The organism is Shewanella sp. 5_MG-2023 (genome assembly GCF_030547465.1).
Taxonomy (GTDB): Bacteria; Pseudomonadota; Gammaproteobacteria; order Enterobacterales; family Shewanellaceae; genus Shewanella.
In genome coordinates this window covers 1-57,671 of record NZ_JAUORC010000027.1, presented here as the reverse complement: position 1 = coordinate 57,671, position 57,671 = coordinate 1, and the positions used below count along the sequence as shown (strand labels likewise).

The window sequence follows — 57,671 nt, the reverse complement described above, 5'->3', positions numbered from 1 at the left end:
TGTTATTCGCTAGTAAAACCATTACCGGTACTACTTGCTGGATGGATTTTATTTGCCTCAGAACTGAACTTGGTGCATGCAATTGGGGTTGGCGTGTTATCTGTGGGTGGCAGCTACTTGGTGTACCGAGTCTTTGCATTACTTGCCTGTGATAATGGCATTTTAGTCTGTCACTTTAGAAGACCTGAAACCTTAATTAGGCGCCTTCAAGAAAAAACCCTGCGCTTTATTGTCTTAAGCTGGCCATTAATTGGCATTATCGGTTTTACTGAAGCCCTTGATAGCTCGCTTATTCGTAACAGTATTGGTCGTTTGGCATTTTTCTTATTCACCATCTCGCTATTGATGCTATATAAAGATTTATATGCCTTTATTAATGATTTTCGTGCCAACGCCAATGATGGCAAGAACATGAAATTACTCCATAAAGTCATTTGGGCATTTTTAATCACAGTGCCTTGCGCCAGCATTGTTTTCGCCCTAATAGGTTACTATTTTAGTGCCTTTCAAGTATTACTGCAGCTGCAATTAGCCTTATTGCTAGGCTTAGGCTTTTTATTGTTGTACCAACTACTAAAGCGTTGGATGCTAATCGAGCGCCGTTTAATTGCCTTTGATCGCGCTAAAACCAAACGAGCAGAAAGACTGGCGCAACGTGAGCGTGGCGAACTAAATAATACCCCCGATGTCTCTGAAAACTATGAAGAGCCCAAAGTCGACCTGGAAACTATCTCGAGTCAGTCGCTGGGGTTAGTACGTTCGCTACTGATTTTAGCCTTTTTTGCTAGTTTACTTGGGCTTATTTCTCAAACCCATACTGCACTGTTTTCTTTCCTTGATGGCATTACCTTATGGAGCACCCATTCGGTAGTTAACGGTATAGAGCAGCAAATTCCGATCACCTTAAAGTCAATTCTGTTTGCCTTTATCACCGTTGGCTTTTCCGCCATGATTGCTAAAAATCTGCCGGGTTTACTAGAGCTGACCATTTTACAACGATTAGAGCTATCGCCAGGTACAGGGTTTGCTATCACCACCGTAAGTAGTTACGTGGTGGTATTTCTTGGCATGTTAATCGGGTTTTCCACCGTCGGGGTTGAATGGTCGAAATTACAATGGCTTGTTGCAGCGCTATCGGTGGGCCTTGGTTTTGGCTTACAAGAAATTTTTGCTAACTTTATTTCTGGTTTGATTATCTTATTTGAAAAACCGATTCGAATAGGCGATACGGTGACCATTCGCGACTTAACCGGCACCGTCAGCAAAATTGAAATTCGAGCCACAACCATTGTCGATTGGGACAGAAAAGAGATTATTGTCCCCAATAAAGCCTTTATTACAGAACAACTGGTCAACTGGTCGTTATCTGATCCTATTACCCGAGTTATCGTTTATGTGTCAGTGCAGCGTGATGCAGATCCATCAAAAGTTGAAGCCTTACTCCATCAAGCAGTAAGAGAATGTGACTTATCATTGACCTTCCCTGAGCCTGAAGTTTGGTTTGCAGGTTTTGGCCAGCACACCCAAGATTATGAAGTCAGATCCTATGCTAAAGACATGAACGATCGTTGGCCCTTAAGGCATAACCTTCACAAACGTATTTGTAAAAAACTAAAAGAAAACCAAGTTGAATTGGCGTACCCACAAATGGAAATCCATATCAATAATGGTCAGAGTCGTGAATTTAATAAAATTATCAAAGGTTAAATAAATGCTGATTTTTGCTCACCGCGGTGCGAGTGGTTATGAAGTAGAAAACACCCTTGCGGCAATGGAAAAAGCACTGGCGTTAAAGGTTAGTGCCATTGAACTTGATGTTTATAATGTGGAAGGGCAACTGATTGTATTTCATGATCGCCGCCTAGAAACCAAAACCTCAGGACAAGGGTTAGTGCATCTAAGTAGCTTAGACACTATCAATAATGTGACTATTAAGCAGCATAAACTACCGACGCTATGGCAAGTCATGGGCCTGATTAAAGGTCGCTGTATTGTCAATATTGAGCTTAAAGGCTATCACACCGCCGCGCCACTGATAGCGTGCTATAACGACATAATTGAACAGCTTGGCTTTAGCCCTGAACAGCTACTGATTTCATCGTTTAACCAGCCTTATTTACTCGAAGTTAAACAACATATCCCCCATGCCAGAGTCGCCCCCATTTTAGCGGGCGTACCGCTAAACTATGCCGAATCAGTGTCCGCTCTTAATGCGTATTCTATCCATGTCGACATTCATTTTGTTACCCATAAAATGGTTAATGATGCCCATCAACGTGGGGCTAAAATTTATGTGTATACCGTCGATAATGCGGAAGATATTCAAGCCTTAAAAGCCATTGGTGTGGATGGTATATTCAGTAACTATCCCGATAAAGCCGCCGCTGTAATCCAACAACTAAACCAGCAACAAGACACTGATCCTCAGCAGGCTAATTACCATTTATGCTTTGGTTAAACAATCGGCCATAAACAAGCAAGTTTACCAAGTTAAGTCGTTAAACTTGCCTGTTTTTTTGTGCCCAAGCACCAACAGCAAAGAATGCTGCCAGCAGTAATAACAGCATCCATTGTGCAGGCAGCGATTTTAGCTGTCCTGCTAGCCACGGGCTAATGCTAACAATGGCTAAACCGTAACCAAAGGCGTTCACCAGCACAAATACCCCAGTCCGCACCAAGAAACCCTGACCAGATAACGCCTTACGTAACACACGATTAATATCGGTGGCAAACACCACAATACAACAGGCCACTAACGCAGTGGAAATTTCACTCATCCACGGATGAAGCATTGCGCCGAGTTTGGCGATAAATGCTATGATTTGACTCATTAACTACCTCTATATGATCAGCATTCGGAATGTTATGGCGCATAAATTATTATTGTTAACCCAAGATAACGACAAATTTCGTCAATTATTATCTGCTTATGACCTCAAGGACCTGACCATTCTGGGTGATGAACCCAGTAGTATCACTGAAGCGAATATCTGGTTTGCAGAGCCGCACCTTGCTGCGCCATTGCTTAACTTAGCGAGCAACTTAACTTGGATGCAATCCACTTTTGCTGGTGTTGATCGCCTTACAGGTTCTAGACAACGACGGGATTACGTCCTAACCAATATCAAAGGGATTTTTGGCCCTTTGATGAGTGAATATTTATTTGGTTATTTACTTGCCCACCAGCGAGAGCATGCAAAATATAAACAACAGCAGCAACATAAGCAATGGATCCCTGGTAGCTACAGAACCTTACAAGGCCAAGGCTTACTGTTACTCGGTACCGGCTCGATTGCCCAGCATATTGCTAAAACGGCGAAGCATTTCGGCATGACGGTTACCGGCCTGAGTCGTAGCGGCGAGCCAAAGGCGCATTTTGACCATGTTGATACTATTGAGCACTTAGCTAACTATTTGCCTAGTGCACACACCATCGCCAGTACGCTACCTAGCACCTTAGAAACTGAGAATCTATTAAGCAAAACCATGCTGGCATTACTACCTGATGAATGTGTGCTGTTCAACCTTGGCCGCGGAAATGTGCTCGATTTAGATGCCTTAGCTGCGCAATTACTTAATAAGTCACAACAAAACGCAATCCTTGATGTCTTTAATCAAGAGCCATTGCCCGCAGACCACCCTATTTGGCATTGCCCTAATGCCATTATCACCCCCCATATTGCCGCCCCAAGCTTTCCTGAACAAGTGGTAGAAGTGTTCGTTGAAAACTTCCATTTATGGACAACACAGCAACCTCTAAAGCATCAGGTCGATTTTTTTAAGGGCTATTAATCTTTATTATTAACCGCCAGCAAAATGCCTAACAATTAAGTCATACTGTAATTTAAATCTCATGGATGAGCTGATATTGAATAAAAGTAACCCCTCTGGAGTCTATATCCTCCCGACTTGAAAACCCTAAGACCTCTTCCTTTTAACCCAATTGATAACGCCGATATTGGCATTAAACTCCCATTGCAGCAGTAATTGTGAGCAAGTTAGCAATTTTTAATAACTAATATCCTTGGCACCAATTAAGAAATTGATAAAAAGTTATTAGCAATGAGAACGGTTTTCATTTAGAATTGCATTACAGTCAACGAGCGATCATCTCTTAGCCTTATGAATTGTCTAAGTTAAGATATGAATCAGATTAATTGAAGAGGCTTTATGTACGTTTGTCTTTGTCACGGAATTACTGATACCCAAATCAGAGAAGCAGTAAGCAAGCATGGCGACAGCTCTTTAGCTGACGTAAAAAAACGCTTAGGTGTAGCTGATCAATGTGGTAAATGTGCGCGTATGGCAAATAACATTATTCAAGCTCAAGTTGATGTTGAACCTAAATTTTACGAAGTGGCGTAAGCTGCTGCTAAAAAGCAAGACTAACTCAAGCCTTAAGTTCATCCTCAGGTTAAAATCAAATTCTCATAAAAAATGCTGCCCATTGGCAGCATTTTTTATGTCTTTCTTTTATGGCTATTCTGCTGCGCGATTAATCGCTTGATGGCTCAATGTCAGCATCCGTTTGCGCACCGAGCTCGATATCAACACTATCGACCCGTTGTAAACCACGAGGTAGTTTCGCGCCTCTACGGCCTCTCTCACCACGATAATGCTCAAGATCAGATGGTTTTAAAGTTAGCTTACGTTTACCAGCCCACAGGGTAACTGACGCCTCTTGTGGAATAACATCAAGATGGATCAATAGCTCTTCTCTGCTCTTAGCGCGATCCGTTGGAATACCAATGATCTTGTTACCCTTACCTTTCGATAACTGCGGCAAGGCATCAACATCAAAGATAAGCATTCGGCCTTCATTGGTTATCGCCATAATTGACTGAGGCACGCCTTTTTTAACCAATTTAGGCACTAAGGACTGCGCATTCGCAGGCAGGCTTAATAATGCTTTACCAGCCTTATTACGACTCACCATATCTGCATAAGAGCCGATAAAACCGTAACCGGCATCACTGGCTAATAAATAGCATTGTGAATCAACGCCCATCAACACATGGCGCATTACCGCCCCTGGCGCTAAATTAAAGCGTGTCGTGATTGGCTCACCCTGACTTCTAGCAGAAGGTAGCGTATGTGTATCGGTTGCAAACGCCCGCCCTGTCGAGTCGATAAACACTGATGGCTGATTACTCTTACCGCTGGCACTACATAAGAAGCTATCACCGGCTTTATAATTTAACCCTTCGCCATCAATATCATGACCTTTCGCGCAGCGTACCCAACCTTTGTCAGATAACACTACGGTCACTGACTCTGCTGGGGTCAACTCTTGCTCAGTTAAGGCTTTTGATTCAATACGCTCAATGATAGGCGAGCGGCGATCATCGCCATAGGTTTCACCATCTTGTATGAGCTCTTTTTTAACTAAGGTTTTTAAGCGGCGCTCAGAACCCAAAATAAGTTGCAGCTTATCGCGCTCTGCAGCTAACTCTTCTTGCTCACCTTTAATTTTAAATTCTTCAAGCTTGGCCAAATGACGTAACTTAAGCTCTAAAATCGCTTCGGCTTGCTTATCTGATAAATCAAACCGTGACATTAACTCTTTTTTCGGCTCATCATTGAAGCGAATGATCTCGATGACTTCATCAATATTTAAGAAGGCAATCATCAAAGCATCAAGAATATGCAGCCTTGCAAGTACCTTATCAAGACGATATTGCAAACGACGGGTCACGGTTGAGATGCGGTAACTGAGCCACTCAGTTAGCATCTCTTTCAGGCCTTTAACCCTTGGGCGACCATCAAGGCCGAGCACATTTAAGTTAACTCGAAAGCTCTTTTCTAAATCCGTAGTGGCAAACAAATGCGCCATTAATTGATCGCAATCAACACGATTTGAGCGAGGCACAATGATTAATCGTACTGGGTTTTCGTGATCAGATTCATCACGTAAATCTGCCACCATCGGCAACTTTTTAGCCTGCATTTGGTTAGCAATTTGCTCTAAAATCTTGCCGCTACCAGCTTGATGTGGCAAACAAGTAATGACAATTTCGCCGCTATCAATCTCGTAAACCGCGCGCATTTTAATCGAGCCACGACCTGTTTCATAAATCTTGGCAATGTCTTTACTTGGGGTAATAATTTCAGCTTGGGTCGGATAATCTGGCCCTGGTACCAGCTCCATTAGGCGCTCAAGTTCCGCTTTAGGATTATCCAATAACTCCACACACGCAGACACTAATTCACGCACATTGTGTGGTGGGATATCGGTTGCCATACCCACGGCAATACCGGTAATACCGTTTAATAAAATATGCGGTAAGCGTGCAGGCAATGATTTCGGCTCTTTTAAAGTTCCGTCAAAGTTAACGCCCCATTCAACCGTGCCTTGGCCTAATTCAGATAAAAGCACTTCTGAAAATTTTGATAAGGTCGCTTCGGTATAACGCATGGCTGCGAATGACTTAGGGTCGTCTGGCGCCCCCCAGTTACCTTGACCTTTGACTAAGGGGTAACGATAGGAAAATGGCTGCGCCATTAATACCATAGCTTCATAACACGCACTGTCACCATGGGGATGGTATTTACCTAATACGTCACCCACGGTTCTAGCAGACTTTTTAGGCTTAGATTGAGCTGATAATCCAAGCTCGCTCATAGCGTAAATAATACGACGTTGAACAGGCTTTAAACCATCGCCAATATGTGGCAAAGCACGATCCATGATTACGTACATTGAATAGTTTAAATAAGCCTCTTCTGTAAAACGGCGTAGGGGCATTTGCTCTACACCATCAAGGCTTAATTCAATCGCATCACTCATTAGTTAATATTCCTGTGATTATTCTGGCGCTTTATAAAACAAGCGATATACATTGCCTTTTAGGTCATCAGAGATGAACACTGCACCATCGGGTGCATTTATCAGGTCATAAGGTCTAGCAACGGGAAACTCACCGTCTAAAAAGCTGACGACTCTTTCGCGCTTGATAATTTGGTCATCTTCAAGGGCTAACATCACCACCTGATAACCAATTTTACTTGAGCGATTCCACGAGCCATTTTCAGCAACAAATAATTGATGATGGTAACGCTCAGGAAAATTATCACCTTGATAAAAAAGTAGGCTGGTTGGTTTTACATGCGCTGGTAATTCAAATTCTGGTGTTGAAACATTGAGGTTGTCTGGTTTCTTAAAAGAAGGCTCAACAACATTGGTTCCATGAATATAGGGAAAACCAAAATGGCTACCCTTTACGTCTATGCGGTTTATTTCATCGGCTGGCATGGTATCACCCATCCAATTTCGGCCTTGATCAGCAAACCATAATTTAGCGCTGCTCGGCGACCAGTCAAAACCAATAACCCGCCTTAATCCTGATGCCACTTGTTCGGTGTCACCCGTCTTAATATCAATGGCTAACATGCTGCTAAATGGCGCTTCTGCTTCACACACATTACACGGAGAACCAATAGAGATATACAGTCGGCCATCGGGTCCAAACTTCATCCCACGAGCATGTTTGCGCTCAACACTTGGCAGCCCTGAGTACACCTCTTTGGGTCTACCAGGACGCCTAAGGCGGTCTTCAATATCTTGATAACGTAAAATACGGTCTTGATCAGCGACATACAAATCACCGTCATGAAACGCGATAGCTTCTGGGTACTCTAAGCCTTTACCAATTAGGTAGCGTTTGTTTACCTGACCATCGTTATCAGAGTCGACTAAAGCATAAATGGTGCCGCTCTTTTTTGAGCCGACAAACAAGGTGCCGTTAGTGCCCATTGCCATTTGTTTGGCATCACCTAAATCTGAGGCATACAGTGTCAGCCCAAATCCTTTAGTCACAGTAATCATCATGGTGTCGGCTGCAAAAGCTTTAACCACAGTCATTTGTGTTAAAGCAAGCACGGACAACGCCTTTAACGCTGTCTTCGCTTGCTTAAAGTCCATTTTAAATTTTATGTTCGACATCTTAGTAATTTTTGCCTTCATTGTTGTTATAAGCATTGCTATCAGCAATCGTTATGGGCAATTGTTATGGGCATAAAACTGAGTAAATTACAGCTGAGCTAGATCACCTTTAGACTCTAACCAGATTTTACGATCTGGCGAGCGCTTTTTCGCAAGTAACATATCCATGAGTGCGACTGTGTCTTCATTATCATCAATGGTTAATTGCACCAAACGGCGGGTATTAGGATCCATTGTGGTTTCTCGCAGTTGCAATGGGTTCATCTCACCTAGACCTTTGAAACGAGTGACTTGCACTTTGCCTTTTTTCTTTTCTGCCACAATTCGGTCTAATATACCGTTTTTTTCATCTTCATCTAAAGCATAAAAAACTTCTTTGCCTAAATCGATACGAAACAGCGGTGGCATTGCAATATACACATGGCCTTTCTCGACCAACACACGATAATGCTTCATAAATAAAGCACATAATAGGGTCGCAATATGCAGACCGTCGGAGTCGGCATCAGCAAGAATACAAATTTTGCCGTAGCGTAACTCTGAAATATCAGCACTGTCTGGATCGCAGCCTATAGCGACTGAGATATCATGTACTTCTTGCGAGGCTAATACCTGTGACGCGTCCACTTCCCAGGTATTTAAAATCTTACCTCTAAGGGGCATAATCGCTTGAAACTCACGATCGCGCGCCTGTTTAGCACTACCACCCGCAGAGTCACCCTCCACTAGAAATAGCTCACCGCGCATTGGGTCTTGGCCACTACAATCAGTTAATTTACCCGGTAAAGCCGGCCCTGAAGTAACTTTTTTACGGGCTACTTTTTTAGCCGCTTTTAAGCGTTTTTGAGCATTGTTAATACAAAGTTCAGCTAATTGTTCAGCTTGCTCGGTATTAGAGTTAAGCCATAGCGAGAAAGCATCACGAACAATACCAGAAACAAAGGCAGAGCTTTGACGGCTTGAAAGCTTCTCTTTAGTTTGACCGGAAAATTGTGGGTCCTGCATTTTGATAGATAAAATAAATGAGGCTTTATCCCAAATATCTTCAGGTGAGAGCTTAATGCCTCGAGGCACCAGATTACGAAACTCGCAGAACTCGCGCATCGACTCCAATAAGCCTTGTCTGAAACCATTAACGTGAGTCCCGCCAAGTGGCGTAGGGATCAAGTTAACGTAACTTTCATACAAACTATCTCCACCTTCAGGTAGCCAAGTAATGGCCCACTCTGCCGCGTCCATTTTACCGGTAAAACTACCAATGAATGGCTCTTCAGGTAACAAGACCGAATCTTTTACCGCTTCTTTTAAGTAATCAGTTAAGCCACTTTCGTAAAACCACTCATGTACTTCACCGTTTTGCTTATTGCTAAACTTAATCCGTAAACCAGGGCAAAGCACAGCTTTAGCCCGCAATAAATAAAGTAGCTTAGTAAGCGAGAAGTTACCTGAGTCAAAATAACTGGCATCTGGCCAAAAATGAACTCGGGTACCGGTATTACGACGACCACAGGTGCCGGTAACACGTAAGTCTTCGACCTTGTCACCATTTTCAAATGCCATATCATACACTTGAGCATCACGACGAACGGTAATTTCAACCCGAGTCGATAAGGCATTCACCACCGAAATACCTACCCCGTGCAAACCACCAGAGAATTGGTAATTTTTATTCGAGAACTTACCACCGGCGTGCAATTTAGTGAGGATCAATTCAACCCCAGGAATACCTTCTTCAGGGTGAATATCCACAGGCATACCACGGCCATCATCAGTCACTTCCAATGAATTATCGGCGTGCAATACTACTTCAATTTTTGAGGCGTGACCGGCGAGCGCTTCATCGACACTGTTGTCGATAACTTCTTGACCTAAATGATTCGGCCTGGTGGTGTCGGTGTACATACCAGGACGGCGTTTAACAGGGTCGAGTCCATTAAGAACCTCGATAGCGTCAGAAGTATATTGATTGCTCATAGTCCACACATTTGGTCAATTATTGGCCCAATATTACAGGCCGAAAAGAATACTTGTTATTTAATTTGTAAAAAATCACATATCTTATCTAGCTGATTTTTGTAGCCAATAAAACTGTGGTCACCGTTGGCCTCTAAATGAAGCTGACAACAATGATATTTCGATAATGCTTGACGATAATCTAACACTTCATCGCCAGTTTGCAAAAAAACTAAAAATCTATCTGGGCGACGAATGACTTCAGTATTATATTCAGCAACATCAAGTTTATGTTGCGGTAATACTTGGTAATGTTCATCGGTATAGGGGTTATATTGCGGCCCTAAAAACCCATCAAACAATTCAAAGGGTTTTACTGCAGGGTTTATCAACACTGCTTTACCGCCATATTGTTCAGCTAAATAGCTAGCAAAGTACCCACCTAAAGACGATCCAATGTAGGTTAACGGTTCACCTTCGGCTTTCGCTTGTTCCACAATACCACATAACAAGGTCATCGCCGCTTTAGGTGATGAAGGAAGTTGAGGTTGGTGAAAAGGGTAATCCGGAAAACGTTGTTTTATATAGTCAGCCGTTTCCTTGGCTTTATCTGAAAGAGGTGAACTATTAAATCCATGTATATAGAGCAGCATATTTCCTCTCGCTAAGGTGATATTGAAATTCCAACAGCAGAATGAATATCAAGTTAACCAATAACGAAAAAACGTCTAATAACCGCTCGCATCATTATCTGGAGAGAAGTTTTCGCCAGGCACCCGATAAACATTAGTATGAATGCTACCATTGCTAGCTAGCTCCAGCAAACGATAGCCGGGTTGAAGTCCATCTAGGGCAAAATAAGAAGATTTTGGCTTAAATTGTATACAAGTTGACGGGGTCGCCATTAAGTGAATAGCACCATTGGCGCCTTGATATTCACTATCAATAGCTTGATGCACATGGCCCCATAGCGCGGCTTTCACTTGAGGGTATTCCCCCATGCGCTGTAAAAAGTTATCGCCATTAATCATGCAATGCTGATCAAGCCAGCTGCACTGCACTAAAATCGGATTATGGTGCATAACCAGTAACACGTGTTTCTCAGGATCAGCTTTGATAGCAGCATCAATCAATTTAAATTGATCTTCAGCCATAAAGCCACCCGGTTTACCACGCACTGTTGAGTCCAACATCAATATTTGCCAGTTACCAATGATAATGCGCTGCTGACCAAACAATTGTTTGCCCTGCATATGCAAGCTCATCAAGCGTGGGTCATCATGATTACCCGGTAAATAATGACAAGGCATATCGAGTTTTGTAACTGCATTTGAAAAATGCTGGTATGACTGAGGAGAGTAGTCTTGGCTGATATCGCCAGAGGCCAACATGATGTCAGCTTGCTGATCTGATGCTAAAAAAGTGTCTAGTACCGCCTGAAAACTGGCAGCCGTATTCACCCCTAAAAGCTGCGCTTCTGGATCGGCAAATAGATGAGGATCAGTGACTTGAATCAGCCTGACGACATCCGTTTCAGCGATGGGGTAACTCACTGGCTCTTTTAGCACTAATTAATCCTAGACATAAATTAATTCAATGTAGCAGAACTATGTCGAACATAGATGCTGGGGACGGCATCCAATCTTAAGTAGCTCTTCCAAAAATGCATTAACTTGATATTTCTCATCCGTTTGATGCATATGTACATTTGGATAATCATACACTGCTTTTAATCGATAAATCTGTTGACTAGTTAACACTTCTGCTAATTGAGCATCATGATAGACTCGCACACATGCTTTAGGTGTGGTAAGGAAATCTCCCAAAGGAAAATGCCGCTTTATTTCAATTAGTTGTGTATATTTAGTATTTTCAATAATCGTGATATCTAATAGCCCAAATTGGCCTTTAACAGTCCAAGGCTCATTAATTTCACCATCTTCAGGTAACCATTTCAAAATCAGCGCATAATTACGGCCGCACAATGCTAAAAAAGCACTCACGTTTGGCTGGTACTTATTTTTGGTTACTTGCTGACTCAATTCAAACCTCTTTAATTAGCTTTACATTACGCTTAAATATTGATGATAAGCCGCTTAGCCAGTGTGCTGATTGAACGGCTATGAGGTCACTTTATCTAAGTTTAATGCCAACCATTGTAGACCAATCACGGTAGAGGCATTATCAATACGGCCATTGTTGACCATGTCCATGGCGACATCAAAATCGACCACATGCACTTTTATATCTTCATGCTCATATTCAAGGCCGTGTATGCCTTGGGCTTTACTGGCATCAACTTTAGCCCAGTAAAAATAAAATCGTTCAGATGAACCACCTGGTGTCGCCAGAAAGCTATTAACGAAATGCATTTCAGTGGCACTAAGCCCTGTCTCTTCCATTAACTCTCGATGGGCAACCTCTTCGGCCACCTCGTCAGCGGCGATCATACCTGCAACCAATTCAAGTAGCCAAACAGAATTGGTGGTCCCTATTGCAGGTAAGCGTATTTGCTCGATAAGGACGACTTGATGAGTGACTGGATCATAGGGCAGTACCACAACCGCATTACCCCTTTCAAATACTTCACGAGAGACAACCTCACTCCAACCACCGTCAAAAAGTTTATGCTTAAATTGATATTCATCCACTTGAAAAAAACCTTTAAAAACGGTTTTAGTATCAATGATTTCAACATCTGTTTCAGCGTTAAACTGTGCAAGTATTTCATTATTTTTCATATTTTTTTCTTACAATTTGTAAGCCCTTTAAAATATTTCATACACTATTATACGGTGGTTATATTTAAGCAGGGGATTTTAATAAAGTCTGTTACAACTTGAAAGTTGATATTTGCCTTAGAAATGATAACCTTTTTCAGGATATACAGCAGAGTCTGTTGATCTTTCATGGTTATTTTTGCAACAACAGCTAAAATCTATCTAGGTAATTGAGCAATAAATGTAACATTAGCATTTTTCATACCAATTAATGCATTATCCGTAGCAATAAATGCTACTGAAACACTGTAAAATTTAAGCTAGAAAGATGAACAGATCCTCGCTGCATAGCGACAACTCAGGATTTTAAGCAAGTGCGATAGTACTAAATGATGCTTACTTAATAATGAGTACCGTAAACACCAAAATTATTTTTCCTCCATTGATGGAGATATTGTCTAAAAGGGCAGCAAATGAAATTTAAAATTAGTTCAATATACGCAGCGCTAACATTAGCAGTTGCTGCACCTGCGGCAAATGCTGACGATTTACTGCAAATTTATCAACAAGCACTTACCAGTGACACCGTAGTACTGCAAGCACAAGCTCAGCGCGATGCATTATACGAAAGCATTGAAGAAAACCGTGCGCCTTTACTGCCGACTATTAGTGCCAACGTGGGTTACTCAAAGGCATGGAATAAAGAAGATGGTCAGGACACCAACAAGCCAGATGGCTTTACTGGTGGTATCAGCTTAAACCAAGTGATTTATGATCACAGCGCTTGGGTCGGTTTAGATTTAGCTGAAATGGCAGCATCACAAGCTGACTCAGCTTATGCATCAACGTTACAATCATTAATTATCCGTGTAACTGATGCATACTTTGCTGTATTAACCGCAAAAGATAACTTTGAGTTCCAAGGTGCTGAAAAACGTGCGATTGAGCGTCAATTGGAGCAAACTAAGCAACGTTTTGCGGTAGGTCTTACCGCGATTACCGACGTTCATGAAGCTCAAGCGCAATATGATTTAGCCTCAGCCACTGAGATTTTGGCCGAAAATACCTTAGCAAACAGTTACGAAGCATTACGTGAAATCACAGGTATAGATCACAAGTCAATTAACATTCTAGATACGACCCGCTTTTCTGCTGGCGCAACCTCGCCAACAACCTCAGCTGAATGGTTAAAAATTGCAGAAACCAACAGTATTGATTTAATGACCCAACGTATTGGCCGTGATATTGCCAGTGAAACCATTAGCCTTTTTAAAGCTGGCCATATGCCATCATTAAACTTGGGCGCTGGTTACACTAAAGGCTTTGATCAAAACCCAGGTCTTGATTACGACAATGCCAACATTGGCATTACCTTAAGCGTACCGATTTTTGAAGGCTTTAAAGTTTCGTCACAAGTAAAGCAAGCTCAATATCAATATGTTGAAGCCAGTGAACTGCTTGAGCAAACTCACCGTAGTGTGGTTAAAAATGTACGCAATAACTTTAACAATGTCGGAGCGTCAATCAGCTCTATCCGCGCTTACGAGCAATCTGTTATATCTTCTGAAAGTGCTTTAAAAGCCACTCAAGCAGGTTTTGAAGTGGGCACGCGTACCATTGTTGATGTATTAAACCGTACTCGTGATTTATACGATTCAAAGCGTCAACTGTCTGATGCTCGTTACGGCTATATCACTTCGATCCTTGCTCTTAAACAAGCAGCCGGTACTTTAAACGAAGACGATATCATCTCAATTAACAATGGCCTTATTTCAGAATAACCTTTGTTACTGAGTAAGCCCTATTGCTGATGCCTTATTCAGGCAACAAAAAACCGCCAAATGGCGGTTTTTTTATTGGGCATTTATAACGCTTATTCAGTCTTTAGAATGTCAGTTCAACACCGGCAAAGGCACCTTTAAACGACATATTCTGAGTTGTGCGAGAAAAATCATCAACATCAAATTTGAACTCGCGGTAACCCACTCGGATTGCCGTGTCTAAAGCAACACCATCAAATTTCCAACCTAAACCAGCGTTGTAGTCATAAACATTTGACTCATCAATGCCTAGCATGACATCAGCAAATGCATATAAACCCAGCCCTGGCACGCCCACTTCAGCACTACCGTAAAGCATAACAATACCGCTATCTACATCGACTTCTGAAGAAATTGCAGAACCAGCATCGGTAGTGCCATTAATTCTTATTGAACCATGCATTTGCTTGTAGGCAGCACCTAAATCTAAAGCTACTAAATCATTGTCTAGAATTTCGTAATAAAGTACGAAATCCGTATTACTTAGATCATTATAAGCAGTAGAAGCACCATCGATAGAAATATCGTTAAAGAAAAAGTTTGAATCAGTTTGCTTGCCTTTACCTTCTAAACGGTTTTCACGAATTTTAACGTTAGGCACTAACGGAATTGGGTGCTCAAAAGCAATCCATACACTGCCCTGTGCATCAGAGTCATAGTTATAAGTTTGCCCTACACCATCGTCACTATTGAATGAGCCGCTGGTGTCAGCTTGCCAATAATCACCACCGACTTTAAAACCAAGCACAGTTGCAGCTTGCGCTGAAGAGATGCTTAATAAACCCAATAAACTGGTGGCAAGAAGTGTCTTTTTCATCATTATCCCTGAGAGAGTAAGTTAGTTAAATCGATTACCGCAGCATTCGCGCGGGAAATATAGTTAGCCATGACTAATGAATGGTTGGCGACTAAACCAAAACCATCTCCGTTCAGCACCATTGGGCTCCAAACAGTTTGCTGAGTGGCTTCAAGTTCACGAATAATTTGTCGTAAACTCACCTCAGCATTTTTCTTTTCCAGTACATCTGCAAAATCAACTTCAATTGCCTTCATGAAATTAAGCAAAGCCCAAGCACTGCCTCGGCTTTCATAAAGCACATCATCAATTTTCCACCAGCTGGTTTTAATTTCTGAACTGGCGAGCGATGGCGTTGATTGCCTTGCAGTAGAATCACCGGCTAAATCAGTATTTAAACGCTCTTGACCAACACTGGCAGACAGCCGTTGTGAGATACTGCCTAAACGTTTTTGCACTTCTTTAAGCCATTCATTGAGGTTGTCTGCGCGAGCGTAAAACTGGGCATTACTGTTTTCGGTATCACTGATTTTAGCGCGGTAAAGTTTCAGTAATTTTATCGCTTCACGGTACTCGCCTTCAGCGCTAGGCACCAACCAACTGGTATGCTCAATATTAAGTTTTGAATGCGCAGCCAGTAAATCGCTATCTGCTGTCGATTGAGATTGTGAGCGACTAAACTCTTTACGCATAATCAGCGCTAAATCGCGAGACTGCTCTAATGCACCAAACTCAAATGCTGGCATATTATCCATCATCACTGATGGCGGCATAATATCGTTGGAAAGCCAGCCACCTGGTTTGTCCAATAAGCTTTCGAGAGTGTCTATCAGTGAAGAAGTTGTCGCGTAGCCAATAACGTGCTCGCCACGTTCATTTTGTAGCGTTTCGGGCTCTAGGATGTCTGGCTCAATGCTCCACCAAACCGCAATGACATAGCCGATTAATAGAATAATCCCTATGACACTAAAAATTTTTTTCCTTGTGATTTGCATCAATACAACTCCTTAATGATGATGGTGATGATGGCTTTCTTGCTGATCAGTACTCGCCTTTTTATCAACCATTAATTCAATATTTAACTGCTGACCATCAGCAAAAGTTAATGTTAATGGTACTTTATCACCGACGGTTAACGGCTTAACCAGTGACAACAGCATGATGTGATCACCCGATGGTTGCAATGTTAAGCTGCCATGTGATTCTATATCAAACCCTTCAACTTGGCGCATTTTCACAATGCCATTTTCTTCAATTAGGGTATGTAATTGGGCTTCTTTTGCCACTGGTGTAGTCACAGAGACTAATGTAGCAGTGTTATCTGAATGGTTCATTAAAGTAAGATAAGCTGCGGTGTTGGGCACACTGGCAGGCATGGCTCTAACATGGCCTTCTGAAAGCATAATGCCCGCAGTGGCCGAAATAGAAAATGTGGTTAAAACTAAAAAACTAAACAGCTGTTTGAATATCGCTTTCAATGTCTTAAACTCCATGTACACCCTAGTCGCTTCCCGAAGGAAAACAGCCTATGAGTCAGATTCAGATTCAGATAAAGGATGATCAAGGCGTACGTATTATCAGTTTCAATCGTCCTGAAAAACGAAATGCCTTTAATCTTAAAATGTACCAACAGCTTACAGAATACCTGATCCAAGGTGAGCACGACAATGCAATTCGCGCCTTTATGTTACGAGGCGAAGGCAATTGTTTCACATCGGGTAATGATATTAGCGATTTCCTCAACAGCGGCGAGTTAAATGAAACCCATCCCACAGTGCAATTTTTGCATTGTATCCTTGAGATAAAAAAGCCATTGATAGCCGCAGTATCAGGCGCAGCTGTGGGCATTGGTACCACTTTATTACTGCATTGCGATTTGGTTTATGCCGATAACAGCGCTACATTTCAGCTACCTTTTGTCAATCTCGCCTTGGTACCAGAAGCAGCATCAAGCTTGTTACTTCCGCTCATTGTCGGGCAGCAAAAAGCGGCTGAACTTATCTTATTAGGTGAAAGCTTTACTGCCAGCACCGCAAAAGAATTAAATATTATCAACCAAGTGGTTGAGCAATCACAATTAGATGATTTTGTATTATCACAAGCAAAGAAATTAGCAGCTCAGCCACCCTTGGCGCTGCAGGCATCTAAACAGTTATTAAGGCATAACCAAGCTGAAGTGAAACAACAAATGCTTAAAGAGTTAGTGTTGTTTAGTGAAAGACTAAAAAGTGATGAGGCCAAAGCTCGGTTCCAAGCTTTTTTAACGAAGTAGTCTCTGGTTTAAGCATTGATATCATTTACGCTGGGATAAACCAGTAAAATAGTCATTTAACACTGAAGTATGAATGATAATGCTGAACTAATCTTGAACGACAGCAGCGTTCATACTTCAGTTTAATATCTGGATTTTTTCTGGGTCATGATAATGGCAGTCACAAAGTAACCAATGAGTCCGATGCTAGGGCTCATTAAAATTGCCACTAGGGTTAACACTCGGGTCCACAATACTGACCAGCCAAATTGTTTTGCTAATCCGTGTGATGCGCCACATATCAAACTGTCATCGGTTGTTAACCATTTTTCTAAGTCTGTTAAGTTCATTTTTGTTCTCCTGCGATCTCCATTGAAGCCAGTTCAGCAGACATTGCCTTGACGCTATTAAATTGGTACCACTGCAACCCACATATCATTATCGAGCATGCGATAAAGCTAAAAACAGGAAGCAGTAGTAAAGAAGTTAATGGATCAGCTAAATGAAATATCATCATTAAATCCATAAATCAGTCCTCATTGCTTGCTAAAGCAGTGTCTGATTGTGTTGCTATTACATCGTCAGTCATTTCAAGCGAGCTGTTTAACTCAAAAACTTGTTCAGCAATTTGGCTATGTAAGCTCAAGCTAATTTCTTGTCTCGCAGTTTGTAGCATTTCAGTGGTTGCATCAGTCAAACGAGCTTCTAATACCTCTACCATGTCAGCACTATTAAGTTCATTTGCTTGAGCACCAATACTTGCGGTGGCGATAACAGCAATTAATGCCAGTTTCTTAAACATGCGATTGCTTGTTGTAGATGATGAACTAACCACTGAATTTTCATTTGATATTGAGTTAAACATGATGTTTTCCTTTCCTAATGTTGGGTACACCATGGTTATTACAAGCTACGTGCCAAGTTTTAAAAAACAATATAAACGACTGATTAATAGTAGTTATATTAACTTTAAACAAAAACAGGCTCACAACAGCTACTGAACAATAATCAAACAATTAGTCATTTTCACCATCCTGATAGTGAATTTAGCTAATACTTAATTAGCTAAGCTACAGGCATAAAAAAAGCGCCTCAATGAGACGCTATTTTTAACGAATAAAGACTTAATCATTACTCATGTTATTAGGGTAGAAAGTCACATCAGCAGGCGGCCTACTTTGATGCATTTTCTCAACCGCATCCCAAATAACCTCAACACCCGCACCCGGCTTATGAGCGTTTTCACTAAGATATCTACGCCAGCCCCTTGAGCCAGGTAGGCCTTGAAATAAGCCAATCATGTGACGAGTGATGTGGTTTAAACGCCCGCCTGACTGTATATGCTGCTCAATGTAGGGCACCATTTGTTCAATCACTTGCTCACGAGTTAACACAGCTTTGTCGTCACCGTAAATACGTTGATCCACTTCAGCTAATATATAAGGGTTTTGGTACGCTTCACGGCCGATCATCACCCCATCTAATTGCTGTAAATGCACCAATGAATCTTCAATGGTTTTAACGCCGCCATTAATACTGATATTTAAATCAGCATAATCCCGCTTTAATTGATACACCCGCTCATAGTTAAGCTCTGGAATTTCACGATTTTCTTTTGGGCTTAACCCTTGTAACCACGCTTTTCTGGCATGGACAATAAAAGTATCGCAACCAATAGCTTTAACCGTATCAACAAATTCGGTGAGAAATTCATAACTGTCTTGCTCATCGATACCAATACGGGTTTTAACCGTCACAGGGATATCAGCAACTTGCTTCATGGCATCAACACATTCTGCAACTAACTTAGGCTCAGCCATCAAACAAGCGCCAAACCGTCCGCTTTGGACTCTATCTGATGGACAACCCACATTTAAATTGATTTCATCATAACCGCGCTCAAAAGCCAGTTTGGCACAGGTGGCTAAATCTTTAGGGTTAGACCCACCAAGCTGCAAAGCAAGCGGATGCTCTTCTTGGTTATAAGCTAAGTAATCAGCCTGACCATGAATGATCGCCCCTGTCGTCACCATTTCGGTATAAAGCACAGTATGTGCAGACATCAGGCGCGCAAAGTAACGGTAATGCCTATCGGTCCAATCGAGCATGGGGGCGATAGAAAGCGAGCGGTTGAGTGTTGTTAGAGCCAAAATGGTACCTTATCGAAGAAAATCAACGATTAATAAAATATGATGCTTACTAAAAAACGAACTAGTGATTATATCATTAACAAACGGCTAATTAATATCAGCAGCCACTAATTTCATCACCAAGAAACTAAAATGCTTGATTAACCATAACCCAAAACTGACTTTCATCACCGCCAGTAACAAAGTCGGTTCTTATCACTATACCTTCAACTTCAAAACGTATGCCTGCGCCGTAGTTAGTTTTCATATCATCATGCAGTTCAGTTAAAGTAAATTCATCAGCCACATTGCCAGCTTCGGCAAATAATACCCACTGCCACCAAGGAATGTTATATAGATTAAACACCGGCAGTGATTGTAGTGGCTGCCATTGAGGTGTGACTCGATACTCTAGGGCATAATTGACTGCGCTGCGGCCAGTAAACTGCTTTGAAGAGTAACCGCGCAAACGATCAAAGCCACCTAATGACACCCCAGCAAAACTAGGAGGCTGCTGAAATTGCTGTTGTTTATAATCTTGCTCCCAACTTGGGGTATCCGCTAAGTAGAAATTAATCCCGAGCACTTGTTGCTCAAACCAACTGTTACTCCCAAAAGACATAAATGCGCTTTGTTCAAATTCCCACATCAACCAGCTTGGATCATCATCGACACTAAAGCCTTTGGTGATGGTTAGATTTGTTTGACCACCCTCGGTGCTATTTAGTTTGGCATCGCGGTTATCCCAATTAAAAGCAAGCTCAACACCACGGGCTTCGTCAGCTAAATAGGCTAATGCTTCAAGCTCTCGATACTTGCTAAACGGGGTTAAGCTGATAGAGCTAACACCTGACTCTAATGGGTTCCAGCTAATTGGTGTGGTGTTTTTCCCAAGCGCGTTTGCAGCGCCATGCTTACCTCTGGCGATGGGTAATACATATTCCATGGTCAGTTTGCTAAAGCCTTCATCCCCGACACTAATGACTCGACTGATGTCATTGGCTTTTGGCTCGTATAGGTCACTATTGGGCAAGTAATATATCCCTTGCTCGTAATGACCACGAAACAATTCGGCACTAAATAACCATTGATCAAGCTCTGGCAATTGATAATGATAAAAACCTGCATAACTTAGCCAACTGTCATTGGCAGAGTATAAGCCAATGCCTAATGCTACGGCTTGCGGTTGACCGGCATGCTTAAGGACACCTGCTGCGCCGAATGTGGTGCTCAAGGTCTCAGTTGAAAAGACAATTGGCACAGCGACAAATTCTGGAGACAGTGCTTTTTCAGAGGGCGTTACCGCAGACGGCTTTTCAGCAGTATTTTGTTGCTGTGACTGTGGGTTTATCTCAGAAATAAGCTCAGTCTCTACAACCACTTCTGTATCAGGGCGATGACTCGTTGTGGTTTTACTGGCAGTCACATACTCTGGATCATTTGAAATTACGGAGTGAATAGCTTCAGACTGGGCGACACTGTCGATACTAAAAAACACGCAATAAATCATAACGACTGATTTATACAACTGCACTTAACACTTCCTATCTATGACTAATTTAAGATTCAAGCTCTAGGCTATAAACCATTAATTAAATTGAGATTAATCTTGTAAATCAACCACGACTCTTGGGGTGAGTTTAGTTACTAACTCATAAGCAATGGTGCCAATGTGCTCTGCCACTTCTTCTACAGCGAGCCCTTTACCCCACAGCTGCACTGAATCCCCGACCTTATCAGTTGCATCAAGCCCCAAATCAACGGTCAGCATGTCCATAGAGACTCGACCAACAATGGGCACTCTGCGGCCATTAAGCAACACGGGGGTACCTTCAGGGGCATTGCGCGGATAACCATCGCCATAACCTATGGCAACCACGCCTAGACGAGTATCTTGTTTTGCAGTCCAATAAGCGCCATAGCCAACACTTTGTCCGGCTTTATGCTCACGTACCGCAATAAGGTTTGACACTAACTCCATTGCGGGAACTAGCCCATGATGAACACCTTTATCACCCAGTACAGGCGATACCCCATAGAGTGCGATACCTGGTCTTATCCAGTCACACTGGCTTTGAGGCCAAAATAACGTAGCGGCAGAATTAGCTAACGTTCGATCGCCAGGTAAATCGTTAATCAACTGCTGAAAAGCATCAATTTGCACTTGGGTTAAGGGATTGTCAGGCTCATCGGCACAAGCAAAATGGGTCATTAAATGAATAGGTTTGGCAACTTGTGGGCAAGCCATTAAGCGTTGATAAACAGCCTTGAATTGTTCAATACCAAAGCCTAAACGATGCATGCCTGTATCAATTTTAAGCCAGACGGTAATGGGCGCAGTAAGTGTCGATTGCTCTAACATCACCAATTGCGACTCATGATGCACCACGGTATCAATTTTATGCTCAACTAATGTGGGTAAGTCAGATTGACGAAAACAACCTTCAAGCAACAGTAGCTTAGCGTTAACACCGCCTTGGCGTAATTCAAGCGCCTCTTCAAGTCGCGCCAGTCCAAATCCATCGGCGCAGTCAATACAGTCAGCGACAGACTCGGCCACGTTGAGCAAGCCATGCCCATAACCATTGGCTTTAACCACAGCCATGACTTTACTGTTGGGCGCAATTTCACGCAGCCTTGCAAGGTTAGCCTGCAAAGCTTTACGACTAATTTCAGCACGGGGAAATGGTTTCAAATAACTAACCTTACTGATTGCTTCATTCAAATAATTGAGCAACACAAGACTAAAAAATGAGCCTCTGCGTTAAAACAGAGGCTTTTCGGTACGACTAACGCAAAGACTAAATACCTATCTGATGAGATTAATCTTCATCAAAGACTTGTGCGCCAGAATAATTATCAAAACGCGAGAACTGGCCTTGGAACGCCAGCGGCACGCGGCCAATCGGGCCGTTACGTTGTTTACCAATAATGATTTCAGCGACACCTTTTTGTTCTGAATCATCGTTATACACTTCATCACGATAAATAAACATGATCAAATCCGCATCTTGCTCAATTGAACCTGATTCACGTAAGTCAGAGTTAACTGGGCGCTTATCAGCACGTTGCTCCAACGAGCGGTTAAGCTGTGATAACGCAATGACCGGGATCTCTAGTTCTTTGGCTAAGGATTTAAGTGAGCGCGAGATTTCTGCAATTTCTAAGGTACGGTTATCTTTTAATGAAGGCACCTGCATTAACTGCAAGTAATCAATCATGATCATTGATAAACCGCCATACTCACGCGCAATACGACGGGCACGACTTCGCACTTCTGTCGGCGTTAAGCCTGAACCGTCATCGATATACATTTTGCCTTGCTCAAGCATAATCCCCATGGTTGAAGAAACACGCGCCCAATCTTCATCATCTAACTGACCGGTACGAATTTTAGTTTGATCAACCCGGCCAAGTGATGCCAGCATACGCATCATAATTTGTTCTGATGGCATCTCTAAACTGAAAATAAGCACAGGTTTATCTTCATTCATGGCTGCTTGTTCACACAAGTTCATCGCAAAGGTGGTTTTACCCATTGAAGGACGTGCCGCCACAATAACAAGGTCACCCGATTGGAAGCCGGCGGTCATTTTATCAAGATCGGTAAAACCACTTGATACACCGGTCACACCGTTATGGGGGTTATTGTATAACTGCTCAATTTTGTCGACGGTTTTTTCAAGGATCGATTTAATCCCTTCAGGGCCTTCGTTGGCATTAGCACGCGACTCAGCAATTTTAAAAACTTTAGTTTCCGCTAAATCCAGTAAATCACTGGAGTTACGACCCTCAGGGTTATAACCTGCATCAGCAATTTCATGGGCAACACCAATCATGTCACGTACAACAGCTCGTTCACGTACAATATCGGCATAAGATAAAATATTACCCGCACTCGGGGTGTTTTTGGCAATTTCACCTAAGTAAGCAAAGCCGCCAGCGTCTTCAAGTTGATCTTCAACTTCCAGGCGCTCTGATACGGTGATCAAATCAATCGGGTGACTGCTTTCAACCAAACGGCTCATCGCAGCGTAAATCATCCGATGGGAGCGAGAATAAAAATCTTCGGGCACAAGCGCTTCAGCCACTCTATCCCAGGCCTCAGCATCAAGCATCAACCCACCAAGAACCGATTGCTCAGCTTCAATTGAATGCGGCGGTAATTTCAGCGCATCAACTTGAGCATCTTTGAACCTTTCTCTGGCTTTAAAAGGACCTTTCTGTGACATTAAAACTCCCAATTCCCAACCTGTTTGTAAATATGGTATAACACCGAGGTCATGCAAACATGTAGTACAATGATATCGCGTAACATTTATCCCAACACGGATAAACAATCAGAATAAATAACAACAATAAATAATAAAAAATAAGGAAAGAACATGCGTTATGCACTCGTTGCAGCCCTTGTGCTGTCTTCTGGATTTGCCTATGCCGATGAAGGTCAGTGGCAACCCTATCAAATGCCTTCTATTGCAGATAAATTAGCACAACGCGGCATCGATATTCCTGCTAAACAGCTTGCAGATTTAACCCAGTATCCAATGAATGCGGTTGTGGGTCTGGGCTATTGTACCGCCAGTTTTGTCTCTCCCCAAGGCTTAGTTGTGACCAATCACCATTGTGCCTATCGAGCCATCCAATATAACAGCAAAACTGAACATAATTACTTAGCAGACGGCTTTCTAGCTAATACTAAAAAAGAGGAGCCATCAGCAGGCCCTAATGAGCGATTATACATCACTGAGAAGGTAACGGATGTCACTTCTCAAGTGAATGCGAATTTAAGTCGCGATCCTCTTAGCCGTTATGAAGATATCCAATCAAACCGTAAAGCATTAATCAAAGACTGCGAAACCGACGAAAACTACCGTTGTTCAGTCAGCAGCTTTCATAATGGACTTGAGTATTACTTAATTAAACAACTCATTATTCGTGATGTCAGACTAGTATACGCACCACCTGAAAGCGTAGGGGCTTTTGGCGGCGATATTGATAACTATGAATACCCACGCCACTCGGGCGATTTTACCTTCTTACGTGCCTATGTGGGCAAAGACGGTCAGCCGGCAAGTTATGCCGAAGACAATGTGCCTTATCAGCCAAAAAGTTATCTTAAAATAAATGCTGATGGCGTTAAAGCCGGAGATGGCGTGTTTGCCGCAGGCTATCCGGGAGCGACCAGTCGTTACCGCCTAACCAGCGAGTTAGAGTTTGCCAGTGATTGGATGTATCCAACCTACGCTAAGCGCTATCAACTGCAAATCGACACCATTAATCAAATGGCTGCCGACAATAACGCCATTGCGATTAAATACGCCGGTAACCTTGCCTCCATGGCAAACAGAATGAAAAAACTGAACGGGTTACTCGATGGTTTTAAAGCCACAGATATTGTCGGTATCAAACAATCACGTGAAGATAACTTCTTAGCTTGGCTTAAAAAAGACGCCAATGCTAACCATCAATTGATTGGTGAATTAGAAGCATTACTGGCTGAGCAAAATAACCTCATTCAAACTGACTATTATTTTAATAATGCCCAATCAAGTGCAATACTTGCCGCAGCTAAAAAGCTCTATCGTTTAGCCAAAGAAAAACAACTGCCCGATGCAGAGCGTGAGCAAGGGTTTCAGCAGCGTGATATGAAAATGTTTGCCGCTAACTTAAAACGCCTTGATAGAAGTTTTGATGCCAGTGTCGATAAAACCTTGTGGCTACAAGACTTGAACGCTTACATGGGGCAAAATCAGCGCGTTGAAATTCTTGATAACGCACTGAATAAGATCTCTGATGCTGAGGCATTATCAGCAAAATTAGATGCCTATTACGCCTTAACCACTTTAATGGATAAAGAGCAGCGTTTAGCTTGGATGGACAAAGACGCCCAAGCCTTTGAAACCAGCTCAGATCCGTTTATTCGCTTAGCGGTAGCGCTGCACGACACCAACATGGCACAGGAAAAAGCCGAAAACACTTTAAAAGGTAAGTTATCAACCGCTCGCCCTGAATACATGAAAGCCATCATCAGCTATTACAAAGCCAATGACTGGCCTGTGTATCCAGATGCCAATCGCACCTTACGGATCACCTACGGCATGGTCGATGGTTATCAGTCTGCAGACGCACTCTATAAGCAGCCTTTTACCCGTCTCGAAGGCATAGTGGCTAAACATACTGGCGAAGATCCATATAACGCGCCACAAAAGCTATTAACGGCAATTAAAGCCAATGATAACGGTGAGCACTCTGTCGCATCGGTTTATCAAGATCCACGCTCATGGATTTGTCGTTTATTCTCTTGTTTAGATACGCCAGAAGAATTTAACTCAGTGCCGGTTAACTTCTTATCCAGTGTTGACACTACAGGTGGTAACTCAGGTTCACCGGTATTTAACGGTAAAGGTGAATTAGTAGGTTTGAACTTTGATTCAACTTACGAGGCGATTACTAAAGATTGGTTCTTTAACCCAACGATAACCCGTGCAGTACACGTAGACTTTCGTTACATCCTATGGATGATGGATAAAGTTGATCACGCCCAAAACTTGATTGATGAGTTAGAGCTAGTAAGAAATTAGAGTATCACGCCCCAACTTGTGCAAACGAGCTTGGGGTGACCCTGACCACTCTCATTACAGGTAAAGCTGAAGCCTTAAAAGCCTAAAATTAAGACATAAAAAAACACCGCCAATTGGCGGTGTTTTTATTTAAATCAATGAGCTATTAATCTTCTGCAACAACAGAGATTTTAACTACTGATTTAACTTCAGTGTGAAGTTGAACTTCAACTTCAAAGTCACCTAGGTTGCGTAAAGCACCTAAAGGTAGACGTACTTCAGCTTTAGCTAGCTCAACGCCTGCTGCAGTAACTGCATCAGCGATGTCGCGGTTGCCCACTGAACCGAATAATTTACCTTCGTCACCAGCTTTAGAAGCGATAACAACTGACTCTAATGCAGCAAGCTTTTCAGCGCGAGCAGTACAAACACTTAATTCAGCAGCTAATTTAGCTTCTAATTCAGCGCGACGTGCTTCGAAAACTTTAACGTTTTCGTCATTAGCGATAACAGCTTTGCCTTGTGGCAAAAGGAAGTTACGAGCATAACCAGCTTTAACAGCAACTTGGTCACCTAAGTTGCCTAGGTTAGCGATTTTATCAAGCAGAATAACGTTCATTATCTAATTCCTCTGATTTAAATACTGCGATTACTGATGTAAATCAGTGTAAGGCAGTAGAGAAAGATAACGAGCACGCTTAATCGCGCGAGCTAGTTGGCGTTGATATTTAGCACTAGTACCAGTAATACGGCTAGGAACAATCTTACCGCTTTCAGTTACGTAGTTTTTTAAAGTAACGATATCTTTGTAATCAATTTCTGCAACACCTTCAGAGGTGAAACGACAGAACTTGCGACGACGGAAATAACGTGCCATGTTGACAGTCTCCTAAGTTTTCAATTCGACATTTTCGGCATGCAAAACCAATTTATTTTGGCCATTTCGCCCTTGTTGTAAAGAGATAAACCCTTCAACTTGGACCTGCACACCTGCTTTTAATTCTTCTGTTACGCTGTTAAAGCGCTTACCACTTAATATGACTTGGATCAGACAATAAACATTTCTCAACATTTGATCGTCATACCGCTGTGTTTTGTGTTCTAGCGTAATCACCTTATGGGGAATGCCGCTGGGACTATCAAAACGCTTTGAACGAGTTATCGTTCCGGTCAACACTAAGTGATTAATCACAGACTAATTATTCAGCAGTTTCTTCAGCGTTTGCTTCAACTTCTTTTTCAGCAGCTGGTGCAGCAGTAGGAGCACGACGTGAATCACGCTCATCTTTTGCTTTAGCCATTGGAGAAGCTTCAGTAACAGCAGTTTTAGTGCGCATTACCATGTTACGCAGAACAGCGTCATTGAAACGGAAAGCTGTTTCTAACTCTTCGATAGACTCTGCAGTTGCTTCTACGTTCATAAGAACATAGTGAGCTTTATGTAGGTCTTGAATTGGGTAAGCCAATTGACGACGACCCCAATCTTCTAAACGGCTGATAGTACCGTTAGCATCAGTGATTACACTGCTGTAACGCTCGATCATACCTGGGACTTGTTCACTTTGATCTGGGTGAACCATAAATACGATTTCATAATGACGCATTTATTGCTCCTTACGGTTAATTAGCCTCACGTGTGGCTCAGTCAGACCAAGTTGGAGGCAAGGAACGGAATTAAATGACTGATTTAAGCGCGGGATGATACATAAAGCCCGCACAAAACTCAAGCAATACTTGTGTGGTGCATGCTTTATTACCTTTAACTGATTAACTCACTCAAGCAGGCGTTGACAGCAATGACGGTAAATAATGAAAATACCCAGCAAAAAACAATAACCAGCGTGAAATTTAATTTGATATTGAATACACAGATGAAGCCATTGAGCGCTTTGCAGCCACTGCGAATACAGGTATTATGGCGCTTCATCCGTATTTCAGGCGTTCCTAATAACTATATAGAAACAACGTAATGAAAAAAGTCTGTATCTTTATGTCTTCTCTTCTCACAACGTCTTCAGCGTGGGCACTTGTTCCCCCAGACTATAAAGAGCCTCCCAGTGACTTTAAGGCTGAAATTGAAGCCGGTATGCAACTCAATACTGGTAATAACCAATCGCAAAACTTCAACGGCCGCACCTACTTAAATTACGATACTGAAAAAGCCCGTCAGGAATTTACCTTTAAGGTGTATTACGCCGCAGATAAAGACTCTACCACGGCTGAAAAGTATGATGTATTTGCCCAGTCGAGTTATAAGCTAGAAAGCGGCTATATTTTTGGCCGCGGTGAATTTACCTGGGATGATTTTGGTAGTTATACCAAACTGTCGACGGTTTCTACCGGTTATGGTTTTGATTTACTCTCAAACTATACCCAGAGCCTGAGCATAGAAGTCGGCCCCGGTTACCGTTATGACTTACCCAAAGCAACAGATACAGACTTAAACCCTGCAGCCAACCAAGACATCATTTTGCGTACCGCCGCCAAGTACAATGTGAAACTGCAAGAATATACCAGCCTCAATGCCGATTTGACCTCTGAAGTGGGTGAAGATAACAATACCTTGACCTTAGACGTCAGTTACAGAAATACCTTTTTACAGGACTGGGCCTTTAAACTCGGGGTGAACGTGAGATACACAGCGGTAGTTCCTGAAGACAGTGTAAAAACCGATACCATCACCACATTTAACTTGCTATATACTTTCCAATAAATTGCTACGCCGTTACAGCGGCCTGTAATGAGCCTTTTCAACATTCCAGATACAAAAAACGGGCCTTAAGGCCCGTTCCACTATCTGCTGATCAGCTCAGTAAATTACTTCACTAAACGTTGACGCACAGCTTCAAACAAACAAATACCGGTTGCCACTGATACATTCAAGCTTGAGACACTTCCCGCCATCGGGATTGACACTATTGAATCACAGCTTTCACGGGTTAAACGGCGTAAACCTTTATCTTCTGCGCCCATCGCAATGGCTAAAGGCCCTTTTAAGTCTGCTTGGTATAACTCACAATCCGCTTCACCGGCGGCACCAATAATCCACACCCCTTTTTGCTGAATATGACGCATAGTACGGGCAAGGTTGGTAACTTGGAATAATGGAATCGTTTCAGCCGCGCCGCAAGCAACCTTGCTCACGATTGACGTCAGTCCCACCGAGTTATCTTTTGGTACGATAATCCCTTGTACACCGGCAGCATCGGCATTACGTAAACAAGCACCTAGATTATGTGGGTCAGTGACACCATCAAGAATTAACAAAAATGGTAGGTCTGTCTTTTCTAATAAAGCATCTAAGTCCGCTTCAGCCAAGATTTTAGCAGCTTTAACTCGTGCAACAATACCCTGATGCTGAGTGCTCGATGCTTTGTCATCTAGTACTTTACGACCTGAACTTTGTACAGACACACCAAACTCTGTCGCTTTTTTGATTAATGGTAATAAACGCTCGTCATCACGACCTTGTAATACCCAAACTTCAATGACGCGTTCAGGTGAGTTGCTTAGCAAAGCTTCTACTGCGTGAATGCCAAAAATGATATCTTGTTTTTTCATTTACTTATTTTCTCTTGCGCTTTGCTTTAGTCGATGGTTTTTTAGCAGCCGGTGATGTTACACCCGCCGCTGAACTATTTGCAGCTTTAGCTGCAGGCTTGCGCTTTTTTCCGCCTTTAGTGGCAGATTTTTTCGCTTTGCCCGCTGTGCTTTTACCCGCTTTGCCAGAACGCCCCTTTGCTGGCGACTCTGCAGCTGGCTCACCTTTTGCTGATGCGCCCATTTTAGCGCCTTCAAGATTGGCTCTTTCTCTGGCTGTTAATGGCTTCTTATTGGCTTTTTTACGACTCTTGCCGTGATCACCAATCATGATCAGATCGATTTGACGATCATCTAAGTTAACCGCGGCAACTTTGACATTGACCTCGTCACCCACTTGATAAACCTTGCGGGTGTTTTCGCCAATCAAACGCTGACGCATTGGGTCAAACTGATAATAATCGCTGACTAAGCTTGAGATATGCACTAAGCCATCGATATACAAATCCTTTAAACGTACAAACAAACCAAAATTGGTCACTGAAGCAATGACAGCTTCAAATTCATCACCAACATGATCTTGCATGTATTCACATTTGAGCCAGTCGCTGACATCACGTGTGGCTTCATCTGCACGGCGCTCAGTAGTTGAACACTCTTCGCCCAGTTTATCTAGCTCTTCAAGTAGATAATGGTAGCCACCTTCTGGGGTCCACTTCTGCTTCATCTCACCTTGCTCTGCCGCTAACAAATAACGGATAACGCGATGTAAGACTAAGTCAGGGTAACGACGAATAGGCGAGGTAAAGTGTGAATACTCTTCTAATGCCAAGCCAAAGTGACCGTCATTATCAGGGGTGTATATCGCTTGTCTCATTGAGCGCAGTAACATTACCTGGATCAATTCAGCATCCGGTCTATCTGCAATTTTCAGCATTAAGTCCTGATAATCTGACGGCGTAGGTTCAGTGCCGCCATTCATTGATAAACCGCGTTCTGCCAGAAACTCTTTGAAGTTTGCCAACTTGGTTTCTGAAGGTGACTCATGCACACGGTATAACACTTCACCTTTATGCTTTTTGACGAACTTAGCTGAAGCGACGTTGGCTAAAATCATACATTCTTCAATGATTTTATGTGCCTGATTACGGCTACGGGGCACAATTGCTTCAATTTTACGTTGCTCGTTAAACACAAACTGGGTTTCAACGGTTTCAAACGCAATCGCCCCACGTTCTGCGCGGCGCTCATTTAAGGTTAAATATAACGACTGTAAACACTGAAGATGCGGGAACAAAGCTTCATGCTCAGGGGCAATCTTGCCACCTTCTAGCATGGCTGCCACTTGCGTGTAAGTAAAACGCGCATGTGAGTGCATCACTGCCGGATAAAACTTATAACCCGATAGTTTACCCGCAGCTGAAATGGTCATCTCAGCCACCATACAAAGGCGATCAACATGGGGATTTAGTGAACACAAACCATTAGAGATTTTCTCTGGTAGCATCGGGATAACTTGCGATGGAAAATACACTGAGTTACCACGTGCTCTTGCTTCGTCATCAAGTGCCGAATCAGTGCGCACATAGTGACTTACATCAGCAATAGCGACCCATAAACGCCAGCCACCGCTAGGTTTAGTTTCGGCATAAACAGCATCGTCAAAATCGCGGGCATCTTCGCCATCAATGGTCACTAAGGGTAAATGTCTTAAATCGACGCGACCTTCTTTATCAGATTCAGGCACTTCATCCGGAATGCGCTTAAGTTTTTTCTCAATAACAGCTGACCATTTGTGAGGCAAATCGTAATTGCGCAGAGCAATTTCAATTTCCATACCTGGCGCCATTGTTTTACCGAGCACTTCGGTCACTTTGGCTGCCGCTTTAACAAATCGTCCAGGACGACGGGTTAATTCAAGCACAACAACGTCGCCAGCTCTGGCGCCATTAGCGTCTTCTTTGGCAATCAAGATTTCTTGGGTAATTCGTCTGTCATCGGCAATCACAAATGCCATGCCAGCATCAACATGATAACGGCCGACTAATGGCGCGCTGCGCTGCTGCACTAAACGAACGATACGCGCTTCACGTCGTCCACGGCGATCGGAACCTGCTTTTTGCGCCAACACTTTATCACCGTGAAAATACATCTGCATATCACGATTATTAATAAAGAGATCGTCACCGCCTTCATCAGATTTAAAAAATCCGAAACCATCACGATGGCCGATAATCGTACCGGTAAGCAGATCCATTTTTTCAGGAAGACCATAACTATGGCCACGGGTATAAACCAGTTGCCCATCACGCTCCATGGCGCGCAGTCGTCTTCTTAACGCTTCTAAGTGGTCTTCATCAACCATTTTTAGCGCGGCGGCGATATGTTCTCTGGTGACAGGTGACTTTTGCTCACGCAAATACTCTAGTATGTATTCACGGCTTGGGATTGGGTTTTCGTACTTGTCTTGCTCTCTCTCAAAATGAGGATCGATGATCATTCAATTTCCAAATAATTTACTCCCTCGTGGGAGTCTTAGCGGTTGTGCAGCTGTGGCTGCTGTGCTCGCTCTATTATACTGGCGGGCATTTTAGCGGCTAACATCTGCAATAATGATGTGGCTTTTTTCTGTGTCGCGGCATCATTAAATACGCTGTTATATAACCAATGGTAACCTAATTGATAATCAACAGGGCTACCATAACCTTCGCCGTATAGGCGAACTAACATCAATCTTGCAGGCAGATCGCCATTGGCTGCTGCCGGCATCACATATTGCACTGCTCGATTTTTGTCTTGCACTACCATTTCACCGTGATAGTAATATTCGGCCAGTTTCAGCATCGCCTCAGCGCTACCTTGCTCTGCAGCAGTTTGTAATAACGCCATGCCACGGGAAGCGTGTTTATCTACACACACACCATGGTTGAGCATTTCGGCCCATAAAAACTGATACATGGGCTGCTGGAGTACTTCTGCTCTAGCTTCAATATCTTGCACTAGTTGGCAGTCATCGCGTTTAACTTGCTTTAAATAAACATCATTGCGGATCAATTTAATTAATTGCTCATCACCATAGATATCCACCGCGGTTAATTCAGCAACAGCTAAATTCGGCAGTAAGCACAACACCAACAAACATAAACGCAGCATAACGATTCTCAATGACACTTTAGTTACTCTATGCATCGGCATTATAGCCTATATCTTGAGTATTAACTGCACAAACAACAATATTTAGTGGTTATTTGAATTGCCAAAATGATTTTAAAAAAGCAGTAAAAAGAAGAGAAATTGCGCGGAGTTACAGTTTCAATTTTATCGTCTAAGGTTTGTTAATTCTGCATATTAAAAAGGCCGCTAAATAGCGGCCTTTTTATGTGTTAGTTAAATGGATTAACTAATACGATTGTCTCGTTTCTGTCAGGACCGGTTGATACGATATCAACAGGCGCTTCAAGTAACTCTTCGATACGAGCAATATAATTAAGCGCTGCTTTTGGCAGTTGCTCAATTGAAGTCGCACCAAAGGTAGACTCACTCCAGCCAGGCATAGTTTCGAATACAGGAGTAACCTGTTCGTAACCTTCAGCTGCAAGTGGTGTGACAGTTTCTACAGTTCCATCAGGATACTGGTAACCAACACAGATCTTAACTTCTTCAAGACCGTCAAGAACGTCAAGTTTAGTTAGGCAGAAGCCGCTAACACTGTTGATTTGAACTGCACGGCGCATTGCCACAGCATCTAACCAACCTGGACGACGTTTACGACCAGTAGTTGCACCAAACTCTTGGCCTTTATGACCTAAGTAATCACCGATCTCATTCTCAAGCTCTGTTGGGAAAGGACCTGCACCTACACGTGTAGTGTAAGCTTTCATGATACCTAGAACATAATCTAAGTGACGAGGACCAAAACCAGAACCGGTAGCGACGCCACCTGCTGTAGTGTTTGATGAAGTCACATATGGGTATGTACCATGGTCGATATCAAGTAATGTACCTTGTGCACCTTCAAACAAGATAGGCTCACCCGCTTTACGGGCTGTATCAAGTAATTCAGTAACATCAGTACACATACTCTTAAGATAATCAGCAATTGCTAATGCATCATCAAGGGTAGTTTGATAATCAACTGCGTCACAGTCATAGTATTCAGTCAGCATAAAGTTGTGATATTTCATCACTTCTTTTAATTTAACTGCGAATAACTCTGCATTGAATAAATCACCAACGCGTAGACCACGACGAGAAATTTTATCTTCATAAGCTGGACCAATACCACGACCCGTTGTACCGATAGCTTGATTGCCGCGCGCTTTTTCGCGAGCTACATCAAGAGCACAATGGAAAGGTAGGATCAGTGGACATGCTTCTGAAATAAGAAGACGCTCTTCGACAGGAACTCCACGCTCTTTAAGCATGTTGATCTCTTTCATCAAAGCATCAGGAGCCAATACCACACCATTACCGATAATGCATTTCACATTATCACGTAAAATCCCTGACGGAATTAAGTGAAGTACGGTTTTATCGCCGTCAATTACCAGAGTATGACCAGCATTGTGGCCGCCTTGGTAACGAACTACATATTTTGCCTGTTCTGTTAGAAGGTCGACAATCTTACCTTTTCCTTCGTCACCCCATTGAGTGCCGAGTACTACTACGTTTTTGCCCATCGTCTGCTGCAAGGTTGCGGTATAAAGGCGAATTTTAACAGATTTTAGGGGGTAATATGCAAGTATTTTATGCGAAAATTATTAATAGTACTATGCCGGCAGAGACTAGGCAGCCACCTAACCTCCTGAGAGTATTCTTATTTTGCATCGAAAATTCGGCTAAATATTTTTTCCATTGCCGCGGAAATAATAAGGGTCCGATACCTTCAAGTACCAAAACAAGCCCCATGGCAAACATCAACATTTGAAAATTCATGGTCTAGTTCCACTATTTGGTTTACACATTAGCAAAAAACATCGACTACACCATAACGCTTCTAAGCGATCATCGCATTACATCGAATGACTAATTGGCGTTTTTACCTAAAAAAAGCCAATAAAAAACCCAGCATATAGCTGGGTTTTTTGAATTCTGAAAACGTATTAACGTTTTGAGAATTGTGGCTTACGACGTGCTTTACGTAGACCAACTTTCTTACGCTCAACTTTACGAGCATCACGGGTAACGAAACCAGCAGAACGTAAAGAAGGACGTAGAGCTTCGTCTAACTGAAGCAATGCACGAGTAATACCGTGACGAATTGCACCTGCTTGGCCAGTGGTTCCACCGCCCTTAACAGTTACATAGATGTCAAGTTTGTCAGTCATTTCAACTAGCTCTAGAGGCTGACGAACAACCATGCGAGCAGTTTCACGACCAAAATATACATCTAGTGGACGTTGGTTAACAACGATTTGACCACTACCTGCTTTAGCGAATACGCGAGCAGTTGATGTTTTACGACGGCCAGTGCCGTAGTACTGAGTTGCAGACATTAGCTTACTCCCGTATTAGATATCAAGAACTTGAGGTTGTTGTGCAGCATGGTTATGTTCAGTGCCAGCGTAAACTTTAAGCTTACGGAACATAGCACGGCCCAAAGGACCTTTTGGTAACATACCCTTAACTGCTTTCTCGATAATCATTTCAGGCTTATGATCTTGCAGCTTTTCAAAAGAAATCTGCTTAATACCACCGATGAAACCTGTATGTGAGTAGTAAATTTTGCCTTTAGCTTTGTTACCAGTCACAGTAACTTTCTCAGCGTTAATAACGATGATGTAGTCACCAGTGTCAACATGAGGAGTATACTCTGGCTTGTGCTTACCACGTAAACGAGTAGCAATTTCAGTAGCGATACGACCTAAAGTTTTACCTTCGGCATCAACGACGAACCAGTCACGTGTGACTGTTTCTGGTGTAGCAGTAAATGTAGTCTTCATTTTTACAAAAACCCAATGTTTAAAATTCTGTCTCAATGCTGAATGCGGAATGCAAACAACACAATGACCATTTCAAAGCCCCTTCGAGCTGAAATTGGTTTAAATCGTCCACCCAAATTCGGTGGAGTAACGAGGGCAGGTGGCGGATTATAGACAAAGCTGAGTTAAAAATCACCTAATTTCTGATAGTTTTCTAAAAAACTTCTCTGGTGCTTTAGCTGATTTCATCCCTCAATAACTATTTATGGTAAATGCTCCAACATTAAATAGTCATGTGATTGCATTTCAATCAATCTTGAGCGGCAGCGTCTAAACTCAAAACTGAGTAAACCATCTGTGTAAATATCTTCTAATGAAACTTCAGCAGAAATAATTAACTTCACATTACGCTCATAAAATTCATCTACCATCGCGAGAAATCGCCGAGCAATATCATCACCGGTTGTGGCTGAGCCCATTTGTTCAAGCCCACTTAATAGAACGGTATGGTACAAACGAGCCACTTCCATATAGTCGCGCTGGGATCGAGGGCCGTCACATAAGTCTCTAAAGTTGGCCAATAGCACCCCTTGGGATTGATGGCGAATATTCACCTCACGGCCTTCAATTTCAATGGCGTCAGTGAATACTTCTGATTCTGGAGCAAGCTGGGCAAAATAGCTTAACAAGTTGGTGTCAGCCTGCTCATCCAGTGGGTAGTGGTAAATCTCAGCTTGCTCAAGGGTTCGTAAGCGATAATCAATACCCGAATCCACATTAAGGATTTCGCAGTTTTGGTTTATTAAGGCGATTGCGGGTAAAAATCTTGCGCGCTGTAAGCCATTTTTATAGAGGTCATCGGGAATGATGTTTGAGGTGGCCACTAACGCGACCCCTTCTTTAAATAAGTGTTGGAACAAGGTGCCCAATAACATGGCATCGGTAATGTCAGAAACAAAAAATTCATCGAAACATATGATGTTATATTGCTGCGCCATTTTGTTAGCAATAGTAATTAATGGGTCCTGAACACCGTCAAGTTCGCCTAAGTCATGGTGTAGCTGGTGCATAAAGCGATGAAAGTGGGCCCGCAGTTTTTTCTCTGTTGGCAGCGCATCAAAAAAAGTATCCATCAAGTAAGTTTTACCACGACCTACTCCGCCCCATAAATATAAACCTTTGACGCTAGGGGCTGATTTTTTAAGGCCGATTGAACCTAAAATCCGACTCAATGAGGACTGCTGAACATCGGCTGCGATAAGTTCTTCATAAACACGTTGCAATGACTTTACCGCTTGCTCTTGGGCTAAATCATGGGAGAAACCTTCACGGGTTAAATCTTGCTGGTAATGCTGCCAAGGGCTTAACTGCGACACGGGGACTACTCTCTATATACTGCTGAAAATTCCACACAACCATAACATATCACCCTTAGCCGGCGTAACGGTAAACCACATAAAAATTAACCTTTGTTAATGATGGCTGAACTTATTGAAACTTAGAACACTCCGAGGTTATATAGTCAATACAGCTAAACTGAAGTTGTATTTACGCCAGTCACCCATAATATGTGTATAAGCAAAGATTAATTTTCAAGGAGCAAGAAACAATGAAACCCAAATTAACCTTAGTTTCAGCAGCGATATTATCCGCCTCTTTATCGTTAATGCCGGCGTTGTCCCAAGCTGCAATTCCACAAACTGTTAATGGTCAAGCGCTACCTAGCCTCGCTCCCATGCTAGAAAAAACAACTCCCGCTGTCGTCTCTGTTGCAGTCAGCGGCACCCAAACCTCTAAACAACAAATTCCCGATGTGTTTCGATATTTCTTTGGCCCTAACGCCCCCCAAGAACAAGTGCGTGAACGCCCTTTTAGAGGCTTAGGATCAGGGGTCATCATTAACGCCAAAGAGGGTTACATCGTCACGAATAACCACGTTATTAATGGTGCTGATGAAATTAAAATTGGTCTGCATGATGGCCGTGAGATTGACGCAAAACTCATTGGCTCAGATCCTGAATCTGATATTGCGCTATTACAAATAGAAGCGAAAAACCTTACCCAAGTGAAACAAACCAACTCTGATGATATCCGTGTCGGCGATTTTGCTATCGCCATTGGTAACCCATTTGGTTTAGGGCAAACCGTGACTTCAGGTATTGTTAGCGCCTTGGGCCGTAGCGGTTTAGGGATTGAAATGCTGGAGAACTTTATCCAAACTGACGCCGCGATTAATAGTGGTAACTCAGGCGGCGCCTTGGTTAATCTTAACGGTGAGTTAATCGGTATTAATACCGCCATTGTGGCCCCCGGTGGTGGCAACGTCGGTATTGGCTTTGCTATTCCGGCTAATATGGTTAACAACCTAATTAATCAAATTATTGAGCATGGTGAAGTTAAACGTGGCGTGCTTGGCGTTATGGGCCGAGACTTAGATAACGAATTGGCCAAAGCATTTGGTCTAGAAACCCAGCATGGCGGTTTTATTAGTGAAGTCATGCCTGATAGCGCCGCAGACAAAGCAGGTATAGAAGCGGGTGACATCATTGTCAGTGTCAATGGTAAGCAGATTAAAAACTTCCAAGCCTTGCGAGCAAAGGTCGCCACTATGGGCGCTGGTGCTAAAGTTAAAATTGGCATCATTCGCGATGGTGATAATGAAACCATTAATGTCACCCTTGGTGAGTCAAATAGCAGTTCAGGCACCAGTGCTGATGCATTACACCCAATGCTTGAAGGGGCTGAGTTAAGTAATAGCCGTAAAGGTATTGAAATTGCTGAAGTGGCTCAAGGATCGCCAGCCGCCAGAAATGGACTCGAGAAAGGCGATTTAATTGTCGGGCTAAATCGCAGTAAAGTAAAAAGCCTTAAAGACTTAAAAGAGCAGCTAAAGACTCAGCAAGGCGCGGTCGCATTGAAAATATTGCGTGACAATAAGCTGCTTTACTTGGTACTGCGTTAAAGCAGCACCGAATAAACCCTGTTGTTTTACCCAATAAGCATCGTAGCCCTGTTACGATGCTTAATTTTTTTAATCATGATAATATCTTGGGTACTTTTTCATAATTTAGTCAGCCAATGAATTTCAAAGACACAATTTTATATTTGACCAAAGCTGTGGCATTTGGATTAGTCATGGCGGCCGCTTTCATATTTGTTACTTCGATAACCAACAACAGTAATTTCAATAATGGCTTAACCACTACCCAGCACCACAATGACTTATCCTTTGCTAAAGCCGTTCGTCGAGCAGCCCCTGCTGTGGTCAATATTTATAGCCTTAGTTTAGATCAAAATAGCCCATTAAATTCAAGCTCGCTTCAAGGCTTGGGTTCTGGGGTTATCATGAGTAAAGAAGGCTACATTTTAACCAATTACCATGTAATTAAAAAAGCCGATGAAATTGTTATCGCGCTACAAGATGGCCGAAAATTTACCTCAGAAGTTGTCGGTTCAGATCCAGTCACCGATTTAGCGGTCCTTAAAATTGAAGGCGATAATCTACCTATCGTGCCGATCAATTTATCCAAACCTGCACAAGTGGGCGATGTGGTACTTGCCATTGGTAACCCTTACAACTTAGGCCAAACCATTACCCAAGGTATTATCAGTGCAACCGGCCGAAACGGCTTAAGTTCAGGCTATCTTGATTTCTTACAAACCGATGCAGCCATTAATGCCGGTAACTCTGGCGGTGCACTTATCGACACCACTGGCGAACTAATTGGTATTAATACTGCGGCATTTCAAATCGGTGATGAAGGTGGCGGGCACGGTATTAACTTTGCCATCCCAATTAAACTGGCTCACAGCATTATGGGAAAGTTGATTAAAAATGGCCGCGTTATTCGTGGCGCGTTAGGGATTTCAGGCGAGCCGTTAAGCCCTGTTATGGCGCAAATCCTCAACTTACCGGATTTAAAAGGCGTATTGGTCACCGCTGTTGATCCCAAAGGGCCTGCGGCAGATGCGAAACTGCGTCCAAGAGATGTGATTATCGCTTATGCAGAAGAGAGTGTTCCTGGGGTTGAAATGCTGATGGATAGAATTGCTGAAACAGCGCCCGGAGATAGCATCACAATGACCATCATCCGCGAAGGTAAGTCTTATGATGTGCCAGTGATTATTGGTGAGAAGGCTGTCGAACCTTAAGCACAAATTACAACTTAACCATTTAATCATAAAAAAGTCAGCTACCTTAGGTAACTGACTTTTTATTCTTTACTATAAAGCTTTGGCAAACAACTTAAGCAATCTACAGCTTATGCAATACGAACCACTTCACCGCCGATGGCTTTAAACTTCTCTTCGATATGCTCATAACCACGATCTAAGTGATATATACGATCAACGGTTGTCGTACCATCAGCCATAAGGCCTGCAATCACTAAACTCGCTGAAGCGCGTAAATCTGTCGCCATCACTTGCGCACCGTTCATGCGCTCAATACCATTAATGATGCAGGTGTTACCCTCTAGCTCCATTTCAGCGCCCATACGGCTTAACTCAGGTACATGCATAAAACGATTTTCAAAAATCGTTTCAGTCACATGACTGGTGCCTTCAGCTAATGCGTTTAACACACAAAATTGCGCTTGCATGTCCGTCGGAAAAGCAGGATATGGCGCAGTTTTAATATTAACCGCTTTAGGGCGCTTGCCTTGCATATCAAGTTCAATCCAATCGTCGCCAGTATTAATCACCGCGCCAGCATCTTCAAGTTTTGCCAGAACTGCTTCTAGGCTTGAAGGATCAGCGCTTAGACAGCGAATTTTTCCGCGCGTCACGGCTGCAGCCACTAAAAATGAGCCGGTTTCGATGCGATCAGGCATCACTCTGTGGTTACAACCAGAGAGTTTCTCAACCCCTTGAATACGCAAGGTTGCGCTGCCAACACCGGTAATTTTTGCGCCCATTGCAATTAAGCAATGTGCTAAATCATTAATTTCAGGTTCGCGAGCGGCATTTTCAATAATGGTTTCACCATCAGCTAAGGTCGCAGCCATCAATAGGTTTTCAGTGGCACCAACGCTGACCATATCCATAAAGATATGCGCGCCTTTTAAGCGGCCATCAACTCTGGCTTTAATATAACCTTCTTTTACCTCAATAGTAGCGCCCATTTGCTCTAGCCCTTGCAAATGCAAGTTCACAGGTCTTGCGCCAATCGCGCAGCCACCAGGCAATGAAACATCAGCGGTACCAAATCGAGCCAGTAACGGCCCTAAAATCAAAATAGAGGCGCGCATGGTTCTAACCAAATCGTATGGCGCACAAAACTCTTTGAGATTAGTGGTTGAGATCCGATATTGGCTATTGCCTAACTCAGTGACATCAGCACCAAGGCAGCGAAGTAATTCACAGGTTGTTTTTACATCGCGAAGGTTAGGTACATTCGAAATATTAAAGTCAGTTTCAGCTAAAACACCAGCAAACAGGATCGGCAAAGCCGCATTCTTGGCGCCAGAGATGGTCACATCTCCGGCAAGGGGCTTGCTGGCTTGTATTGTTAATTTATCCACACTAATTCTCTACACTCAGTATTACGCTTACATATTAAATAATTTTTCACGCTTCCACTGAGTCGGCGTAAAAGTCTTGATAGTAAGCGCATGTAACTCACCACTGGCAATATGTTCATTCAGTGGTGCATAAATGGTCTGCTGCTGCTTCACTTTACTCATAGCGTCGAACATTTCGCCAACTGCAACCACTTTGTAGTGGCTACCATCTGAAGTCACATGTACTTCATCTAGGGTTAACGCCTCTGATAAAATCTGCTCAATTACTTTGCAATCCATGAAATGTGCTACCTTAAATTCAATGCTATTGTTCTATGAAAAAGGACTCTAAATCATACAACTCGATAAGTTTTTTTAGATGCTTACTCGGATTAGCCAAGCTCCTTGGCTGAGTGTTGTCCCCATGACAATGACCTAAACATATTAGTTCAAGCAATAAGGCCACGCCTGCACTGTCAACATACTCTAAAGCAGACAAGTCTAACACTTGAGTCGTATCAGTAAACAATTGTTGTTGATTTGGCCACAATTCTCTGACCTCAACCTGAGTTAATTGCCCTTTTAGGTGACAAATATCACCTTGCTGTGAAAATTCAATCACGCAGCATTGCCCTCGTCCTGATCTAAGCGAATATCTTGGTTGGTGCGCTCATAAAGCATGTCGATGACCTTATCGACGCCTTTTTGGCGAATTAAATTGGAAATTTCTGATTGCTTTGACGCCAGTAAACTCACGCCTTCCGCCACCAAATCAAACGCTTTCCAGCTGTCATCTTTTAGACGTCTGGCTTTAAACACCACTTTAATGGGCGGGCGACCATCTTCAATAATTTCGACGCGGACATCGATCATTTTCTCGTTACTAAAATCAGCAGCCGGGAAAAACTGTACTTGCTGACCAGTGTACTCAGTAAAGGCTTGGGCATAGGTAGCCACTAAATAACCTTCAAAAGCATCCACAAACCGCTGACGTTGTTCAGGAGTCGTGTCACGCAGGTATTGCCCCATCACTTTATACGCGGCGTATTTATAATCAACATAGGGCATAAGCTCTTCGCGAACGATAACTTTTAAATAGCTTAAATCATTGTCAATGAGGGCTTTGTCTTTATCAAAACGCGCAAAGGTTTTCTCTGATACTTGCTGCACTAGCTTGAACGGATCATGGGTATCTATGTCATCAGTCGTCAGCTCTGCAGCACCAAGCGGGCTGATGCTTAACCATAAAAAGACACTTAACATAACGCGAATAAACTGCTTCATATACCGCTCCTACTTATCATCCGATGACATGCTATAGATTAACTGACCGATTAAGTCTTCCAGTACTAATGCTGAGCGCGTGTCATAAATTTTATCGCCATCAGCGAGCATCTCAATATCATCATCCATAAAGCCTGGGGTTAACCCCAAAAACTGCTCACCCAATAAACCTGCAGTTAAAATCGATAAGCTGCTGGTCTCTGGAAATTGATCATATTGCTTATCCATAGTGATGCTCACTATCGGTACAAGCTTTTTGGGGTCGAGCTGAATATCAGTTACCCTTCCGACAACCACCCCGCCCACTTTCACTGGCGAGCGTACTTTTAAGCCACCGATATTGCTAAATTCAGCGTGTAAACTGTAAGTTGCCTGATTAGGCTTAAGCTCAACATTGGCCACATTAAATACCAGCACACAAAATGCCACTAAGCCTGACAATAAGAACAATCCAACCAATAACTCTATTTTCCGTGTCAACATACGACTAAACCACTTTAATTAATGAATGCAAAATTTACCCAACTTACCTCCCGCTAACACTCAGCAGTTAACATCAATTGCCGAACATAATCGCTGTCAGTAAAAAATCGAGCGCTAACACTGCTAAACTCGCCTGAACCACAGTGGATGTGGTCGCTCGGCTAATGCCTTCGGGGTTGGGAATAACTTCATAACCACGATATAAAGATATCCAGGTTACCACTACGCCAAAAAGCACACTTTTGATTAAACAATTTACAATATCTTGGCGCCACTCAACCGATGCTTGCAGAATTGACCAAAAAGAGCCGCTATCAATGCCTTTCCATTCAACTCCCACTAAATGACCGCCGATAATGCCAACAAGACAAAACATCATCACTAATAATGGCAGGGTGATAACCCCCGCCCAAAAACGTGGCGCTATGATTTGGTGTAAAGGGTCAACCGCCATCATCTCTAAGCTTGATAACTGCTCGGTTGACTTCATTAAGCCAATTTCAGCGGTTAATGCCGAGCCTGCGCGCCCTGCAAAAAGTAATGCCGCAACCACAGGACCAAGCTCTCTTAATAAGCTCAATGCCACCATGGGCCCTAGGCTTTCGACCGTGCCAAAATCAGCCAGTACCGTATAAGCTTGTAATGCCAGCACCATACCGATGAACAGGCCAGAGACTATGATGATCACCATGGAGCGAACACCCAACACATAAACTTGCTTGGTGATTAAGCCGATATCTTTTTTAACATTCGGCCAACGGGCAATAGCGCCCCATAACATCAGCCCTGCTCGGCCTAGACCTGAAATAAAATCCAAAGCAAAGCGGCCAATATTACTGATAAAGTTAATCACGTCCACTTAACATCTCCTGTTGATAGTCTTCAGCTGGATAATGAAAAGCCACCGGCCCATCGGGTGCTCCATGAATAAATTGCTCAATTTGTGGATTGGTTGAAGCCCGTAATTCAGCAGGCGTGCCTGAAGCGATTACTTTTTTCTCGGCGATAACATAAACATAGTCGGCAATACTCAATACTGCATCCACATCGTGGGACACGACCACCGAAGTCAGCCTCAATGTTTCAGATAATTCGCCAATCAATTTCACCAGCACCGCCATCGAAATAGGATCTTGACCGGCGAAAGGCTCGTCATACAAAATCATTTCAGGCTCAAGTGCTATCGCCCGCGCCAATGCAACTCGGCGCTGCATGCCGCCGGATAACTCATTGGGCATCATCAGAGCGGCGCCCCGCAGCCCCACGGCTTGCAGCTTCATCAACACAATCTTACGAATAATAGTTTCAGCTAACCCTGAGTGCTCACGCAGCGCAAACGCCACATTATCAAACACATTCATATCGGTAAAAAGCGCCCCACTTTGAAACAACATACTCATGCGCTTTCGCTGCTCAAATAATTGTTGCCGCTTCAGTTGGTGAATGTTTTGCCCAGCAAAAAGCACCTCACCACTATCAGGGGTTAATTGACCGCCGATAAGTTTAAGTAAGGTGGTTTTACCTATGCCACTTGGCCCCATAATGGCGGTCACTTTGCCAGTTGGAATGCTGAGACTGATATCATCAAAGATAACCTTAGTCCCTCGGCTAAAGCCCATGTTCTTAACTTCTACAAGGGCTGACCTAGTGGGCTCTAAACTTGGAGTAGACATGTCTATAGAGGAAATAATAGCCTTCCTAGAGAACGAGATGTAGAGCTGAAGTGTACGAAATTGTGTAAGAACCTACAACAAATCAATCACCATGCGTTACAATCCCTAACAATTTTCGCAATAGCGATGATTTTTGTTAATATCTGACAAAAATATCGCCATAACTCAAATAATTGGAACAAGATGCTTTTTAATATCATGATGCTCATCGTCGGATTGGGCGCATTAGTTTGGAGCGCAGATCGCTTTGTTTACGGAGCTGCCGCCTTTGCTAGAAACTTAGGCCTGCCACCAATGTTAATCGGTTTAACCATTGTGGCCATGGGCAGCTCAGCGCCAGAAATGCTGGTTGCTGCCACCGCATCAATGGAAGGCATGAGCGATACTGCAATTGGTAACGTGCTCGGCTCAAACGTGGCTAACATCACCTTGATATTAGGGGTTACCGCATTGTTTGGGGCTATTTCAGTTCGCTCAGAAACCTTAAAGCGTGAAATTCCAATCATGATTGCGGCAACCGTATTAGCTGGCTACCTTATTCACGACGGCATGCTCACCCGTGTTGAAGGTGGGGTATTATTAATCGCATTTTTCGCCTTGATGGGCTATTTCATTTGGAGCGCGATGCGAAATAAGAAAAAAGATGTCCTAGCTGATGAGTCTGACGCAGAGATCCCTAAAAATGTACCCACATTACATGCTATTATCTGGATCATTGTTGGTATGGTGTTATTGCCACTCTCGGCAGACTGGATGGTGACGGGCGCGGTAGGCATTGCCAAGACATTTGGCTTGTCAGATCTGGTCATCGGCTTGACCATTATTGCCATTGGCACCAGTTTACCGGAACTAGCAGCATGCATCGCTGGCGTCCTAAAAAAAGAAGACGACCTCGCGATTGGTAATATTGTTGGCTCAAACATTTTTAATATTTTAGCAGTGCTGGCCATTCCAGGGCTGATTGCCCCAGGTGAAATCGACATAAATGCAAGCGGTCGAGATTTTTACATGGTACTAGCAACCAGCACCGCATTAGCAGTACTGGTATTATCGAGTGGCGCTAAAAAGCAGCTTACTCGCTGGCATGGAGCCCTTTTATTAATCGTCTTTATTGCGTACCAAGTTGTCTTATTTCAATCACAATAATGGGGCATAAAGATGTGTGACTCACCAAAGCGTAACCCGAAATCGCTTTGGACAATAGAGAGATACATATGACAGAACAAACACAATTGCGCCAATGGGGTCGTCAAGTCATTGATATTGAAAAGGCAGCATTAGATAACCTTTATCAATATGTAGACTCAGACGAGTTTGGCCAAGCCTGTGAACTCATTTTAGAATGTAAAGGCAAAGTCATTGTCATGGGCATGGGCAAATCTGGCCACATTGGCAATAAGATTTCTGCCACACTCGCCAGCACAGGCACGCCTGCATTTTTTGTTCACCCTGGCGAAGCAAGCCATGGCGACTTAGGCGCTCTGGCAAAAAATGATATTATTTTAGCCATATCAAATTCTGGTGAAGCCAGTGAAATTCTCACCTTAATGCCCGTTATACAGCGCATGGGTGTCCCGGTAATCGCGATTACGGGTAAACCAGAATCCAATATGGCCAAGCTATCTAAACTGCATTTATGTATTGAAGTGCCTGAAGAGGCCTGCCCATTAGGGCTAGCACCAACATCAAGCACTACCGCAACCTTGGTGATGGGTGACGCCTTGGCCGTAGCATTATTGCAAGCGAAAGGCTTTACCCGTGATGATTTCGCCCTATCCCACCCTGGTGGATCTTTAGGTCGTAAACTATTACTTAAAGTCAGCGATGTAATGCACAAAGGCGCTGATATTCCACAGGTGAAAAGTGAGCTCTGCATTACTGAAACCCTATATGAGATCTCAAATAAAGGTTTAGGTATGACTGCAGTGATCGATAATGCAGACAAGCTAGTCGGGATCTTTACTGACGGTGATTTACGCCGCGTCATCGATGCTGAAGTGAACCTGCGTACTACCGCTATTGCCGATGTAATGACAACCAACTGCATTACCATCAGCCCAGGTATTTTAGCCGCGCAAGCATTACAGATTATGGAAGAAAAAAGTATTAACGGTTTAATTGTCGTAGACGAGAACCAACGCCCAGTCGGCGCACTTAACATGCTCGATATGGTTAAAGCTGGAGTCATTTAACATGTCATTACACGAAACACTGCACCAAGGTTTTTACGGCCCAATCTCTGATGATGTTTGGCAAAAAGCCAAAAAAATTAAGCTGCTTATTTGCGATGTCGATGGGGTATTTTCCGATGGCCGTATTTATTTAAGTAATGCAGGGGAAGAGTTAAAAGCATTTCATACCCGTGATGGTTATGGCATTCGCTCTATTTTAACCAGTAATATTCATGTTGCTGTGATAACCGGGCGTAAATCTGCCATTGTGGAAAATAGAATGACCGCTTTAGGTGTCACTCATATTTATCAGGGTGTTGATGATAAACTAGTGCCTTACCAAAGCCTGTTAGATACCTATGGCGTTAGCCCAGATGAAGTCGCCTATATTGGTGATGACATGGTTGACTTACCTGTGATGAAACAGGTTGGCCTTGCAGTTTGTGTGGCTGATGGCCATCCTTATGTTAAACAACATTGCCATATGACCACCACCATTAACGGCGGAAATGGCGCATTACGTGAACTCACCGATTTGCTATTACTTAGCCAAGATAAGTTTGAAAATGCCCACGGAATGAGTATATGAGCCGAGTGACCTTCGCTATTATCGGATTTTTTGGCGCAGCCTTAGTCCTTTATTGGCAAGTACAAGTTAAACGTAGTCAGATGGAGGCAAGTAAATTGCCTGCCCCTGCTCGCCCTGATTTTATCGCCAATGACTTACGCACCACTGAATTTAATGAGCAAGGTTTAGTGCAAAGCCGAGTCTCAGCGAAATACATGGAGCACTTTCAGCAAAGTAATGAAACCATGTTTACTGAGCCTGTCTACCTTATTTATCCTGAAAATGGTGAAGCCGAATGGCAATTAAGCGCAGATTTAGGCAAGCTGAATAATGAAACAGGCAAAGTAGTTTTAGAAAATAATGTTATTATTGATGCAATAAACATCGACGAGCCATTACAATCTTTGACAACCACCATGTTGGCACTCGATATGAACACCATGATTTTGACCTCAGATAGACAAATTTTTGTTACTGGGTCAGATTTTAATATACAAGGTTTAGGCCTGTATGCTGATTTAAATGCTCAAGAACTTGAACTTTTAAGTCAAGTAGAAGGAACGTATGAAGCAAAGTAAACTTTTGATTGCCTCACTACTCAGTGTAGTCAGTATTGCCAGCGCCTATGCAAAAGAAGGCGATTTACAGCAAGAGCTTAAAGTCGCAGCTGTGAGCCAAAAAGCTGACATAAAAAACAATCAGGTCATCTTCTATGGCCCAGTTAATGTGACTCAAGGGTCGATTAACATTAATGCCGACCAATTACGCGCATTTGGCACCGAAAGCGGCACCCAAAAAACCATGGTTGCCACAGGTAACCCTGCGACATTTTCCCAAGAGTTAGATGATGGCCGTATTGGTACTGCCAGTGCCGATGAAATTAAATATGAGCTTGCCACTAGCATTTTAACCTTAACGGGTAATGCTAAATTGGACCAAGCTGGCAGCCAGGTTACTGGTAACCTAATTAGCTACAACATTGAAAAGCAGCAGTTAATTGCTGAAAGCACCGGTACTGGTGAAGATCGGGTTATCACTATTTTTCAACCAGAAAGTCACCCAGACTTGATTGATTCTGAAAAGAAAAAAGATGAGCAACCACATTTACCAGACAGCGCTAAACCCGGTGATGACACGCCACCAGCTATAATTGAAAACAACAATTTATCTGCTGTAGAGGCTGTGAACTCAACTGAAACACCCGAAGTAACTGAATCACTTAACGCTGAGGCGCAGGCGACATTGTCAGCCCCAGCAGCTGAGCAAAATGACTAATGACCCAAATTACGTTAACCGCTGAAAATCTCGCTAAGAGTTATAAAAGTCGCCAGGTAGTAAAAGATGTCAGCCTGACGGTAAAAACCGGCCAAATTGTTGGCTTACTTGGCCCTAATGGCGCGGGTAAAACCACCACCTTTTATATGGTCGTAGGCCTAGTCAAAAGTGATAAGGGCCGCATTCTGATCGATGAAGATGATTTAACCGCAGATCCAATGCATTTGCGCGCCCGAAAAGGCATTGGCTACTTACCTCAAGAAGCCAGTATTTTTCGTAAGCTCACAGTACACGATAATATAATGGCAGTGCTTCAAACTCGCAAAAGCTTATCAAATGAGCAGCGCATTGAAGAACTGGAACATTTATTAGAAGAATTTAACATAACTCATATCCGTGATAGCCAAGGTATGGCGTTATCGGGAGGCGAGCGTCGCCGAGTTGAAATTGCACGCGCATTAGCGGCAAATCCTAAGTTTATTTTATTAGATGAACCTTTTGCAGGGGTAGATCCTATCTCAGTAATCGACATCAAGAAAATTATTCAACAACTTAAAAGCCGTGGTTTAGGGGTGCTAATTACCGACCATAATGTCCGTGAAACACTTGATGTGTGTGAGCGAGCATATATTGTGAGTCACGGAAACTTGATTGCTGAAGGAACACCTGCTGAGATCTTAGTCAATCAGCAAGTTAGGTCGGTATACTTAGGTGAACAATTCAAGCTATAGTTAGCACTATTCAGTTTTTAGTATGGCATTCGCGGCCAACAACAAACCTTAATCTAGTCTATTTTTCTAGGATCATAAACTAGCGCCCACACTGTTCGTCGCGATGATGTAATTCAATTAGGGACAAGCGGTACATGAAAGCCTCACTCCAACTCAAAATGGGTCAACACTTAACCATGACCCCACAGTTGCAACAAGCGATTCGCTTATTGCAACTTTCCTCATTGGAGCTACAGCAAGAAATTCAACAAGCACTTGATTCAAACCCGCTATTAGAGCTTGAAGACGAATTCACTAAAGCCAAAGAGCCCGTAAAAGAAAACGCCCTGCAAACTGACACCGATTTTAGTGATAATAGCCAAGTCACCATAGAAAAAGACACCTCAACGGTTGATACCACTGAATCGCTCACTAAAGATTCTATGCCTGAAGAACTCCCTATGGATACCACATGGGATGAGGTGTATACCGCCTCGCCGACTTCTGGCTCTGGCGCAGTATCGAGCGGTAATGATATGCCGTTTCAAGGCGAAACCAGTGAAGGCTTGTATGAGCATCTTGAATGGCAAAAAAACCTCACTCCCTTTTCTGAAAATGACTTAGTGATTGCAACCGCCATTATTGATGCCATTGATGAGCGCGGTTACCTCACCCAGAGCGTTGAAGACATTTTGCAATCCTTAGGCACTGACGATATCGAACTCGATGAAGTTGAAGCTGTACTTAAACGGGTACAACACTTCGATCCCGTCGGCATTGCAGCGCGAGATTTAAGTGAGTGTCTATTAATTCAATTAGGCCAATACCCTAATGAAATTCCTTGCATAGATAATGTTAAGTTACTGATTAAAGATCATCTTGATTTAATCGCCGGTCGTGACTTTAGGTTACTGATGCGTAAAACCAAGCTTAAAGAAGATGATTTACGTGAAGCCATTGAATTTATTCAAACGCTCAATCCACGTCCAGGCTTGCAAATTACCCCCATTAAAGATGAGTACGTCATTCCTGATGTTACTGTACTTAAAAAGAATGGTCGCTGGGTGGTCGAGCTAAATCCCGATAACATGCCTAAAATTGGCGTTAATCAGCAATATGCAGCTATGGCCAAAGGCGGTTCAAGCCAAGCTGACAGCCAATTTATTCGTGGTCATTTACAAGAAGCCAAATGGTTTATCAAAAGCATCGATAGCCGTAATGAAACCTTACTAAAAGTGGCTAACTGTATCGTACAATTTCAGCAAGGTTTCTTTGAGTTCGGTGAAGAAGCCATGAAGCCGATGGTGCTCAATGATATTGCTGAAGCGGTTGAAATGCACGAGTCGACCATTTCACGGGTCACGACCCAAAAATACATGCATACCCCCCGTGGACTTTTTGAACTAAAATATTTTTTCTCAAGCCATGTAAGTACCGATGATGGTGGAGAATGCTCTTCTACAGCAATTCGCGCATTTATTAAAAAGCTCGTAGCTGCAGAAAACCCGAAAAAGCCTCTTAGTGATAGTAAAATGGCGACACTATTGGCTGAACAAGGGATTAACGTTGCTCGACGTACGATAGCCAAATATCGAGAGGCAATGCTCATCCCTCCCTCAAACCAACGCAAAAGCTTATAACTTTTGTTATTGGAGGATGACCTATGCAAATTAACCTGACTGGAAACCATATTGAAATAACTCAATCTTTACGGGAATACGTGCAAACAAAATTTTCAAAGCTTGAACGACACTTCGAACAGATCAATAATGTTCACGTTGTGCTCGATGTTCAAAAGCTACAACAGATTGCCGAAGCCAAACTGCACCTAAAAGGCGGTGAAGTGTTTGCTGTATCGCGTAACGCTGATATGTATGTGGCAATAGACGCCCTGATAGATAAGCTAGACCGTCAGGTAATTAAACATAAAGAGAAACTCACTAAGCATTAACGATGGAACTTCGTACCATCCTGCAGCCGGCGTGCACTACCTGTGCCACTCCGGGCAGTAAGAAAAAGGTACTGGAATTAATCAGCAATTTAATGGCTGCCCAGTACCCAACCCTTTCTTCACAGGCTATTTTTGAAAGTCTAATAGCGCGTGAAAAAATGGGCAGTACAGGTATAGGAAATGGCATAGCAATTCCACATGGGCGCTTAGATAATATCGAAGAACCCATTGCTATTTTAATCAAATGCGAAGAGCCAATCGCCTTTGATGCCATAGACAAGCAACCTGTAGATATTTTATTTGCGCTTCTTGTACCTGCAGATCAGTGCCAGCAACACCTAAGCACATTATCTAGCATGGCAGAGAAACTCAGTGATAAATTGATACTTAAACGACTTCGAAAGAGTCATGACGCTACAGAACTTTATCAGGTTATTACTGCATGAAACTTGTCATCGTATCGGGACGTTCAGGTTCAGGAAAATCAGTCGCACTGAGAGTGCTTGAAGATTTAGGTTATTACTGTGTTGATAACCTGCCACTGCCACTGATTGGCAGCCTGCTTGAACAGCTTAAAGATAGTAACGAGCTTGTCGCCATTAGCGTCGATGTGCGTAATATCGAAGAGCAAGGCAAAGTACTCAAAGAGCAAATTGCTTTACTGTCTGACGATACCAGCATTACCAGTTTCTTTTTAAACGCCAACGATAAAGTGTTACTGAAGCGTTTTAGTGAGACCCGCCGATTACACCCACTGTCTAAGAATCAAATTTCGTTACAAGAAGCCATTAAGCTTGAGGGGCGGTTACTCGAACCCATAGCCAAAATGGTTGATCACTATATCGACACCTCGCAAACTAATATCTACGAATTGAGCGATCATGTTCGGCAAATCTTGCTAGGCAGTGTTGATAAAGAATTAGTGGTACATTTTGAGTCATTTGGCTTTAAGCATGGCATGCCGGCTGAAGCAGACTTTATGTTTGATGTGCGCTTTTTACCGAATCCGCACTGGGAGCTTGAGTTAAGGCCCTACACAGGCCTAGATGCGCCCGTGCAAGAGTTCTTAGAGCGACAGCCTTTGGTGAATAAGTTTATCTGGCAAATTGAAAACCTTTTTGACACTTGGATGCCACATTTAGAGCGTAATAACCGCAGCTACCTGACCATTGCCATTGGTTGTACTGGCGGTCAGCACCGTTCGGTTTATATTGCCGATCAGCTCGCTAAACGTTTCAACAACTCTAAGCACAAAGTCAGCGCCCGCCATAGAGAGCTTGGCATTGAATAAGCTAACCACATCGCCAGCCAAAACGGTGGCCTATTCAAAGCAAATTACCATCAGTAACAAGCTAGGCTTGCATGCGCGAGCGGCGACTAAATTGGCAATTTTAGCTACCGAGTTTGACGCAACTATCACCCTTATCCAAGGTGAGAAACAAGCCAGTGCTGCCAGTGTATTGGGGTTATTAATGTTAGAAAGTGGCATTGGTAAAATCATTACTGTTGAAGCTCAAGGCCGTGATGCAGAAAAAGCCCTTGAGGCCGTATGCAAGTTAATCAACGATAAATTTGACGAAGAAAGCTAACCGCCTGCGCCCAGTAACATCTCCAAGGAAACACAGCGACTCACCTTTACCATTATTTTATTAGCTATACTCAACACACCACCAAGCAGTATTAGGTATTTATGAATTGCGCATCAAGCCATCAGATATTAGAAATTTCTTCATTCTTTTCGGTGAGTTAAGTTAACATTTCATCATCGTCTTTTCAGGAGTAGCCAATGGGTATTGAAGTCATCGACAGCGAACTGACCGAACAACGTCTTAATCAGCTTACACAAGCATTAGGTAGCGGTATGTTTGTTCATGTCAGAAATATGCTTCATGACATGGCCGCCTCCGATGTCGCATTAATTCTTGAATCATCACCGCCGAAAACTCGTCAAGTGTTATGGCAACTGATTGATCATGAGCAAGCGGGTGAAATCCTAGAAGAACTCGGTGAAGAGTTAAAAGATTCACTCATCAGCGCTATGACCCCAGAAAAAGTAGCCCAAGCCACCTCAGGGATGGATACCGATGACTTGGCTTACATCTTAAGAAGTTTGCCAGATGCTGTTTATAAAAAAGTACTGCAATCCATGAGCAGTCAAGACCGCCATCGCGTCGAACAAGCACTGTCATACCCTGATGACACCGCTGGCAGTATCATGAATACTGATACGGTCACTTTGCGTCCTGACGTTAATATTGATGTGGTATTACGCTATTTGCGCCAGCGCGGCAACCTACCCGATACCACAGATACCTTATATGTGGTTGATCGCAACGATCATGTGCTTGGTGGGGTGCGCCTTGCCGATCTACTCACTTGTGATCCTAATTCAACCATTCGCAGCATCATGGATCCTGAATTAGAAAGCATCCCTGTGGACATGCCTGATAATGAAGTGGCGCAATTATTTGAACGCCATGACTGGATTTCGGCCCCAGTGGTAGATGAAGCGCAAAAATTATTAGGCCGTATTACCATTGATGATGTGGTCGATGTTATTCGTGAAGACGCCGAACACTCAATGATGGGGATGGCGGGTATGGATGACGATGAAGATACCTTTGGCCCAGTAATGAAAAGCACCTTCAGACGCTCGCTATGGCTTACCATTAACTTGTTTGCCGCCTTACTTGCTGCATCAGTAAGTAATATGTTTGAAGGCACGTTAGAGCAATTTGCCACCATCGCGATTTTAATGACTATTGTCCCTAGTATGGGCGGTGTGGCAGGCAATCAAACCTTAGCTCTGGTTATTCGTGGTATCGCCTTGGGTCATATTGGTCAAAGTAACTCCCGTTGGCTTATAGGTAAAGAATTAGCCATTGGTTTTCTTAATGGCCTCATGTGGTCGGTACTGGTCTTCTTTGCAGTGTGGCTATGGAAAGGTGATATGGCACTGGGCGGTCTCATTGGCGGCGCGATGCTCATTAACATGACCGTTGCCGGACTAGCGGGGGCCAGTATTCCGCTCATACTTAAAAAACTCAATATCGATCCGGCATTGGCTGGCGGTATGGTACTAACCACAGTCACCGATGTGATTGGCTTATTCGCCTTTTTAGGCTTAGCGACCATTTTCTTAATGTAGCGCCGTAAAACCCCCTCTCTCATCAGCATAAAAAGCGGCATTTATTGCCGCTTTTTTGTGCCTTAAAACCATAGAGTTTTAATGGTTACTTTTGTTTACCAATTAAAACCAATTCGCACCAAAATAGTACTTTTGCACCAAGATGTTTCACGCTCACTTTTTAGAGCTAACACTTTAAAAAAATAAGTCACTGTAATAAAAGGGTAAAATATTTATTTCATAATTGGCACAAGTATTCCATTGAGTTACGTATCACTAAAGAGGTAGCTTTTAATTTGACCAATTTAGTGGAGAAATTTAAGCCTTATAAATTTGAATATCAGCAGGAGTCGATGATGAAATTATTACACACATGTTTGAATCTTTGTCGTAATCAGTGCCACTTTTATAAGCATGTAGGCTGTAGCCTATGGGAAGTAGAATAGTCTTATCGTTAAGCCGACGAAGTTAATCGCTTTTAAATGCTTGGAGCTAATATGTCAGCACAAACAAAGTTTTATCCCGAGAGCTTTCAGCAGCAAGTGATCGCTGAAGTGAAGCAACATAATCGATTAATTTCTGATGTTGCTAAGCAATACTGCATCTCAGCAAAAACGGTTTACCAATGGGTTAAAAATAAAGAAACCGCGATGACATCAAAAACTAATGCCGAGGGCGTGACCACTCGCAAGCGTACACAAGCTAAACAGAAAAGCGCTTTAGTGTCAGAGATAGCTCACTTACAACTTAAGTTATCTCAGCTGAATCAGCAGCTGTTATCGATTAATAGCAATTAGTGGGGATTAACACAGTTCCGACAAACTTGATTGGATTAAACGCTGCCCCCATCGGCAATTAATTAGCGACAAATCTATTGTAAGATATAGAGCTGTTCACCCTCAGGTTTGTCAATTTTATTTACATAAAAAGCTGATATAAAGCAGCTATGTAAGCTAAAAACCTGCAACAGGGACTAACAATAATAATAGGTCGCAGGAATGCCAAAAGGCAGTGTAAGGCCGGTGCTAATGAAAGGATGTCATTGGTGCCCGTGAAGACGAAACGAATGGATTTTAAGACTGTTCCGGCAGGTTTGATTCGATAAGCGCACCACCCCAAGTGCACTTATTAAGAAGCTAATATTCCGACGATAAAGGCTTTTAAACAATCAAGCTTGTCAATTTTATTCAAGCTCAGTGACTGCATTCCCCCCATGATTGCAGTATCACTGAATTGAAACCTGCAACAGGGACTAACAATAATAATAGGTCGCAGGAATGCCAAAAGGCAGTGTAAGGCCGGTGCTAATGAAAGGATGTCATTAGTGCCAGTAAAGACAAAACGAATTGATTTTATAACGATTCCGGTAGGTTTGATTCGATAAGCGCACCACCCCAAGTGCACTTATTAAGAAGCTAATATTCCGACGATAAAGGCTTTTAAACAATCAAGCTTGTCAATTTTATTCAAGCTCAGTGACTGCATTCCCCCCATGATTGCAGTATCACTGAATTGAAACCTGCAACAAGGCTAACAATAATTATAAGTCGCAGGTATGCCTACAGGCAGGTAAACCACCCTAAAGTAAGGATGTCACTAGGGTGATTGGAGATAGATTCAGGCAGATTTGATGTGTTGCTAACTGTTCCCCAGCAGTGAGCAATAGAGGTTTTATTAGGGCTTAAGCGCCCAAGGTAATACTTCTATCAACATGGCTAATTTATCCGTTTCAACAAGGTGACAGCACTCTCCCCCATGCTTGCATGGTCACTGAATTGAATACCTGCAACAAGGAATAATAACAATAATATGTCGTAGGCAAGCAACAGCGTAACCCTGATGAATGGAAGTCATAAGGGGAAATATTAAAAAGCATAAACTAGGAGATGTATTACGAGTATTAACTAATTTAACAACCAATAGCTTTGATTTGATTGATGGTCGTCCCCAGCGACTATTGATTATGAAAACATTCTATACCCCTTACTTCATGGAATTGCTTTCTACTATCAAACCTATTGAGTCCGTTGACGACTATTTGGACATGAGCAACTGCTTCTCTCCCCAGTTTTCGTAGTGAGCGAATGAATAAGTTTTCATCAACAACAGTTTTAATGCCGATACATTTTGTCGGTAGACAATGCACAAAAAGCCCTGATGGAAGGATCCATCAGGGCTTTTTTATCTTTAAACGTTATAAACGTTCTCAGCCTATGTAGAAACAGCGCCACTCAATTAGTCTTTTTCTGCGGCTAATCTCATATAGCGTTGTGATGACCAGTCAAAGTAATACTCTTGCCCTTGCCACTGATAAATTGTTCTGCCGTCTCTTTGGATAGCGCGGGCATTTTCAGGTAGCTGGGTTAAGCCACTGGCGTATTCAATACTGGTGGTGGATCGTTTCGGTGGAGACACCACTTGATGTTGCTGCGGTTGCACATAGTTTCTGCGGTAATGGCGATCATAGTAATCATAGCGATAGGGCGTTTGCCAGCCGTTATTCCAGCCTATGCCATTATTCCAGCCATAGCCCCAGCCATTATTCCATCGATTTCCCCACCGGTTATAATAAGGGTAACGCCAACCGTTATTCCACCCCACACCGACGCCCCAGCGCACTGATGAACCTGAATGACGTGAATGACGTGAATGACCATGATGACGATCGGATGTAAGATATCGCAGTTGCGGCAAGCCATCAAAAGCTTGCATGCTAGCTGAAATCTTGTGGGGACTCGCGTCTTGAGCATTAGCCCCTTGGGCATTAGTGCTTATGCCAAGCATTAAACTCAAGCCTACAGTTACTGAGATATACCCTTTTAAGCTCATCAGATATAAAGCCGTAAAGCAGGTCTTTGGCAGTGTCTGTTGTGCTTCTTTGTTCATCTCACGCCCCCCTTTGTACCTAAGCAGCATTTTCTACAGCAGCTAATATAGGGCAATTAAATGGCAATTACCCTATAAACAAGTCTAGCTCAAAACAACCTATAACCAATAACCATCGCTTAACCCTATTTTAGAAAAATGCTCATAGATACCGGCGCTATCTGGTTAATTCAAATCAACATCTAACCCATAATCATCGCTTAACCCAGTTTTATAAAAATGCTGATAGATACGCGGGCAATAGCTATGAGCAGGTTAATTAAAATCAACGACCAACAAATAACCATCGCTTAACCCTATTTTAGAAAAATGCTCATAGATACCGGCGCGATCTGGTTAATTCAAATCAACATCTAACCCATAATCATCGCTTAACCCAGTTTTATAAAAATGCTGATAGATACGCG

At 42.9% G+C, this 57,671-nt stretch carries 60 protein-coding genes (1 of these 60 running past the window's edge); 23 read left to right on the top strand and 37 right to left on the bottom strand.

Annotated elements, in window-relative coordinates:
* On the top strand, positions 1 to 1,707 hold the 3' portion of the coding sequence (locus Q4557_RS15865; RefSeq protein WP_303413874.1) for a mechanosensitive ion channel domain-containing protein. The gene continues 1,497 nt to the left of window position 1, outside the view; the window shows 1,707 of its 3,204 coding nt (coding positions 1,498–3,204); its start codon lies off the left edge, out of view; the stop codon is at positions 1,705 to 1,707.
* A gap of 4 nt (positions 1,708 to 1,711) precedes the next feature.
* Complete coding sequence (locus tag Q4557_RS15860; protein WP_303413872.1) at positions 1,712 to 2,458, top strand: glycerophosphodiester phosphodiesterase; 747 nt, start codon at positions 1,712 to 1,714, stop codon at positions 2,456 to 2,458.
* A gap of 40 nt (positions 2,459 to 2,498) precedes the next feature.
* Here the strand turns inward: Q4557_RS15860 and Q4557_RS15855 are convergent, their stop codons facing one another.
* Complete coding sequence (locus Q4557_RS15855; protein ID WP_303413870.1) at positions 2,499 to 2,831, bottom strand: DUF3392 domain-containing protein; 333 nt, start codon at positions 2,829 to 2,831, stop codon at positions 2,499 to 2,501.
* A 34-nt stretch (positions 2,832 to 2,865) separates the two neighbouring features.
* On the opposite strand from Q4557_RS15855, the gene Q4557_RS15850 reads away from it, so the two are divergent.
* Together Q4557_RS15850 and Q4557_RS15845 are read left to right on the top strand one after the other, a co-directional pair.
* Positions 2,866 to 3,792 carry a D-2-hydroxyacid dehydrogenase gene (locus tag Q4557_RS15850; RefSeq protein ID WP_303413868.1) on the top strand — a complete coding sequence of 309 codons (927 nt, stop codon included), beginning with the start codon at positions 2,866 to 2,868 and terminating at the stop codon, positions 3,790 to 3,792.
* A gap of 378 nt (positions 3,793 to 4,170) precedes the next feature.
* Positions 4,171 to 4,365 carry a bacterioferritin-associated ferredoxin gene (locus Q4557_RS15845; RefSeq protein ID WP_303413866.1) on the top strand — a complete coding sequence of 65 codons (195 nt, stop codon included), beginning with the start codon at positions 4,171 to 4,173 and terminating at the stop codon, positions 4,363 to 4,365.
* Positions 4,366 to 4,495: 130 nt separating this feature from the next.
* On the opposite strand, the gene parC is transcribed toward Q4557_RS15845, so the two are convergent.
* From parC to nudF, 7 genes are all read right to left on the bottom strand, one after another.
* On the bottom strand, positions 4,496 to 6,787 hold the full coding sequence (gene parC, locus Q4557_RS15840) for a DNA topoisomerase IV subunit A (protein ID WP_102439945.1): 2,292 nt from the start codon (positions 6,785 to 6,787) through the stop codon (positions 4,496 to 4,498).
* A gap of 18 nt (positions 6,788 to 6,805) precedes the next feature.
* Positions 6,806 to 7,861: a sorbosone dehydrogenase family protein gene (locus Q4557_RS15835; protein ID WP_241901088.1), complete on the bottom strand. Its 1,056-nt coding sequence runs from the start codon at positions 7,859 to 7,861 to the stop codon at positions 6,806 to 6,808.
* A gap of 168 nt (positions 7,862 to 8,029) precedes the next feature.
* Complete coding sequence (gene parE / locus Q4557_RS15830) at positions 8,030 to 9,916, bottom strand: DNA topoisomerase IV subunit B (protein ID WP_102439947.1); 1,887 nt, start codon at positions 9,914 to 9,916, stop codon at positions 8,030 to 8,032.
* A gap of 56 nt (positions 9,917 to 9,972) precedes the next feature.
* The gene (locus Q4557_RS15825) at positions 9,973 to 10,548 is read right to left on the bottom strand and encodes a YqiA/YcfP family alpha/beta fold hydrolase (protein WP_102439948.1); all 576 of its coding nucleotides are present in this window, start codon (positions 10,546 to 10,548) and stop codon (positions 9,973 to 9,975) included.
* 75 nt (positions 10,549 to 10,623) lie between these two features.
* A complete protein-coding gene (gene cpdA, locus Q4557_RS15820; RefSeq protein WP_076539079.1) occupies positions 10,624 to 11,463 on the bottom strand; it encodes a 3',5'-cyclic-AMP phosphodiesterase in 840 nt (279 codons plus the stop codon).
* Between the two features lie 39 nt (positions 11,464 to 11,502).
* Complete coding sequence (locus tag Q4557_RS15815) at positions 11,503 to 11,937, bottom strand: DUF1249 domain-containing protein (RefSeq protein WP_102439950.1); 435 nt, start codon at positions 11,935 to 11,937, stop codon at positions 11,503 to 11,505.
* A gap of 78 nt (positions 11,938 to 12,015) precedes the next feature.
* A complete protein-coding gene (gene nudF, locus Q4557_RS15810) occupies positions 12,016 to 12,636 on the bottom strand; it encodes an ADP-ribose diphosphatase (RefSeq protein ID WP_102475901.1) in 621 nt (206 codons plus the stop codon).
* A 452-nt stretch (positions 12,637 to 13,088) separates the two neighbouring features.
* Here nudF and tolC point away from each other — a divergent pair, with 452 nt between their 5' ends.
* Positions 13,089 to 14,396 (top strand): outer membrane channel protein TolC, encoded by a 1,308-nt coding sequence (tolC, locus tag Q4557_RS15805; protein ID WP_102439952.1) that lies wholly within the window; start codon positions 13,089 to 13,091, stop codon positions 14,394 to 14,396.
* A gap of 103 nt (positions 14,397 to 14,499) precedes the next feature.
* On the opposite strand, the gene Q4557_RS15800 is transcribed toward tolC, so the two are convergent.
* From Q4557_RS15800 to Q4557_RS15790, 3 genes are read right to left on the bottom strand one after another with little or no spacing between them, the layout of a single operon-like run.
* The gene (locus Q4557_RS15800; protein WP_102475900.1) at positions 14,500 to 15,252 is read right to left on the bottom strand and encodes a TIGR04219 family outer membrane beta-barrel protein; all 753 of its coding nucleotides are present in this window, start codon (positions 15,250 to 15,252) and stop codon (positions 14,500 to 14,502) included.
* 2 nt (positions 15,253 to 15,254) lie between these two features.
* Positions 15,255 to 16,226, bottom strand: coding sequence for a DUF2333 family protein (locus Q4557_RS15795; protein WP_102439954.1), 972 nt, complete (start codon positions 16,224 to 16,226; stop codon positions 15,255 to 15,257).
* Between the two features lie 12 nt (positions 16,227 to 16,238).
* Complete coding sequence (locus Q4557_RS15790) at positions 16,239 to 16,724, bottom strand: copper chaperone PCu(A)C (protein WP_102439955.1); 486 nt, start codon at positions 16,722 to 16,724, stop codon at positions 16,239 to 16,241.
* Between the two features lie 35 nt (positions 16,725 to 16,759).
* Between Q4557_RS15790 and Q4557_RS15785 the strand changes: the two genes are divergently transcribed.
* Positions 16,760 to 17,503 (top strand): enoyl-CoA hydratase, encoded by a 744-nt coding sequence (locus Q4557_RS15785; RefSeq protein ID WP_303413860.1) that lies wholly within the window; start codon positions 16,760 to 16,762, stop codon positions 17,501 to 17,503.
* A 122-nt stretch (positions 17,504 to 17,625) separates the two neighbouring features.
* Here the strand turns inward: Q4557_RS15785 and Q4557_RS15780 are convergent, their stop codons facing one another.
* The 6 genes from Q4557_RS15780 to dnaB form a co-directional block, all read right to left on the bottom strand.
* Positions 17,626 to 17,832, bottom strand: a complete 207-nt coding sequence (locus tag Q4557_RS15780; protein WP_102439957.1) for a PspC domain-containing protein — start codon at positions 17,830 to 17,832, stop codon at positions 17,626 to 17,628.
* 179 nt (positions 17,833 to 18,011) lie between these two features.
* Positions 18,012 to 18,347 (bottom strand): hypothetical protein, encoded by a 336-nt coding sequence (locus Q4557_RS15775; protein WP_133126612.1) that lies wholly within the window; start codon positions 18,345 to 18,347, stop codon positions 18,012 to 18,014.
* A gap of 259 nt (positions 18,348 to 18,606) precedes the next feature.
* Positions 18,607 to 19,632 (bottom strand): tRNA dihydrouridine(20/20a) synthase DusA, encoded by a 1,026-nt coding sequence (dusA, locus tag Q4557_RS15770; RefSeq protein ID WP_102520509.1) that lies wholly within the window; start codon positions 19,630 to 19,632, stop codon positions 18,607 to 18,609.
* Between the two features lie 127 nt (positions 19,633 to 19,759).
* Entirely contained in the window at positions 19,760 to 21,145 is a 1,386-nt protein-coding gene (locus Q4557_RS15765; protein ID WP_303413857.1) for a hypothetical protein, read from the bottom strand.
* Positions 21,146 to 21,214: 69 nt separating this feature from the next.
* Complete coding sequence (alr, locus tag Q4557_RS15760) at positions 21,215 to 22,306, bottom strand: alanine racemase (protein ID WP_102440117.1); 1,092 nt, start codon at positions 22,304 to 22,306, stop codon at positions 21,215 to 21,217.
* Between the two features lie 127 nt (positions 22,307 to 22,433).
* Positions 22,434 to 23,843 (bottom strand): replicative DNA helicase, encoded by a 1,410-nt coding sequence (gene dnaB, locus Q4557_RS15755; protein ID WP_076539121.1) that lies wholly within the window; start codon positions 23,841 to 23,843, stop codon positions 22,434 to 22,436.
* A 153-nt stretch (positions 23,844 to 23,996) separates the two neighbouring features.
* Between dnaB and Q4557_RS15750 the strand changes: the two genes are divergently transcribed.
* The gene (locus tag Q4557_RS15750; protein WP_102440116.1) at positions 23,997 to 26,195 is read left to right on the top strand and encodes a S46 family peptidase; all 2,199 of its coding nucleotides are present in this window, start codon (positions 23,997 to 23,999) and stop codon (positions 26,193 to 26,195) included.
* Between the two features lie 145 nt (positions 26,196 to 26,340).
* Here the strand turns inward: Q4557_RS15750 and rplI are convergent, their stop codons facing one another.
* Genes rplI through rpsF form a run of 4 tightly spaced genes read right to left on the bottom strand, consistent with a single transcriptional unit; the run spans position 26,341 to position 27,778 of the window.
* The gene (gene rplI, locus Q4557_RS15745) at positions 26,341 to 26,793 is read right to left on the bottom strand and encodes a 50S ribosomal protein L9 (protein WP_076539126.1); all 453 of its coding nucleotides are present in this window, start codon (positions 26,791 to 26,793) and stop codon (positions 26,341 to 26,343) included.
* A gap of 30 nt (positions 26,794 to 26,823) precedes the next feature.
* On the bottom strand, positions 26,824 to 27,051 hold the full coding sequence (gene rpsR / locus Q4557_RS15740; protein ID WP_055023454.1) for a 30S ribosomal protein S18: 228 nt from the start codon (positions 27,049 to 27,051) through the stop codon (positions 26,824 to 26,826).
* A 12-nt stretch (positions 27,052 to 27,063) separates the two neighbouring features.
* Complete coding sequence (gene priB, locus Q4557_RS15735) at positions 27,064 to 27,366, bottom strand: primosomal replication protein N (RefSeq protein ID WP_076539129.1); 303 nt, start codon at positions 27,364 to 27,366, stop codon at positions 27,064 to 27,066.
* A 7-nt stretch (positions 27,367 to 27,373) separates the two neighbouring features.
* Positions 27,374 to 27,778: a 30S ribosomal protein S6 gene (gene rpsF, locus Q4557_RS15730; protein WP_303413850.1), complete on the bottom strand. Its 405-nt coding sequence runs from the start codon at positions 27,776 to 27,778 to the stop codon at positions 27,374 to 27,376.
* Between the two features lie 365 nt (positions 27,779 to 28,143).
* Between rpsF and Q4557_RS15725 the strand changes: the two genes are divergently transcribed.
* Positions 28,144 to 28,887, top strand: a complete 744-nt coding sequence (locus Q4557_RS15725) for a YdiY family protein (RefSeq protein ID WP_198590856.1) — start codon at positions 28,144 to 28,146, stop codon at positions 28,885 to 28,887.
* A 104-nt stretch (positions 28,888 to 28,991) separates the two neighbouring features.
* Here Q4557_RS15725 and rlmB read toward each other — a convergent pair whose 3' ends face one another.
* The 8 genes from rlmB to zapE form a co-directional block, all read right to left on the bottom strand.
* Entirely contained in the window at positions 28,992 to 29,735 is a 744-nt protein-coding gene (gene rlmB, locus Q4557_RS15720) for a 23S rRNA (guanosine(2251)-2'-O)-methyltransferase RlmB (protein ID WP_102440114.1), read from the bottom strand.
* Positions 29,736 to 29,739: 4 nt separating this feature from the next.
* Positions 29,740 to 32,214, bottom strand: a complete 2,475-nt coding sequence (rnr, locus tag Q4557_RS15715; RefSeq protein ID WP_303413848.1) for a ribonuclease R — start codon at positions 32,212 to 32,214, stop codon at positions 29,740 to 29,742.
* Between the two features lie 35 nt (positions 32,215 to 32,249).
* Entirely contained in the window at positions 32,250 to 32,903 is a 654-nt protein-coding gene (locus Q4557_RS15710) for a tetratricopeptide repeat protein (RefSeq protein ID WP_102440124.1), read from the bottom strand.
* Between the two features lie 194 nt (positions 32,904 to 33,097).
* Positions 33,098 to 34,393: an adenylosuccinate synthase gene (locus Q4557_RS15705; RefSeq protein ID WP_303413846.1), complete on the bottom strand. Its 1,296-nt coding sequence runs from the start codon at positions 34,391 to 34,393 to the stop codon at positions 33,098 to 33,100.
* Between the two features lie 67 nt (positions 34,394 to 34,460).
* Positions 34,461 to 34,649, bottom strand: coding sequence for a DUF2065 family protein (locus tag Q4557_RS15700; RefSeq protein WP_303413844.1), 189 nt, complete (start codon positions 34,647 to 34,649; stop codon positions 34,461 to 34,463).
* Positions 34,650 to 34,816: 167 nt separating this feature from the next.
* The gene (gene rpsI, locus Q4557_RS15695) at positions 34,817 to 35,209 is read right to left on the bottom strand and encodes a 30S ribosomal protein S9 (RefSeq protein WP_076539149.1); all 393 of its coding nucleotides are present in this window, start codon (positions 35,207 to 35,209) and stop codon (positions 34,817 to 34,819) included.
* A 15-nt stretch (positions 35,210 to 35,224) separates the two neighbouring features.
* On the bottom strand, positions 35,225 to 35,656 hold the full coding sequence (gene rplM, locus Q4557_RS15690) for a 50S ribosomal protein L13 (RefSeq protein WP_076539151.1): 432 nt from the start codon (positions 35,654 to 35,656) through the stop codon (positions 35,225 to 35,227).
* Between the two features lie 242 nt (positions 35,657 to 35,898).
* Positions 35,899 to 37,011: a cell division protein ZapE gene (gene zapE / locus Q4557_RS15685; protein ID WP_303413842.1), complete on the bottom strand. Its 1,113-nt coding sequence runs from the start codon at positions 37,009 to 37,011 to the stop codon at positions 35,899 to 35,901.
* 233 nt (positions 37,012 to 37,244) lie between these two features.
* On the opposite strand from zapE, the gene Q4557_RS15680 reads away from it, so the two are divergent.
* Both Q4557_RS15680 and degS read left to right on the top strand, forming a co-directional pair.
* Complete coding sequence (locus Q4557_RS15680) at positions 37,245 to 38,597, top strand: DegQ family serine endoprotease (protein ID WP_102440110.1); 1,353 nt, start codon at positions 37,245 to 37,247, stop codon at positions 38,595 to 38,597.
* Positions 38,598 to 38,713: 116 nt separating this feature from the next.
* The gene (degS, locus tag Q4557_RS15675; RefSeq protein ID WP_102440109.1) at positions 38,714 to 39,787 is read left to right on the top strand and encodes an outer membrane-stress sensor serine endopeptidase DegS; all 1,074 of its coding nucleotides are present in this window, start codon (positions 38,714 to 38,716) and stop codon (positions 39,785 to 39,787) included.
* Between the two features lie 110 nt (positions 39,788 to 39,897).
* Here degS and murA read toward each other — a convergent pair whose 3' ends face one another.
* The 7 genes from murA to Q4557_RS15640 form a co-directional block, all read right to left on the bottom strand.
* Positions 39,898 to 41,157: a UDP-N-acetylglucosamine 1-carboxyvinyltransferase gene (gene murA, locus Q4557_RS15670; RefSeq protein WP_102440108.1), complete on the bottom strand. Its 1,260-nt coding sequence runs from the start codon at positions 41,155 to 41,157 to the stop codon at positions 39,898 to 39,900.
* A gap of 27 nt (positions 41,158 to 41,184) precedes the next feature.
* A complete protein-coding gene (locus Q4557_RS15665; RefSeq protein WP_076539160.1) occupies positions 41,185 to 41,436 on the bottom strand; it encodes a BolA family protein in 252 nt (83 codons plus the stop codon).
* Positions 41,437 to 41,461: 25 nt separating this feature from the next.
* The gene (locus Q4557_RS15660) at positions 41,462 to 41,758 is read right to left on the bottom strand and encodes a lipid asymmetry maintenance protein MlaB (protein WP_076539162.1); all 297 of its coding nucleotides are present in this window, start codon (positions 41,756 to 41,758) and stop codon (positions 41,462 to 41,464) included.
* Positions 41,755 to 42,399, bottom strand: a complete 645-nt coding sequence (locus Q4557_RS15655; RefSeq protein ID WP_303413883.1) for a phospholipid-binding protein MlaC — start codon at positions 42,397 to 42,399, stop codon at positions 41,755 to 41,757. Before Q4557_RS15655 ends, Q4557_RS15660 begins: the two co-directional genes overlap by 4 nt.
* A gap of 30 nt (positions 42,400 to 42,429) precedes the next feature.
* Positions 42,430 to 42,903, bottom strand: a complete 474-nt coding sequence (gene mlaD, locus Q4557_RS15650) for an outer membrane lipid asymmetry maintenance protein MlaD (protein ID WP_102440106.1) — start codon at positions 42,901 to 42,903, stop codon at positions 42,430 to 42,432.
* A 73-nt stretch (positions 42,904 to 42,976) separates the two neighbouring features.
* Positions 42,977 to 43,762: a lipid asymmetry maintenance ABC transporter permease subunit MlaE gene (mlaE, locus tag Q4557_RS15645; RefSeq protein ID WP_102440105.1), complete on the bottom strand. Its 786-nt coding sequence runs from the start codon at positions 43,760 to 43,762 to the stop codon at positions 42,977 to 42,979.
* Positions 43,749 to 44,576, bottom strand: a complete 828-nt coding sequence (locus Q4557_RS15640) for an ATP-binding cassette domain-containing protein (protein ID WP_102440104.1) — start codon at positions 44,574 to 44,576, stop codon at positions 43,749 to 43,751. Before Q4557_RS15640 ends, mlaE begins: the two co-directional genes overlap by 14 nt.
* A 183-nt stretch (positions 44,577 to 44,759) precedes the next feature.
* Between Q4557_RS15640 and Q4557_RS15635 the strand changes: the two genes are divergently transcribed.
* The 13 genes from Q4557_RS15635 (at position 44,760) to Q4557_RS15575 (ending at position 55,175) form a co-directional block, all read left to right on the top strand.
* Positions 44,760 to 45,722: a calcium/sodium antiporter gene (locus Q4557_RS15635; protein ID WP_102440103.1), complete on the top strand. Its 963-nt coding sequence runs from the start codon at positions 44,760 to 44,762 to the stop codon at positions 45,720 to 45,722.
* A gap of 68 nt (positions 45,723 to 45,790) precedes the next feature.
* Positions 45,791 to 46,768 (top strand): KpsF/GutQ family sugar-phosphate isomerase, encoded by a 978-nt coding sequence (locus tag Q4557_RS15630; RefSeq protein ID WP_076539174.1) that lies wholly within the window; start codon positions 45,791 to 45,793, stop codon positions 46,766 to 46,768.
* Position 46,769: 1 nt separating this feature from the next.
* Positions 46,770 to 47,336 (top strand): 3-deoxy-manno-octulosonate-8-phosphatase KdsC, encoded by a 567-nt coding sequence (gene kdsC, locus Q4557_RS15625; protein WP_076539176.1) that lies wholly within the window; start codon positions 46,770 to 46,772, stop codon positions 47,334 to 47,336.
* Complete coding sequence (gene lptC, locus Q4557_RS15620) at positions 47,333 to 47,893, top strand: LPS export ABC transporter periplasmic protein LptC (protein ID WP_303413838.1); 561 nt, start codon at positions 47,333 to 47,335, stop codon at positions 47,891 to 47,893. Before kdsC ends, lptC begins: the two co-directional genes overlap by 4 nt.
* Positions 47,880 to 48,590: a lipopolysaccharide transport periplasmic protein LptA gene (gene lptA, locus Q4557_RS15615; RefSeq protein ID WP_303413836.1), complete on the top strand. Its 711-nt coding sequence runs from the start codon at positions 47,880 to 47,882 to the stop codon at positions 48,588 to 48,590. The genes lptC and lptA overlap by 14 nt, the downstream gene beginning before the upstream one ends.
* A complete protein-coding gene (gene lptB / locus Q4557_RS15610; protein ID WP_076539182.1) occupies positions 48,590 to 49,321 on the top strand; it encodes an LPS export ABC transporter ATP-binding protein in 732 nt (243 codons plus the stop codon). The genes lptA and lptB overlap by 1 nt, the downstream gene beginning before the upstream one ends.
* A 134-nt stretch (positions 49,322 to 49,455) precedes the next feature.
* Entirely contained in the window at positions 49,456 to 50,940 is a 1,485-nt protein-coding gene (locus tag Q4557_RS15605; protein WP_102440099.1) for an RNA polymerase factor sigma-54, read from the top strand.
* Between the two features lie 23 nt (positions 50,941 to 50,963).
* Positions 50,964 to 51,251, top strand: a complete 288-nt coding sequence (gene hpf, locus Q4557_RS15600; RefSeq protein WP_076539186.1) for a ribosome hibernation promoting factor — start codon at positions 50,964 to 50,966, stop codon at positions 51,249 to 51,251.
* Between the two features lie 2 nt (positions 51,252 to 51,253).
* Positions 51,254 to 51,697 (top strand): PTS IIA-like nitrogen regulatory protein PtsN, encoded by a 444-nt coding sequence (ptsN, locus tag Q4557_RS15595; protein WP_102440098.1) that lies wholly within the window; start codon positions 51,254 to 51,256, stop codon positions 51,695 to 51,697.
* Positions 51,694 to 52,542, top strand: coding sequence for an RNase adapter RapZ (rapZ, locus tag Q4557_RS15590; protein ID WP_102475893.1), 849 nt, complete (start codon positions 51,694 to 51,696; stop codon positions 52,540 to 52,542). The genes ptsN and rapZ overlap by 4 nt, the downstream gene beginning before the upstream one ends.
* Before the next feature lie 25 nt (positions 52,543 to 52,567).
* Positions 52,568 to 52,840 carry an HPr family phosphocarrier protein gene (locus tag Q4557_RS15585; RefSeq protein ID WP_102440123.1) on the top strand — a complete coding sequence of 91 codons (273 nt, stop codon included), beginning with the start codon at positions 52,568 to 52,570 and terminating at the stop codon, positions 52,838 to 52,840.
* A 197-nt stretch (positions 52,841 to 53,037) separates the two neighbouring features.
* Complete coding sequence (gene mgtE, locus Q4557_RS15580; RefSeq protein WP_102440096.1) at positions 53,038 to 54,399, top strand: magnesium transporter; 1,362 nt, start codon at positions 53,038 to 53,040, stop codon at positions 54,397 to 54,399.
* Between the two features lie 476 nt (positions 54,400 to 54,875).
* On the top strand, positions 54,876 to 55,175 hold the full coding sequence (locus tag Q4557_RS15575) for a transposase (protein ID WP_102440095.1): 300 nt from the start codon (positions 54,876 to 54,878) through the stop codon (positions 55,173 to 55,175).
* 1,438 nt (positions 55,176 to 56,613) lie between these two features.
* Here the strand turns inward: Q4557_RS15575 and Q4557_RS15570 are convergent.
* The gene (locus Q4557_RS15570; RefSeq protein WP_303413829.1) at positions 56,614 to 57,264 is read right to left on the bottom strand and encodes a hypothetical protein; all 651 of its coding nucleotides are present in this window, start codon (positions 57,262 to 57,264) and stop codon (positions 56,614 to 56,616) included.
* Positions 57,265 to 57,671: the final 407 nt, after the last annotated feature.

Bases quoted from the DNA above. Each gene is read 5' to 3' on its own strand.
- ptsN (WP_102440098.1), top strand. From the start codon at position 51,254: ATGGAACTTCGTACCATCCTGCAGCCGGCGTGCACTACCTGTGCCACT.
- rpsF (WP_303413850.1), bottom strand. From the start codon at position 27,778: ATGCGTCATTATGAAATCGTATTTATGGTTCACCCAGATCAAAGTGAA.
- rpsI (WP_076539149.1), bottom strand. From the start codon at position 35,209: ATGTCTGCAACTCAGTACTACGGCACTGGCCGTCGTAAAACATCAACT.
- dnaB (WP_076539121.1), bottom strand. From the start codon at position 23,843: ATGTCACAGAAAGGTCCTTTTAAAGCCAGAGAAAGGTTCAAAGATGCT.
- hpf (WP_076539186.1), top strand. From the start codon at position 50,964: ATGCAAATTAACCTGACTGGAAACCATATTGAAATAACTCAATCTTTA.
- Q4557_RS15575 (WP_102440095.1), top strand. From the start codon at position 54,876: ATGTCAGCACAAACAAAGTTTTATCCCGAGAGCTTTCAGCAGCAAGTG.
- Q4557_RS15710 (WP_102440124.1), bottom strand. From the start codon at position 32,903: ATGCATAGAGTAACTAAAGTGTCATTGAGAATCGTTATGCTGCGTTTA.
- Q4557_RS15570 (WP_303413829.1), bottom strand. From the start codon at position 57,264: ATGAACAAAGAAGCACAACAGACACTGCCAAAGACCTGCTTTACGGCT.
- Q4557_RS15605 (WP_102440099.1), top strand. From the start codon at position 49,456: ATGAAAGCCTCACTCCAACTCAAAATGGGTCAACACTTAACCATGACC.
- Q4557_RS15700 (WP_303413844.1), bottom strand. From the start codon at position 34,649: ATGAATTTTCAAATGTTGATGTTTGCCATGGGGCTTGTTTTGGTACTT.
- rplM (WP_076539151.1), bottom strand. From the start codon at position 35,656: ATGAAGACTACATTTACTGCTACACCAGAAACAGTCACACGTGACTGG.
- Q4557_RS15785 (WP_303413860.1), top strand. From the start codon at position 16,760: ATGAGTCAGATTCAGATTCAGATAAAGGATGATCAAGGCGTACGTATT.
- rnr (WP_303413848.1), bottom strand. From the start codon at position 32,214: ATGATCATCGATCCTCATTTTGAGAGAGAGCAAGACAAGTACGAAAAC.
- Q4557_RS15750 (WP_102440116.1), top strand. From the start codon at position 23,997: ATGCGTTATGCACTCGTTGCAGCCCTTGTGCTGTCTTCTGGATTTGCC.
- Q4557_RS15725 (WP_198590856.1), top strand. From the start codon at position 28,144: ATGAAAAAAGTCTGTATCTTTATGTCTTCTCTTCTCACAACGTCTTCA.
- Q4557_RS15640 (WP_102440104.1), bottom strand. From the start codon at position 44,576: ATGTCTACTCCAAGTTTAGAGCCCACTAGGTCAGCCCTTGTAGAAGTT.
- Q4557_RS15825 (WP_102439948.1), bottom strand. From the start codon at position 10,548: ATGCTGCTCTATATACATGGATTTAATAGTTCACCTCTTTCAGATAAA.
- mgtE (WP_102440096.1), top strand. From the start codon at position 53,038: ATGGGTATTGAAGTCATCGACAGCGAACTGACCGAACAACGTCTTAAT.
- Q4557_RS15860 (WP_303413872.1), top strand. From the start codon at position 1,712: ATGCTGATTTTTGCTCACCGCGGTGCGAGTGGTTATGAAGTAGAAAAC.
- rpsR (WP_055023454.1), bottom strand. From the start codon at position 27,051: ATGGCACGTTATTTCCGTCGTCGCAAGTTCTGTCGTTTCACCTCTGAA.
- Q4557_RS15655 (WP_303413883.1), bottom strand. From the start codon at position 42,399: ATGTTAAGTGTCTTTTTATGGTTAAGCATCAGCCCGCTTGGTGCTGCA.
- parE (WP_102439947.1), bottom strand. From the start codon at position 9,916: ATGAGCAATCAATATACTTCTGACGCTATCGAGGTTCTTAATGGACTC.
- parC (WP_102439945.1), bottom strand. From the start codon at position 6,787: ATGAGTGATGCGATTGAATTAAGCCTTGATGGTGTAGAGCAAATGCCC.
- nudF (WP_102475901.1), bottom strand. From the start codon at position 12,636: ATGAAAAATAATGAAATACTTGCACAGTTTAACGCTGAAACAGATGTT.
- lptB (WP_076539182.1), top strand. From the start codon at position 48,590: ATGACCCAAATTACGTTAACCGCTGAAAATCTCGCTAAGAGTTATAAA.
- rplI (WP_076539126.1), bottom strand. From the start codon at position 26,793: ATGAACGTTATTCTGCTTGATAAAATCGCTAACCTAGGCAACTTAGGT.
- Q4557_RS15800 (WP_102475900.1), bottom strand. From the start codon at position 15,252: ATGAAAAAGACACTTCTTGCCACCAGTTTATTGGGTTTATTAAGCATC.
- mlaD (WP_102440106.1), bottom strand. From the start codon at position 42,903: ATGTTGACACGGAAAATAGAGTTATTGGTTGGATTGTTCTTATTGTCA.
- rapZ (WP_102475893.1), top strand. From the start codon at position 51,694: ATGAAACTTGTCATCGTATCGGGACGTTCAGGTTCAGGAAAATCAGTC.
- Q4557_RS15705 (WP_303413846.1), bottom strand. From the start codon at position 34,393: ATGGGCAAAAACGTAGTAGTACTCGGCACTCAATGGGGTGACGAAGGA.
- rlmB (WP_102440114.1), bottom strand. From the start codon at position 29,735: ATGAAAAAACAAGATATCATTTTTGGCATTCACGCAGTAGAAGCTTTG.
- Q4557_RS15665 (WP_076539160.1), bottom strand. From the start codon at position 41,436: ATGGATTGCAAAGTAATTGAGCAGATTTTATCAGAGGCGTTAACCCTA.
- kdsC (WP_076539176.1), top strand. From the start codon at position 46,770: ATGTCATTACACGAAACACTGCACCAAGGTTTTTACGGCCCAATCTCT.
- Q4557_RS15795 (WP_102439954.1), bottom strand. From the start codon at position 16,226: ATGCAAATCACAAGGAAAAAAATTTTTAGTGTCATAGGGATTATTCTA.
- lptC (WP_303413838.1), top strand. From the start codon at position 47,333: ATGAGCCGAGTGACCTTCGCTATTATCGGATTTTTTGGCGCAGCCTTA.
- Q4557_RS15630 (WP_076539174.1), top strand. From the start codon at position 45,791: ATGACAGAACAAACACAATTGCGCCAATGGGGTCGTCAAGTCATTGAT.
- Q4557_RS15850 (WP_303413868.1), top strand. From the start codon at position 2,866: ATGGCGCATAAATTATTATTGTTAACCCAAGATAACGACAAATTTCGT.
- Q4557_RS15845 (WP_303413866.1), top strand. From the start codon at position 4,171: ATGTACGTTTGTCTTTGTCACGGAATTACTGATACCCAAATCAGAGAA.
- Q4557_RS15780 (WP_102439957.1), bottom strand. From the start codon at position 17,832: ATGAACTTAACAGACTTAGAAAAATGGTTAACAACCGATGACAGTTTG.
- Q4557_RS15790 (WP_102439955.1), bottom strand. From the start codon at position 16,724: ATGGAGTTTAAGACATTGAAAGCGATATTCAAACAGCTGTTTAGTTTT.
- Q4557_RS15635 (WP_102440103.1), top strand. From the start codon at position 44,760: ATGCTTTTTAATATCATGATGCTCATCGTCGGATTGGGCGCATTAGTT.
- Q4557_RS15835 (WP_241901088.1), bottom strand. From the start codon at position 7,861: ATGACTGTGGTTAAAGCTTTTGCAGCCGACACCATGATGATTACTGTG.
- Q4557_RS15775 (WP_133126612.1), bottom strand. From the start codon at position 18,347: ATGTTTAACTCAATATCAAATGAAAATTCAGTGGTTAGTTCATCATCT.
- Q4557_RS15680 (WP_102440110.1), top strand. From the start codon at position 37,245: ATGAAACCCAAATTAACCTTAGTTTCAGCAGCGATATTATCCGCCTCT.
- Q4557_RS15855 (WP_303413870.1), bottom strand. From the start codon at position 2,831: ATGAGTCAAATCATAGCATTTATCGCCAAACTCGGCGCAATGCTTCAT.
- tolC (WP_102439952.1), top strand. From the start codon at position 13,089: ATGAAATTTAAAATTAGTTCAATATACGCAGCGCTAACATTAGCAGTT.
- lptA (WP_303413836.1), top strand. From the start codon at position 47,880: ATGAAGCAAAGTAAACTTTTGATTGCCTCACTACTCAGTGTAGTCAGT.
- degS (WP_102440109.1), top strand. From the start codon at position 38,714: ATGAATTTCAAAGACACAATTTTATATTTGACCAAAGCTGTGGCATTT.